A 57,032-nucleotide genomic window follows, 5' to 3' on the forward strand; every position below is an offset into this window, starting at 1 on the left:
CGCATCAAAGGAACTGACTGACGCATCATGTTAGAACCCATCAACGCACGGTTTGCATCATCGTGCTCAAGGAACGGAATCATTGCTGTTGCAACAGAAACCATCTGACGTGGAGAAACATCCATGTAATCAACTTCATCAGCTGGGATGTATTCAACTTCGCCACCACGACGACGTACAAGTACGCGTGCTTCTGCAAAGTGATTGTCATCTGTTAGTGGTGCATTTGCCTGCGCGATGATGTGTTCATCTTCTTCATCTGCAGTGAGGTAATCAACCTGATCTGTTACGCGACCCTTTGAAACCTTGCGGTAAGGAGTCTCGATAAAACCAAATGCTGTTACGCGACCGTATGTTGCAAGTGATCCGATAAGACCAATGTTTGGTCCTTCAGGAGTTTCAATTGGACACATACGTCCGTAGTGAGATGGGTGAACGTCACGAACTTCGAAACCTGCGCGGTCACGTGAAAGACCACCAGGTCCAAGCGCTGAAAGACGACGCTTGTGTGTAAGTCCTGACAAAGGATTTGTCTGATCCATGAACTGTGACAACTGAGATGTTCCGAAGAACTCCTTGATTGACGCAACTACTGGACGAATGTTGATCAGAGTCTGTGGAGTAATTGCTTCCACATCTTGTGTCGTCATACGTTCGCGAACTACGCGCTCCATACGTGACAGACCGATACGAACCTGATTCTGAATCAATTCACCAACAGTACGAAGACGACGGTTACCGAAGTGATCGATATCGTCCTTTTCTACGCGAACTTCGCGGCCGTACTCCATCAATAGATCGCCGCGGTGAAGTGCTACTAAGTAGCGCAAAGTCGCAACAATGTCAGAGATAGTAAGAATTGATGATGAAAGATCAAGGTCTAGACCTAGCTTCTTATTAACCTTAAAGCGACCGACCTTGGCCAAGTCGTAACGCTTTGGATTGAAGTAAAGGTTTTCGAGCAAGTTCTGTGCAGCTTCCTTAGTTGGAGGCTCACCTGGACGAAGCTTGCGGTAGATATCTAGCAACGCTTCATCTTGTGTCTTGACTGTATCTTTTTCAAGAGTTGCGCGCATTGATTCAAACTCGCCGAACTCTTCAAGAATTTGTTCTTCAGTCCAACCAAGTGCCTTTAGGAACACTGTTACAGACTGCTTACGCTTACGGTCGATGCGAACACCAACAAGATCTTTCTTATCAACTTCAAATTCAACCCATGCACCGCGTGAAGGAATAATCTTTGAAGTGAAAACATCTTTGTCAGATGCTTTTTCAATAGTGCGCTCGAAGTACACACCAGGTGAACGAACCAACTGAGAAACAACAACGCGCTCGGTTCCGTTAATAACGAATGTTCCGCGAGCTGTCATAACTGGGAAGTCACCCATAAATACTGTCTGTGACTTAATTTCACCAGTGATGTTGTTTGTGAACTCTGCTGTTACGAACAATGGTTGTGCATATGTCATATCGCGTTCTTTGCACTCAGCAATTGAGTACTTAGGTGGCTCGAAACGGTGATCGCGGAAAGATAGAGACATCGTTCCCTGGAAATCTTCGATCGGAGAAATCTCTTCAAAGATTTCTTCAAGACCTGAAGTTGTTGGGATTTCTCCACGATTCATTGAATCGGTTGCTGCGATACGTGAACGCCATGCATCGTTACCTAATAGCCAGTCAACGCTTTCAGTTTGCAGCGCTAACAGGTTAGGAACTTCTAGGGGTTCGCGGATCTTGGCGAATGAGACTCGACGTGGAGCTACTGAGATTTTTTTAGACGCGGCCAAGAGATGTCCTTTCAGACAATATTCGGGAACGCACAACAATTAGGTCTCAGCCGCTATATGCCCTGACCATAGAAATTTGCGCGAAGGTGAAGAGTACCGACCTCACCCCTGCCCTGTCCAACCGGATGCTTATACTCCTAAGCCGGGGCTTTGTCTGCTGATTCTGGGGGTTTGTGGATTGCCTACGCCTGAGTGGCTAGATCCCAGACATTTTCCCCGCGTAACACCGCATCTGAGCCACCGTCAATATAAATTGTCTGGCCAGTTGTGTGGGTATTTTCTGGACTACTCAGCCACATCAGCAGCGAGGCCACAGCTTCTGGCTCCATATAGCCATGAAGTGGCATGGGCACCATTGCAGAAATTGCATCTCGGGCTTCTTTGGTTGCGATCATGTCAGCGACCATCGGAGTCTTCACAATTCCTGGACCAACAGCATTGAGCGGAATTCCGGCACCTGCCCATCGTGGCCTAATGCATTCACGGCGAACCCAACGACTAATCGCTCGTTTTGTTGATCCATAAATCAATTGTTCTGCTCCGCCACCAGCATCGACTAATCCTTGCGCAATTTCTAGGGATTTTGCTTCATCATCTGCACAAAGCGCTGCGACTAGTTCGACACTGTTTGGCATTAGTGATGCCATAGAACTAGTGATTGCCACCCGAGGGGTACTGGATCTACTTAAAGTTGGTAACAAGGCAAATAAAAATTCCGTGACACCAAAGTAATTGACTGAAACTGTTTTTGCAATTGGATGCGCTAAACCGGCACATGCAATTACGGCATCAATTTTTCCTTTTGAAAGATCCACCACTGTAGCAGCGCCGTCATGGCGACCAAGAGCTGTACTTAAATCTGCATTGACATCGCTATTTTCTAAATCCACACCGATAACCGTGTGTCCTGCATTCTTTAAAATTTTAGAGGTTGCAGCGCCGATACCTGATGCTGAACCTGTGATTACATATGTACGAGTCATGATGACTTCTCTCTTTACAAGTATTTGTTGTCTGCTTGCGTCTTTCACAATACGCTCGAAACAAATACTTTTAAATCTGAATCAATATGGCCAGCACTCAAACTCTTTTTGATAGCAAAAACCCCGCTCGGCCAAAGCCAAACGGGGTTTTTGTAAGTAAAGAAATTACTTGATTGTTACAGTTGCGCCAGCTGCCTCTAGTGCTGCCTTTGCCTTGTCTGCTGTCTCTTTGCTTGCCTTCTCTAGAAGGGTTGCTGGACATGCATCTACTAGGTCCTTCGCTTCCTTCAAGCCAAGGCTTGAATTTAGTCCGCGAACTTCCTTGATCACTGCAATCTTCTGTGATCCTGCGTTTTCCAAGATAACTGTGAACTCATCTTGTGCTGCATCTGCTGCGCCGCCTGCTGCTGCGCCGCCTGCTGCTGCAGCTGCTACTGGAGCTGCTGCTGTTACATCGAATTCAGTTTCGAATGACTTAACGAACTCTGAGAGCTCGACCAATGTCATTTCCTTGAACTGACCCAATAGATCTTCTGTGCTGAGCTTTGCCATATTCGTTATTCCTTCTCTTCTGTTTCTGTTGTTAATTCTTCGGTTACTGCAACCACTTCTGTAGCCGCAACTTCAGCTGGAACCTCTGCCACAGCATTGTCTGCTACTGGCTCGGACACTTCAGCTACAACTGCTGCTTCTACCACTGCAACAGGTGTTGTTGGTGCGCCTTGTTCTGATTCAAGTTTGATACGTAGTGCATCAAAGATTCGCGCTGCCTTAGCAAGCGATCCCTTCATTGCACCAGCAAGCTTTGCCAACAGAACTTCACGAGACTCGAGGTTAGCGAGCTGCATGATCTCTGCAGGTGTTACAGGCTTGCCTTCATAGAAACCACCCTTGATAACAAGGAATGGATTCTCTTTTGCAAAATCACGGAGGCTCTTTGCTGCATCAATTGGATCACCCTTGATGAATGCAACTGCTGATGGACCGGTTAGAAGATCATCTGCGATCTCTACTCCAGCATCCTTTGCTGCAATCTTTGTGAGAGTGTTCTTCACTACTGAGTACTTGGTTGTTGTACCAAGTGCACGGCGAAGTTCCTTCATTGATGTAACAGAAAGACCACGATATTCAGTTAGCACTGTTGCATTAGCTGTACGGAAATCCTCCGCAAGTTCAGCAACTGCTGTTGTCTTATCTGGGCGAGCCATTCGGTTCACCTTTCCTGTTTCATTGGTGACCGTAGGGAATAAAAAAATCCGTAACGCGTAAGCGCCACGGATTTACCATGATCACCTACGCGGGCTGAGATTTCCTCATTTATTTAGATCTACCTTGCGGTTGATCTAGACCTGCGGTCTTTGGTTATGGCGTAAGGCTAGAGCTGAACTGGGGTTTCGGTCAAATCAGTAAGAAGCCCCGGTCAGCGTCGAAATCCTAAATTAAGGCGATTTCAAAGCTGAGCCGGGGCGCTCTTACGAATAATTAGTTAGCTGATGGTTCGCGAACTAGGTTTGGATCGATAGCGATTCCAGGTCCCATCGTTGTTGAAACGACAGCCTTTTGTACGTAGCGACCCTTTGAAGAGTTTGGCTTGGCACGAAGTACTTCTTCCATCGCTGCGGCATAGTTATCTGCAAGTTGATCCGCAGTAAATGAAGCCTTACCGATTAAGAAGTGAAGGTTTGAGTTCTTATCAACGCGGAATTCAATCTTTCCGCCCTTGATATCTTCAACAGCCTTAGCAACATCTGTTGTAACTGTTCCTGTCTTTGGGTTTGGCATCAAACCACGAGGTCCTAGAACCTTACCGAGGCGACCGACCTTACCCATGAGATCTGGTGTTGAAACAACTGCATCGTAATCAAGACGACCCTTTGCAACTTCTTCAATGAGTTCATCTCCACCGACGATATCTGCACCGGCTGCGCGAGCTGCATCAGCATTAGCACCGTTCGCGAAAACCAAAACGCGAGCAGTCTTACCAGTTCCGTGTGGAAGGTTAACTGTTGAACGGATTGCTTGATCTGCCTTCTTAGGATCTACGCCAAGTACTAGTGCAACTTCTACAGATGCGTCGTACTTAACTGTTGATGTTTCCTTAACAAGTGTTACTGCTTGTAGCGGTGTGTATAGGTGATCTTTCTTTACCTTTTCAGCTGCCGCTAAGTATTTCTTTGAGCGCTTCATTTCTTCCTCATTTCTCTCGTTAGAGAGTTAGTGGTTGTGGTTAGCGAACCAGCGAGGTTCTCCCACATCTCTTCACCAATTTGGTGATGAGAAATTTTGTGTACTACCCGTTTACAGTGATTCCCATTGAACGAGCGGTGCCCGCAATGATCTTTGCTGCAGCATCAATGTCATTTGCATTTAGATCTGACATCTTCTGTGTTGCGATCTCCTTGACCTGGGCCATGGTGATGTTTGCAACCTTAGTCTTGTGAGGAACAGCTGATCCCTTTTCAACGCCAGCAGCCTTCAAGATCAAACGTGATGCAGGAGGTGTCTTAGTGATGAATGTGAATGAGCGATCTTCGAAAACAGTGATCTCAACAGGAATGATCTGGCCCTTTTGTGATGCTGTTGCATCGTTGTATGCCTTCACGAACTCCATGATGTTGACACCATGCTGACCTAGCGCAGGACCAACTGGTGGTGCAGGTGTTGCTGCTCCAGCCTGAATCTGCAACTTGATGAAGCCGGTTACCTTCTTCTTTGGTGCCATTTCTGTTTCCTCTTTTTCTTGGTTTCTTTAATTAAATCTTTTGTACTTGACCGAATGAAAGCTCAACAGGTGTTTCGCGTCCGAAGATAGAAACAAGCACCTTGAGCTTTGCTTGCTCTGGCATGATCTCTGAGATCGATGCTGGAAGCGTTGCAAAAGGGCCATCCATAACAGTTACTGATTCGCCTACCTCGAAATCGATAAGACGGATTTGATCCTTCTCTGACTTCTTTTGTGGACGTGGTGCAAGAATCTTTTCAACTTCATCCATGCTTAGTGGTGATGGGTGATGAGCATTGCCAACGAAACCTGTAACACCTGGAGTGTTACGAACCGCTGACCATGATTCATCAGTTAGATCCATGCGAACAAGAACGTAACCTGGGTAGATGTTGCGCTTAACCATCTTGAACTGGCCGTTCTTAAGTTCCTTTACCTCTTCTTCAGGTACTTCGATCTGGAAGATGTAATCCTCCATATTGAGCGAAACAATTCTGTTGTGAAGATTGCCTTTAACCTTCTTTTCATATCCTGCATAAGAATGGACTACGTACCAGTCGCCAAGCGCTGTGCGCAGCGTGCGACGGAATTCTGCGTTTGGATCGTTTTCATCTGATTCGATGTCGCCATCTTCATCTGAAGCGAGCGCTAGTTCAGGCTCAGTTGAAGCAACTGGTGCTTCAACGATCTCTTCTTCAACTACAGGTGTTGCAATCTCTGTCGCATTGGCAGCAAGGGCTGCTTCAAATGCATCCAGCTTTGCAGTCTCTGGGTTCTGTTCTTCAGTCATTGTTTTCCTTTATCCAAATACCCAGAAGACAAGTCTTCCAAGAACAAGGTCGATGAGGGATACAACTGCAATGATGAATGAAACGAATACAAGAACCACGGCTGTATATGTTGTTAACTGATTGCGTGTAGGCCAAACAACCTTGCTGAGTTCTGAAACTACTTGGCGATAGAAAAGTCCGACGCGCGCAAATAGACCGAGCTTCTCGGCTACTTGTTCAACTGACTCTGTCATCGTCATTCCTTTCGTTACTTCACGGATACTGCGTACGCCTTCTACATCTTTGAAACTACTTGCAGGGCAGGAGGGACTCGAACCCCCAACCGGCCGCTTTGGAGACGGCAACTCTAGCCAATTGAGCTACTGCCCTTCGCGAGAGCATGGCAAAACCATAGGGAAAAGCAAACCCTCGTGAGCGTCGAAGTGTAGAGGCAAGGTGGGGTTCAGGTCTAACTCGCGCATGAAATACGGCAGACTTACGCCTATGACTCCACGTATCTCGGCCCGTATCGCAGCTATCGCAGAATCAGCCACTTTGGCCGTTGATGCAAAAGCAAAGGCGCTCAAAGCAGCTGGTCGCCCAGTAATTGGCTTTGGTGCCGGTGAGCCAGATTTTCCAACACCTGATTACATCGTCGAAGCTGCCGCTGCTGCAACAAAGGTTGTAGCAAACCATCGCTATACACCAACACCAGGTTTGCCAGATCTTCGCGCAGCGATTGTTGAGAAGACAAAGCGTGACAGCAAGTACGACATCACCGTTGATCAAGTTCTTGTCACAAATGGTGGAAAGCAGTCGGTGTATCAAGCATTTGCAACAATTATTGATCCAGGTGATGAAGTACTTCTGCCATCTCCATTCTGGACAACATACCCAGAGTGCATCAAGTTAGCTGGCGGAGTATCGGTCGAAGTTTTTGCTGATGAAACTCAAAATTATTTAGTGTCAGTTGAACAACTTGAAGCCGCTCGTACACCAAAAACTAAAGCGCTACTTTTTTGTTCTCCATCAAATCCAACAGGTTCTGTATATTCACCAGCACAAGTTAAAGCGATTGGTGAGTGGGCTGTTAAGCACAACATTTGGATTATTAGTGATGAGATTTACGAACACTTGTTGTATGACGGTGCAACAGCGCCATCACTTCCGGTAGTTGTTCCAGCGCTTGCAGACACCTGCATCATTATTAACGGTGTTGCAAAGACGTATGCCATGACTGGCTGGCGCGTAGGTTGGATGATCGGACCTAAGGATGTCATCAAGGCTGCAACTAACTTGCAATCACACTTGACGTCAAATGTTTCAAATGTTTCACAGCGTGCAGCAATTGCTGCGTTGACTGGAAACTTAGATGCAGTCCATGCAATGGGTGAAGCATTTAATCGTCGCCGTAAGTTAATTGTAGATTTACTTAACGAGATCCCGGGCTTTGAATGTCCAACACCTACTGGTGCTTTCTATGTATACCCATCAGTTAAGGGCGTCTTAGGCACAACAATCCGTGGGAAAACACCTACAACATCTGCAGAATTAGCAACCTTGTTGCTTGAAGAGGTTGAAGTAGCAGCTGTACCCGGAGAAGCTTTTGGTCCATCTGGATACTTACGTTTTTCATATGCAACAAGTGATGAAGATATTGTTGAAGGTATTGGCCGGATCAAGAAGCTAATAACAGAAGGTTAAATCTCAATCCCAACAAGGTTTACTTCCGCTTCAAGGGTTATTCCAAATGCCTCTTTAACATGATCTCGTGCGCGCTTTGCAAGTTCTGCAATATCAGATGCAGTTGCGCTGCCAGAGTTAGTTAATGCCAGCACATGCTTTGTCGAAATTCGTGCTCCACCAACTTCATCACCTTTGTGCATTCCTGCATTTTCAATTAACCATGCAGCCGAAATCTTTACTCTGCCATCATTGAGCGGCCACTTTGGCGCAGCATCTGGCAATGCATCTGCTGCCTGCTGCGAAATAATTGGATTTGTAAAGAAAGAACCAGCAGACCACGAATCGTGATCGTCCGGTGATAACAACATTCCTTTGCTTGCCCGAAGTTCAAGAACAGCAGCTCGCGTTGCTACAACTGGCGCTTTATCTCCTGGCTCAATCCCTAATTTTTTTGAAAGCTCAAGGTAAGTAATGGGATCACTAAATTCACCGATGCGAAGCTGGAATTGAACTTCTAAAACTACGTATCGACCAGGGTGAGCTTTAAAATATGAGTTGCGATATGTGAATTCGCATTGACTATTTGTAAATGTATATATCTCTTTTAATTCACGATCATAGGTTCTAACCCGTGTTACAAATTCTGAGACTTCATGGCCATAGGCACCAATGTTTTGAATTGGGGCAGCACCGACAGTTCCTGGAATTCCACTTAAAGTTTCTAGCCCTGCAAAACCACTACTAATAGTTGTTTCAACAAATGTATCCCAATCTTCGCCCGCACCAATAGTTAGCGTTGCACCACTGCAAGCATCAACTTCGGCTTGCACGGAATTATTAGAGATTCGAATAACGGTTCCCTCAAAGCCTTTATCTGCAATAAGAACGTTGGTGCCGCCACCCATAATCAGAATTGGCGTATCGCCAGCATCTTCAATAGCCGCAATGATTTGCGCCTCGGTTGATACCTGAACAATTTTTGTCGCCGGGCCACCCACGCGCAAGCTGGTGTATTTGGATAACTCGGTCATGTAGAAAGGTTACCTGCGTGGGGACAAAATTGCGCTTTTACCTCGGTACTTATCCAAGATACGGTCGTAATTCTTCTTGGACTGAACTTCGCGGTATTCGTGATCAACGTCGTGATATCCGTGATGGCGCTCTTGAATTAGCGGAAGTTCCAGCTGCAGCAACTTTCCTCCTGCTTGGCGGATCTTTAGTGAGTATTCGATATCTGCATTTCGATAATACACAGCTCGCGGATTAAAGCCACCGACTTCAATCATCGCTGCACGATTAAAGGCGATGAAGTAAGAAAACAGAACATCAACTTCACCAGGGCCTTTGTCATCAACACTTCGCCACTCATCGTCTGTGTTTACTAATCCCCCACGCCAACCGACAGCAACATATTCGCCTTTATCAAGTTCTTGAACAACAGGCGCAATTGCATCTGCTGTAAAGCGTGTTGAAGGGTCCATGATGATTACGTACTTACTTTGTACTTTTTCTAGAAAAACATTTGCGCAATCTCCCCACGCAGCCCCTGGATTAACTGAAATCAGGTAGGTGCGCTTATCCATTTGCTCAAACAACGTGCCAGCATCACCAATAGAAATTATCGCTACTGCGCAATCACTGTTTGCTTTAATTGTTTTAACGGTTTCTAAAGCATCTTCTGTGAATCCATCAACAATTAATCCTACGGTCACATCGTTATCTAGATCAATCGAACGAATATCGCGGGGGTAAGCAAGTGTTATGTAAGGCTTCTTAGGCTTTAGCTCGTACCCCCCTGCGACATCTACAACCTCAAAACCTGCTTGTAGTAATTCATCACGGTACTTATCGGCCAATGCAAAATCTTTTGCGGCACGGGCATCCATACGGGCTTGAGCAATTATTGTTACTGAATCCGGAACGCTCACTTAACTACCACCGCTTTAGCCATTCCTAATACTTTGATGCCGGCAGAAGTTGCGCTTAAGCTTATTGAAACGCGATCACCATCTATTTCGGAAACAGTTGCAGAGACAGTTAAATCAACCTTCTGATCTGCCGGCACAATGACCGGCTTAACAAAGCGGGCTGAAAACTCTTTAACTGCAGCTGAACCACCAGCCCAATCAGTTACATATTTACCAACCAGTGCCATTGTTAACATGCCGTGGGCAATCACATTAGGAAGCCCAACTGATACTGCAAAATCTTCATCTCGGTGTATTGGATTGTGATCTCCACTTGCATCGGCATATGCATTAAGCATTTCGCGATCGAGATAGAAAATGTGTTCATCTAAAACTGTGCCGACTTCGATCATGCGCGCACCACCAAAGTTGACCAAGCAGAAACAACTAGTTCTGATCCGTTATGTAAATCAGATCGAACAGAAACTATTTCATTTCCTGCAGCCACGCGAAGAGTTTCAATTGTGGCCGAACATTTAAATACGTCGCCAGCAACTATGGGACGAAAGATTTCAAACTTTTGATCACCATGAACCAAGCGAGTCCAGTCGACGCCAATTTCAGGTTGAGTCAGGATTGATTCATATTGCGACAATGAAATGCGAATGGAAAATGTAGGAGGTGCGACCATTGTATTGTTTTCAGAAATGACGGCACAAAAAGCATCGATTTCAGATTGAGAAACAGTTATAGCTTCTGCACCAGCGAAGGTGCGCCCGACCGAATCGGGATTGATCATTAGCGAGTTTCGCGGTGAAGAGTTGACAACTTGCAACGTGGACAGAACTTCTTTAGTTCCATACGGTCTGGATCGTTGCGGCGGTTCTTCTTTGTAATGTAATTACGCTCTTTGCAATCAACGCATGCCATGGTGATCTTTGGACGTACGTCCGCGCTCTTGCTTGCCATGGTCTTACTCCTTCTATCGATTACGAGAGGCTTAGGTTACCCGAGCCTGCACGTTGCGCGAAATTCACGCTTGTTGAACTAGTAGCGGAGGCGGGATTTGAACCCACGACACAGCGATTATGAGCCGCTTGCTCTACCAAGCTGAGCTACCCCGCCAAGGGTTGTGCTTGAAAAAAGATCTTCATTTGGTGAAGAACTCTCTCGAGCCCCCCACCGGAATCGGACCGGTGACCTTTTCCTTACCATGGAAACGCTCTACCAACTGAGCTAGGGGGGCATAGGTCGAATGCGAAGCCTACCTGTATTAATAGGAATGGCAAAAAAGAGTCAATTACTCCATTGGATTTAGCGTGATTTTGCCCGTGGTTTCACGGCCGAGCATTGCCTTATGAGCAATAGCAGCTTGGCTCATTGGATAGGTTGCACCGATAACTGGCTTCAACTTTCCTGCTACAACCAAGGCAAAGAGTTGTTCAATTACATCATTCATTAACTCTTTTTTGCCGAAGCAATGTGACAACCAAAAACCTGTAATTGTTTTGCTTCCACCCATAAGTGTTGCTGGTTGAATCATGGATGGTGCAACACGTGATGCCATTCCGTAGGTTACTAAGCGACCAAATGGCGCAAGGATTTCCAGACTGTCATCAAATGTCTTTCCGCCAACCATCTCAAGAATTAGATTTACGCGCTTGCCACCGTTTGCAGCTTTGATTGCATCACCTAAATTTTCATGGGTTGCTTCAACAACAGCGTCCGCTCCAAGTGAAGTTGCAAGTGCCCGCTTGCCTTCGGATGATGCAACAGCAATTACCTTTGCGCCCCACATTTTTGCTAACTGGATCGCAATTGTTCCAACGCCACCAGCTGCTGCATGAACAACCACTGTCTCACCTGGTTGAACGTGGCCAACAGTTTTTAAAATATGCCATGCAGTAGATCCTTGAACCAACATGCACAATGCCTGTCCATCGGTAACACCATCGGGAATTGGAATCATTGTTGCTGAATGCGTAACTGCCTGTTGGGCATATCCCCCGCCATCAACAGGTGCAAGCACACGAACACTTGCTGCAGTTGTTCCAACAACTTCGATACCTGGGATCAAAGGAAGTTTTTGTGGTGATAGATATGAATTTTCAGTTTGATGGGTATCGGCATAGTTGATTCCAATTGCAGAAACTGTAATCAGCTCTTGTCCTGGGCCTGGGGTTGGATTATCTACATCAACAAGATGCATGACATCTGGACCACCGAATTCGGTAATCTGAATTGCTTTCATTGCCAACCTACTTTCCTTGATTAGCCCTTTGTCGAACCGAGTGTTAAGCCTGAGACAAACTGCTTGCGCAGCACGAAGAACACGATCAAAGTTGGCAACGCTGCGATAGTTGCACCAGCTGCCAAGAGGTTGTAATCAGTAACGAATTCGCCTTGCAAGCGCCCCAACGCAGAGGTAATTGGGCGTTTGGAGTCTGTGGACATAAGTACCAGGGCCCAGAAGAAGTCGTTGTAAATCCAGGTTGTCATCAAAACACCAAGGGAAGCTAGTGCTGGACGCAACAGAGGCAACATCACCTTTGTGTAATGGGTAAAGACGCTTGCACCATCAACCATTGCTGACTCTGAAATCTCTTTTGGAACTGTTTTCATGTAACTTGATAAAACAAATGTTGCAAAGCCCATCTGGAACGCAACGTGAATTAGCACTACACCCCAATGAGAGTCATACAAAATTCTTGGAATACCGAGCGCTTTACCAAGTGTGATGTACATCTTGAAAACCGGAATGAAAACCAACTGTGCAGGAAGCAAGTTGCCTGCTGTGAAAAGTAGAAGCAGCGAAACATTCCATTTGAATGAATAACGGCTTACTACGAAGGCAATTAATGAGCCAAAGAAAAGTGTTAGGAATACTGCCGGAATCGTGATTGCTGCTGTATTCCAGAAGTACAAAGGCAGATCCATACGTGAGACCGCTTGCGTGTAGTTGTCTAAGTTGAGAGTCTTAGGAATTGAGAAGACACCATTAGCGCGAACATCCTTATAGGGACGAAGTGAAGTCCAGATTGTCCAAACAATTGGGAAAATCCAAACAATCGCAAATACGCCAATAAGGGCAGAGATAAAGCGATCCTTTACCTTCTGCTTGTTCTTGTACTTAACAGCAGATTGCTGAAGCTCTAGGTCAATGCTCATTGGACATCACTCTTAAAGGTTGTACGTAGATAGGCGATGATTGGTCCGATAGAAAGAACAAAGAGGATTACAGCATATGCAGCACCCTTCATGGATGCGCCTTCGCCTGCAATGTTTTGGAACACCAAGGTACCCAAAATTGGGAATCCAGCGGACGAGCCGTAAATAATGTAAACAATATCGAAAGCACGAAGTGATTCGATGATCGTAATAACGATAACAATGATATTTACCGGCTTCATAGAAGGGAAAACAACCTTCTTAAATGTCTGCCATTCAGTAGCACCGTCAAGGGATGCTGCCTCACGAAGTGACATATCCACAGACTTTAAGCCTGCTAAATACAAGAGCATGATGTAACCGATGTGTCGCCACGAGGCGATGGTCAAAATGACATAAATATTGATGTCGTAATTACCAAAAAATGAAATCGCATTGTCAATGTCGCGACCAAATAATCCGTTTACAAAACCATCTGGGCGAAGTAAGAAGTTCCAGATAATTCCGGTCACTGCCAATGAGAGAACTACGGGTAGGTAATAAGCAGTTTCATAAAACTTGTGACCACGAATCTGACGGTCAATTTGGTATGCCAGCAAAATACCTATTGGAGTTGCAATTAATCCGAACCAACCAAGCCAAATAATATTATTTTTTACAGCTTCCCAGAATGCTGGAGTATCAAAGAAAATATTTTTATAGTTTGCAAGCCCGGCCCACTTAATGCGGTCGATAGAAATTCCGGACCAATATGTGAATGAAAGAAGAATTGTTAAAACCGCTGGGACCCACACTAATAACAGGTGGAAGAAAAGCGGAATGCCTACGAATGCACTGAGAGTTGTTCGGTCTGCCTTGGAAAAGGCTCGACGGCGAGAGACTTTATTAATGTCTTTCGCCGTCGAGCTCATACTTGTAACCCTATCTCTAATTCAATCTTTCAGTTAATTGAAGATTACGCTAGAGGAGGAAGTGCATCCCACTGTGATTGCAAAGTATCTTGGATCTTTGCAACATCCTTTGGATTCTTGAACCATGACTGAATTGCTGGACCAACAACTGGACCTGCAAAGTCTGGACGAGTATCGCGATCAAGGAACTGAGTGATGTACTTTGCTTCAGCCATAACTGCTAGCTGTTCCTTCTGGAATGCATCGTATGAAGCAGTGTCTTGTCCACTGTTTGCAGATGTCATCGGAATAAGAGCTCCGTTTGCATCCTTTGCAGCAAGTGTTGCGTTAACACCTTCCATGTCGCCAGCAAACTTCAAGAAGTCTGCTCCGCCATCATTATTTGTACCGTTTGCAGCTACGCACCAACCATCGATAGGTGCATCGATTGTGTCGCGACCGTGCTCTGGGTTAATTTCTGGGAATGGAATGATAGAAAGGTCGGCGTAATCAGCTTCTGATTGCTCCTTGAAGTTTCCACCGAACCATGAACCCATAAGCATTGATCCAGCCTTCTTCTGTAGAAGAAGCTGCATAGCTCCATCCCACTCGAGATCTAGAACGTTTGGATTCATGTAAGGAAGCAACTCTGCCCAGTGTGAGAACACATCTGTGACCTTTGCATCTGTCCACTTTTCGCGGCCAGCAAGTAGATCTACGTGGAACTGGTAACCATTAACGCGAGCGTTGATGATGTCGAATGTTCCCATTGCTTCCCAGCCGCCCTTATCTCCGGCAGCGAAACCAACAAGACCCTTCTTCTTCATACCATCAAGCATCTTTAGGTATTCATCCCAGTTTGTTACGTTGTCTGCATTCAAACCTAAGTCAGCAAACATTGACTTACGGAAGTGAAGACCCCATGGGTACCATGACTTTGGAACGAAGTACTGCTTGCCATCAAGACCAGTTGAAGCAATCTTGTAGCTCTCTGAGTACTGATCACCAATTGCATCCCACACACCAGTTAGATCTGCGAGCAGACCCTGCTCTGCGAAGAACTGCATACGGTATCCAGCCATCCACTCAAAAGTATCGTCAGGTGTTCCCTGTAGATACTGTGAAAGGTTGTTCTGGAATGCATTTGATTCAGTAGCGTTGTACTTAACTTCATTCTTTGTCTTTGCTGTGTATGCAGCAATCAAAGCTTCGTTCTGTGCTGTTGGACCTGCATCTACGGAACGTGCACCGTATGCAAGAGGTCCTGTTGCTTTATCTCCGCAACCAGCAAGAAGTGATCCACCTGCTGCTAGTCCGAGACCGCCAACTGCAGCACCCTTAAGTACTGAACGGCGGGAAATGCCATTATTTAGATCTGACATCATTGTCCTTTTCTCTTATGTTGAGCCTTCGAAGGTCATAAGGTTTTGAGGGGACAAAGCCTTTGGACGCTTGGAAATCTACGCGCCAGTACGCTCATTGAATAGGAGATTCAGGTAACGATTTGGTGACGTTTGCTTGCAAGTGAGCGGAAATTTGAGCGTGTTTACCCCTTTTTGCCGAAAATTTTACTGAAGAGGCCGGGCTCTTTGGGGTCGTTGGCATGACCCTGGCAGCGATCCTTCTTTGCCACCCCTTTGAGCGCAATTTCAATGTGCTGGCCACAGCCTGACCAGGAAGGCTTTCCACATTTACGACAAGTCGTTCTGCTACACATGTACGTCTCTTTTCTCACTAGTCCCAGCGGGCGAATTAATCCACGTTAGATATCCACCATCAAGATTTACTGCATTAAAGCCAAGCTCTCTTAAAAGCATCGAACCCGTGTGTCCTCGTAGGCCAACTTGGCAGTTGACTAAAAGATTCTTATTCGTCAATTCAGCAAAACGATCACGAATTTCATCTACCGGGATATTGATCGCACCTGGAATGATTCCGCGTCCGCACTCAGCTTCTGATCTAACATCAAGTAACTCAAATCCTTTTTCACGATACTCATCAATCTCATGCCACTGCGCAACTTTACTTAAGCCCGATAAAACATTTTCTGCGACATAGCCGAGCATGTTTACAGGATCTTTAGCTGAACCAAATGGTGGTGCGTATGCAAGTTCAAGGCCTGCAAGTTCAGGTGCTGTAATTCCACCACGCATTGCTGTTGCAATTACATCGATTCGCTTATCAACGCCTTCGATTCCGACACCTTGTGCACCAAGAATTTCACCTGTTTTTGGATCAAAGATTAATTTTAGTGTGATTTGTTTTGCATCTGGATAGTAACCAGCATGTGAGTTTGGGTGAATATGAATTGATTGGTGAGGACGATCTGCCGCCTTCAATCTTTTTTCATTCCAACCCGCTGTTGCGATCATTAAGTCAAAAACTTTTACAATCGCAGTACCAATTGTTTTAACGGGACGAACTGCTAAACCATTTATGTGGTCTGAAACAACACGTCCATGACGATTAGCCAAATTGGCTAGCGGAACTAAGGTCGCGCTTCCATCAAGTGCATCGGTCTTTTCGGCTGCATCTCCTACCGCGTAAATATCAAGATTGCTGGTGCGATTGAAGTCATCAACTTTGATTCCATTACGAACTCCGATTTCAAGACCAGCTGTTTTTGCTAATCCAATTTCGGGGCGCACGCCAATCGCCAAGATAACGATCTCGGCTGGCAAAACTTCACCATTTGAAAGTTCAACTGAATCAGTATTGATTTTTACGACGCTCGCGCCAAGTCGTAGATCGACTCCGTGTGCTCTCATCTCTTGTGCAACTAATGTTGCTAATTCTGGGTCCAATGGCATCAACACTTGATGTGTTGCTTCGACTAAAGCGGTTGGAATCTTGCGATGAATCAAGTTCTCTGCAATTTCCACACCAATAAAACCGCCACCGATTACAACTGCACTTGCTGGATTCTTCCCAACACTGGCTGCAATCTTTTCTACATCTTCGACGGTGCGGAGAGTCATTCCTCGTTCAATGCCAGGAATTGGTGGGACAACAGGTGATGCGCCAGGACTCAAGATCAACTTGTCGTAATCAAGTTCAGACGTTTCGCCATTCAGAAGATTCTTTATAGCGACTGTCTTTTTAGCGGGATTAATTGCAAGTACTTCGGTGCTTACTCGGACATCCAGTCGGAAGCGAGCATGAAGTGATGCTGGGGTCTGTAAAAGCAGATCCTTTTCCTCTTCAATAACTCCACCTACGTAATAAGGCAAGCCGCAGTTTGCATATGAAACATGTCCACTTTTTTCTAAGACAATAATCTCTGCTTTTTCATTCAGGCGACGTAGACGCGTGGCAGCAGACATTCCACCAGCAACTCCACCAATAACAACAATTCTCATTAGTTATTTACGAGCGGCATACCTTGGTTTGCCCAATCGATGACTCCACCTTCAAGGTTAAATAGATTAAGGAATCCAGCATCCTGCATGATCTTTACGGCTTGGCCAGAACGATTGCCACTTCTACAGTAGACGGCGTACGTTGCGTTCTTATCGAGAGACGCGATTTCTGTCTCAAAACTACCACCTTGAAAATCAATCATTCGAGCACCTTCTATATATCCCTCGGCAAATTCACCTGGAGTACGCACATCTAAAATCACTACACCTGATTCGGTAATTTTATTTGAAAAATCTAAAACATTCATGTTTGTGGCTCCCGCCGTGCTAGTTGAACAACCTACAAGAAGTAACAGGGAAGAGATTAAAGCAAATACTTTTTTCATGAAATCTCCTTACGCAAGACTTAAGAATAGTTTTTGTAACTGTGCCGTAACCGCTTCAGAATTGTTTTTACCTTCAACAAGGCACTCTTTGAGGCTCGCTGAAATCAATGTGAAGGCAGCTGTGTTTACAGCCTTTGAGACCGCTGACATTTGGATCACAATTTCATCGCAGCTGCGACCTTCTTCAAGCATTCGGGCCACTGCGCCAAGCTGTCCCTGAGCACGCTTAATTCGTTTTGATATTGCAATGATTTGTTCCTCATCAGATAAAACATGAGCAATTTTTTTGGTTGCCATTTTCAGCACTTACAGCGATCTGCTTCAGGAACTCCAGCTAGCGCTGACTCAATATGCTCGCCACAGCCGGACCAGGTCGGCTTCTGGCAAACATGACATGTAACGCGTGAACACATTTTTAACTCCTTAGTTGGTTAACTAAGGAAAAAGTACCATACCCCCGGGGGTATGTGTCAATTCTAGAGCCGACCCGCCTGATGTACGCGCTTTAGGAACTCCTTCGTCTTCGGATTCTGTGGATTGTGCAGAACTTGATCAGCTGTTCCGCGCTCAACAATGTTGCCAGATTCTAAGAAACAGACTTCATCAGCTACCTGGGTAGCAAACCCCATTTCGTGGGTTGCAAGAACCATGGTCATTCCATCACTCTTTAGGTCGCGGACGGCGGTTAGTACTTCGTTAACCAAAACTGGATCAAGTGCGGATGTAACTTCATCTAGCAGCAACAGGCGGGGATTAACAGCTAAGGAACGAATGATTGCTACGCGTTGTTGCTGTCCCCCACTAAGGCGATCTGGGTATTGATCTGCTTTGTCTGAAAGGTCAAAGCGTTTCAATAGTTCTATTGCAGCAGTGTTGGCTTCATCTTTGCTCTTACCCTGCACTTTTATTGGCGACAAGGTGATGTTTTCTAAAACTGTTTTGTGAGGGAAAAGGTTAAAAGATTGAAAAACCATTCCTAGACGCCTACGCACATCATCTACATTTATTAATGGATCAGAGATTTCATCACCATCCAAGAAAATCTGTCCATCATCGATTGATTCCAGCAAATTAATGCAGCGAAGTAAGGTGGATTTACCTGATCCGGATGCACCAATTAATACAGTCGCTGTGTGTTCAGGAACCGCTAAAGAAAGATCGTTTAAGACGAGTTCTGAGCCGAAAGATTTACGTATGTTTACAAGTTCTAGAACATTGCTCATTAGATGGCACCCTCTGAATTCTGAGCACTGGTGCGTTGTCTGATGGCACGATCTGTGTATCGAGTCATTGGAATCGTAATGAGCAAGAACAAAATCGCAGCAACTACATATGGTGTGTAATTAAAGGTACGACTTGCGTTGATCTGGGCTGCGCGTACTGCATCGGTAACACCAAGAATTGACACCAAACCTGTGTCTTTAAGGAGAGAAACAAAGTCATTTAATAGTGGAGGTACCACGCGACGAATTGCTTGTGGCAAAACAACAAAACGCATTGTTTGACCTGAAGTTAACCCTAATGATCTAGCTGCTGCCCGTTGGCTTGGGTGGATCGATAAAATTCCGCTTCGAATAACTTCGGCAACATATGCCGAATAAGTAAGTACAACTGCGACTGTTCCCAAGAAAATTACATTGCTTGAAACACCTTTTAGACCAAGTGCCGGAACCCCAAATCCAACTAACAAAATAATCAAAATCAGTGGAGCGCCTCGGAAAATATCAACGTAGGCGGTTGCTAAAAATCTAAAGGGAGTCAGTGCCGGCGACTTTGTTGTTCGCAGCAACGCTAAACCAAGTGCAATAACTCCGATCGCTGCTCCGCCAATAAAGGTAAGTTGCAGATTGATCCAAAGGCCCTTGATTACTGTCGGGAATACTTCTTTGCCGTATTCAACATCAAAGAAAGTTGTTTTAACAGTTTCCCAACCAGGTGAAGTGACAAGTATTAACGCCAGCGTTCCAAGGACAAAAATAGTAGAAGCCGCAGCAATACCTGCTTGCTTGCGGCTTATCGCACGCCTGGATTGGCGACGTTGTATCTCACGTGAGCTCGGCGACCACGCAGAGCTTTGCTTCTCTGTCATGGTCGCCAAACTACCGTGTTTACTTCTTAGTCTCTATTAAGGCTTCAATACAGGAGCGCCAGCATCTGTTGCTAGCCACTTATCTGTAATTGCTGCCAATGTGCCATCTGCAGTGATCGCATCTACTGCGCCAGATACACATGAAGTTAGTGCGCTGCCCTTTGTGAGCAAGAGACCGAACTGATCTCCGGCACCAGTTGATGGAAGCTGTCCAACGATTAGACCGTTTGGAACTTCAACTCCTGATAGGTAGAAAGCAGTTGGTAGATCTACAACTAGACCGTCGATCTGCTTGTTCTTTAGTGCAGAGACACCAGCAGCGTTGTCGTTAAACACCTGTGGTGTAGCACCAATCTGGTTTGAAATCGCATCTAGTGATGTTGTTCCAACAGCTGCGCCAAGCTTTGCACCCTTTAGATCTGCAAGTGATGTCTTTCCATCAATCTTGCTTCCCTTGAATGAAACGATTGCTTGTGGAGCGGTGTAGTAAGCAGATGAGAAATCAACCGCTGCCTTACGCTCTTCTGTAATCGAGAACTGCTGCAAGTTGAAGTCAAAGTTCTTTTCTCCAGGTGTTACAGCTGAATCAAATGTTGTACGAACCCATGCAACATCTGCTGCATCAAATCCGAGTTGCTTTGCAACTGCATATGCAACAGCGCCTTCAAAACCATTTCCGGTCTCTGGTGCATCGTCGATGATCCATGGGTAGTAAGCAGGCTCGCCCGTTGCAATTGTTAGCTTGCCTTCAGTAACTGTCGCAAGATCTGCCTTTGCACATGATGCGCTCTCAGATGTTGCTGAATCAGATGATGAACACCCTGTAAGTGTTAATGCAGCTGCAATTACAACTGCCGAAAAAATTCCAAACTTCTTATCTCTTAAGCTCAACTCAATCTCCTAAAGTGTCAGGGGATCTTCACTAACCAAACTAACGTGATGAGTGCAGTTAGTTAGACCCACGCTTGCCGACATACGCGCTGTCGGCCTGGTCTTCACCCGGAGCACCCCGCCGCGGTGGAGGGTTGCCGTCCAGTTAGCCGGGGCTTGATGCTGGAACTCGTGACCACTGCAAATGTTATTGGTAGGCCTGCCAGATGTCGACATGCAAATTGGATGCATATGCACGGGGAATGCACATTTGCCAGTGTGTTGTAGCCAAATCCCTTGCCACGGCTTAAGCCTGTGCTTGCCCTTGCCTATTGCTAACAAGGGTGGTCATCATGAAGTACAAGTCGGTCAAGGGTTTACTCAAAAGTGATGAATCACTGATCCCTGTAACTTTCATCGACAAACTGGAAGATGTTTTACACGGCTTCCTTGGAATCCTTCTGTTCATAGTTTCAATCTTGGCCGCCGGCTATAGCTTGCAGCGCCTCATTGAAACTCGTCCATTCTTTCCTGTCGGAATGATTCAAGGAATCAATGACATTTTGTTTGTTGTCATCATTCTAGAAATCATGCGCACAGTGATAGTTAGATTTACTGATGGAGCTTTCCAGCTTGATAACTTCCTAATTATTGGTGTCATCGCAGCAGTTCGTCACATCCTTAGGGTTGGCGCATCTCTGACCATGGAAAAAGAAAAGACAACCGAGTACTTCAATCGGGCACTGATTGAAATGGGTGTTAATACTGGAATTGTTTTGGCGCTTGTCTTTGCCTTATTCTTATCTCGCGCAGCAAGAGCTTCATCTAGTAAGAATAAGTAGTTAAGTACTTAAAATTATCTCACCCGGTTAGGCTCGATAGTAATTTTACGTCCCATCCCATCTTTGAACATCTGTATCGCCATTGGATACTCCTCCAAGGTAAATCGGTGTGAAATCATTACATCAGGGTTCAATACTCCTGCTGCTAATAGGTCGCCGGCACGTTCGAAGCTATAGCGAACTGCCATAGACCCAGCAATGGTGATCTCCTTGTTGTATATCCAGAAAGGGTCAATCTCAATTTTCGCACCGGAGTTAGCAACTCCAAACTGTAAAAAAGTCCCGCCAGGCATAGTTCTTGGAATCGCATCTTGAATTGCCTTAACATTTCCAGTCGCATCGATCACGACATCCCAGCCACGTTCACTATGAAAGTCATCAGCATTGGTGGCAATCCGTGTTATCCCTAATTTCTTTGCTGTCTCTAGGCGATCTTCATTGATATCAACCATAGAAACTGATGCTGCACCATTGACTCTCGCCATTTCCATTAGCATCAGGCCCATAGTCCCTGATCCATATATTAAATAATGGGAACCAGAAATTCTAGGAAGAACATCAAAACCACGCACTACGCACGAGAGTGGCTCAATCAAATTTGAATTTCTTAAATCTATCGATGCTGGCAATTTGTAAAGATTTTTGATTGGAACTGCAACATATTGAGCAGCAGCTCCCGAGACGGAGACACCAATAGCGCCCCAATTTTCACAAAGATTTCCTTGGCCTCTTTTGCAAAAGAAGCATTCTCCACAATGTAAAGATGGATCTACTGCAACAAGATCTCCAACTTTAAATTCAGTAACTTTACTTCCAATTTCAACAATCGTTCCACCAAATTCATGGCCCGGTATTATTGGCAGACTTGGCGCAAATTCGCCTTCCAGTATGTGTAAATCTGTGCCACATATTCCGACTGAAGCAACTTCAACGATAACTTCTCTTTCGTTGCATGTGGGATCCGGAACAGTTTCAACTGACACATTGCCAGCACCTTGAATTATCACGGCTTTCATCATTTCCCACAGCTCAACAAGAATTCTTTAAAGTTACAAGCAAAAAATCTCATTTGATCCCGGCAATTCGCACTCCATTCACAATGAAACGTTGAAAAATGAGCACCAAGATGATTGTGGGGAGCGCTGCAAGGGTGGACCCAGCCATCAAGAGACCCCATTCATTGCCACGGGAGGATCGAAAAGCACCTAGATACTGCTGAATCGTCATCATTGTGGGATTTGAGATAGTCAATATTGGCCAAACGTATGAATTCCAATACATAAGAAAAGTGGCAAATCCCATCACGGTTAATGGGCCCGCCGATTGTGGAAAAAATATATATCGGAATATTTGCCAGCGACTTGCACCATCTATTAGAGCAGCCTCTTCAGTGGCAAGTGGGATTGCAAGATAGTACTGACGCAAAAAGAAAAGTGAGAATGCTTGGGCTGCTCCTGGAAGAATTAGAACAGCATAGGTATCTAAAATGCCCAGCTTTGCAACGACAACGAATGAAGTCAATAGAATTGCCATATAGGGTACAAAAAGTGGAATGATGCAAAAAATCCACCAAAATTGCTTTCCCCGAAATTCTAAACGAGCAAATGCATACGCCGCTAAGGTGCTCAGCGTCAAACTGAGCAATGTGAAAATTGTGGCACCAACAAATGTAGTAATCATTGCTCGAATGAATGTGGGATCATTTAGGATTTCTACATAGTTACTAAACATCCAAACTTCTGGAAAATATTGAAACGGGCTAATTAAGACTTCGGTTTGACTCTTGAAACCAGAGATAGCCATCCATGCAAGTGGAAAAAGAGTGCTTAAGGCTATGATACAAATGAAGCTAGCCCTCAGCCCTTGATTTAATCTATTTATTAACATGTGATCCTCTTTCTCTTACATTTTGCAATATCTCAACCATCGACAGCCTTATCAGAATTTATCAATTTGAATAAAGCAAACGTAATTGATCCTAGGACGAAGAAAAGCAATAAAGCCGCAGCTAATGAGAAGCTTGTTGAATAAGGGCTCCCATCAGTAAAAGTGTTATAGATGAATAGATTAGGAGTTGTTGATGTGCCAACCGGCCCTCCTTGTGTCATCACCAACGGTAGATCGATCATCTGAATTGCGCCGGTAAAGCCGACTACAGATAAGTAAAGAAAGACATTCTTTAATAGGGGAATTGTGATGAACCATGTTTTCTGAAAGAAATTGGCACCATCTAATTGGGCAGATTCGTAATAACTTTCAGGGATATCAAGCAATCCGGAAAGCAAAATTAGAGTTGTTATTCCAAAACCGAGCCAAAGTGCTGGCACCGCAATTGCCGGAAGAACTAAATTTGGGTCGTTTAACCATGCTCGTGGTGCGAGAGAAAGAATTTTTAACATCCAGTTTGCTAAACCGTCCTGTTGATATACGAAGACAAAGAGCACTGAAGCAATTAAAGTCGAGATCGTCGTTGGAATATAGATGATTGTTTTCATCAAAGCGGAAAGACCTTTTCCTAAGGTCTTGATAAAGCTTGCAAGCAGGAGTGCAATGATTAATCCGAGCGGTACAACTAAAAACGCAAAATAGAAACCGATTCCCATGGAATCCCAGAAATTCTTTGAAGTCAGAACATCCCGATAGAACTGCAATCCAACAAACGTTGCGGGTTTATAGAAACTTAACTTAAAAGTACTTAAATATATTGCATAAATAAGTGGCCATATAACGAAAATACTAAGCAGGATAGACATTGGCAAAATCATTAAATAGGCAATTTTGTTATCTCGCCGATAGGTACTCTTTTTAGTTACCGAACTAAAGGTCGCTCCCAGTGAATTTTGGGTCATCTCTATCCTTTCTCATTCTAAGAAAGAGCCCTCGAGGGTCGCCTCGAGGGCTCTTTACTAGTACCTCAGATTTAGTAGAGCTTACTTTCTTGGATTAGTACCAGCTAATGATTGCTTTTTAATGATTTCATTTATTGCATCATTAGCATTTTTAAGTGCTGTTGGAACATCTGCAACGTTCTTCATGGCAGATTCAATAGCAGCACCCATCGCCAAGTTAATATCCCATGGATACGCTGGCTCTTGTTTTCCGTACTTAACGATCTTGTCAGAAATAATCTTCATGAAAGGATCGTCGGTTGCGGAAGGTGTTTTGGCCAATGCAACATCCACTGATGTTCGCACTGTGTACTTTGAGTAGCTGGCTGCCTTGAAGAAATCAGCCATAACAGCAGCATTGCCAGCAAGTAGGTAATTAATGAAGCTTGCTGCTGCAGGCTTCACTTTGGATTTGCTGTCTAGAGTCAGTGTCCAACCGCCGAGAGTGGCTGTAGGTTTTTTTGCATCTCCATCCCAAGAAGGAAATGGTGCGACAGTTGTCTTAGCGATCATTGTTGGGAAAGTATTTTTCAATTGACCAATAACCCATGATCCGCCAGCCATCATGGCTACGTCACCTTGTCCATAAGGTGCTCCATCTGCATAACCAACTTTTGGTGTTTGAGGAATAAGTCCGTCTTGATACAAAGTCTTGTAGAAATCAAGCAACTTTGTATAGCAAGGTTTGGTTGCTGCAGCTGTTGCCCAGTTATCACTTATTGGCAGACTGCCGCAAGCGTTGTACTGCAATCCCCACGAAGACCAACCTAGGTCTGGTGCGGTTGAAGCGATAGTCATTCCTTTTACAGTGGGCGTCGTTAACTTCTTTGCCCATTCGATTAGCTCTGCCCAAGTTTTAGGTGGCTTACGTGGATCTAGACCAGCAGCTAATACTAGATCAGTTCGGTAGTAAAGAACTGTCGATGGTTCCACAAGCATTGGATATGCATAGTGTTTGCCACCAACGGTAACAAAGCTCTTTACATTACTTTTAATATCGGCGAATGCTGAAGCTGGTAGTAAACCGTCGAGGGCTGAGAATTGGCCATTAGCAACACCTGGTGCAATGTTGCCATAATTAGTTGTTGCTACATCTGGGTTCTTACCCGCAGCTTGAGCTGTCTTAAGTTTTTGAATCCATACATCTCCAGGAACAACATAAAGTTCTACTTTTACAGCTTTCTGAGAAGCATTGAACTTATCAACATACTTCTTAAACCAAGTTTGCTGGTAAGGCTCAAATTGTTGTTGCCAAAAAATAACTTTCTCGGTTTTAGCCGCCGCATTGTTGGCAGCATTTGCGCTTAGCGGAAAAGATACAGCGATCGCTAGCGCTAACACCAAAAGCTTTTTGCTCTGGTTCTTTTGCATTTCATCTCCTTTTTCTTTTTTTTCGGCTCACAGGTTTGAGCCGATTTTTTGGTGTTAACTGGTCTTTTTGACTAGATCAGCGCTATACCAAAAGACGTTGTACGGATCCCATAATGAAAGTGTGAAAAAGATTGTCTTTCCATTTTTAGCTGTGTATTCCGGCAGCATGTACGGTGCATATTGCCCTGGAGTCTTTTCACCAGAAATCAGTGATAAACCATCACCCCAAGGACCCCAAGGTGAAACACTTTCACGAATTGTTGTCCCACTTCCGCCGCCGTTGGTATATGTCATAAGCCAACGCTTTAGGTAGCCATTCCAAACAACTGATAACTCTCCAACCGTATCTTCAACGATTGTTTCTGCAGCACTTTGCTTCTTACTCCACTTAGGCTGCAGATCTGTGGTTGTTCCCGAGAAGTATTCATATTCCTTTAAAGATTCAACTTTCTTCTCTGGAACTCTCATGAGTTGAACGCCACTAAAGCGCCCATGTGTCACGCCCCAGAAGTAGAGATAGCTGCCAATCTTGGTAACACTCACTTGTACGAAATTGCTTGTACCTGTCCATCGCGGTGCTGCAAGTTTCGTCCAGCTTTGTCCTTTGTCTTTCGATTTTGCTAAGCCAGAGTGGTTCACTTCCCACTCGCCTGGAACTCCCCAGTGTTTAACTGACATGTACGCCAGATACATCGCCCCATTTGCCTCAAAACCATAAGTTGGAATTACAGTCATTTCGAGGTTGTCGACTTTAATTGAGCTAAGAAGTTCCTTCGCCCAACCGACATCGTCGACGATGAATCCATCAAGTTTTATCCCATCAGAAGGATTTGTATCAGATGAGTATGCAAGTGTGTTAGAACGCCAAATTGTTCCGCCGCCGCCGGTGAGGTTGGCTGCGCGCTCACCGAAGGTATCTCCGAAGACAAACCAGGTTTTTCCGTGTGCCCGGAACATCGACCCGAGGTCTGTACCCACGATTTTATATTTTTCAGTTGCGTTCGGTGACTTGGCACCAGTTAATTGTGAAATTTGCTTTACGTTGGTGACACCCGCAAGAAGAAATGGGGAAGCAGGGGTTTTCTTAGTCAAGTTAGCTTCCGAAATTGAAGGCCCCAATAGAAGAGCTCCTGAAATAAAGAGTGCGAGAAGGAGCGTTGCTCCTTTTCTGCGCTTGTCATCATTTAGCCTTCCGATCCTTGTGATCCTTGTGATCAATTTCATCCTCTTCCTAAGTTCATTTACTAATCAAATCTCATGAAATCGATTTCGTCAATACTCCCTGACAAGAGTCGAAATCGAGTTTTTTCCATTATTTTTCGGGGAATTTGCTTGCAGAAGCGCCAGAAATCGATTACTGGTAGATCCAGTCAAATAAGCCTGATTGAGGGTCAATGCAGCCTAAGAAGGCCCACTGAGCGGCCTGCTTTCTAGCTGATTTCAGCGGTAAGGCAACCTACTAACTTCTTTAGTGCCGATTTCCAGGTGCCAGATTTCTCAGAGGTTTCTTCCAAGATCTGGAACTGGCGCTTTCCCTAAATGAATCTCCATGCTGTCGGCTGTAGGAGTACTAGGGCGATTAGTGAATGGTTGATTCAAGTAGAAGAAGGATGTTGATGCAATGTCATCTTGCAAAGGAAGGTATCTCCACCCTGACCTCCAACCTAGCGCTTGTATCTCGACCCGCAAATGTTGCGAAAAGTAGATGGGGTCAAGAAGGTGCCAGCGATAAAGTCCAAATCTCTGTTGGCTGAAATATAAGCCGTCGGGTCTGATTACTTGTGGCATTCCTAGATACGGAGTTGAGTACTCGGTATATCCCTTTCCAGGAATATCGAAGTTCCAGGCTCCTCCAAAATAATCTTCCGTGCCGGTTCCACAAATTGTGGGGTACTCCTTATCGGAATCTAAATAAAATTTAATCTCGCCTTCGCCCCACCAACCATTGCTATTTACTCCCCAAGCTATATAGGTGCCCACGTATTGCCCTGATCCTTCAATATCTTGGAGCAAGGTGTGAGTTTTCATATATTCCAGCGGCTGGCTACGCCTCCACTGTGCATGTAGATAAGCATCCTGCGAATAGTCACCACCTATTTCGTAGGTGATCTGAAAGTAAACTCGAACTTCAACCGTCGATGTATTTTCTAAAGTCAATTTAGCGCTCTGACGAAATGGCATTGGCCAGTACGAATTGAAACCACCATGAGGATTCGCTGCAATCGGTTGGGAATTTACTTGCGCAAATTCTCCCCATCCGTTACAGAAAAAATCGCCATATGGAACTTCAATTGCTGGAAATTGCGAATCATCCCAATAAGCCCTAAAGAGGAGGGTTCTCCAGTTGTCTTTATGTGTAGTAATCCAAATATGCGTAATCTTGCCAGGGGTGTTGATGTTGGCTAAGTCAAATGTTTCCCCAGGTTTTATATCCACACTTGGTGAAATTTTCCACGTTGGGCCGAGATCGCGAGCGCAATTCGCGCCTGTTCCCTCTGTTGCGCGCCCACCACCACCGACAGAGCCATCAAAATTCTCTGGGCTAATGGATCGGGTTTGCAGTGTGCGTAGCTGTGAAATAGAGTTCAGGTCAGCATTACTCATTCATCTCTCCTCTAACGTTTATTTCGAAACTACAACCCAGTTCTTCGTGCGACGTGTATTTCATAAATCATGAAATCGATTTCTAAATTCTAGAGTGAGAGTACTATTCCTGTCAATAACGTGTACTAAAATGAAATCGATTACTACATTGGTTCACTTCAAAATTTGGAGACTTGATGGCAACGATTTATCAGGTGGCAACGCTGGCGGGGGTGTCTCCCGCAACCGTTTCACGCGTCTTCAATGGCCACACCGTCTCAAAGGACAAAATTCAACTTGTAAGGGCTGCGGCAAAGAAATTGCAATTTGAACCCAATCGCACCGCACGAACTTTGCGACGACAGCGCTCGGATCATATGGCTCTGGTTATTCCCGACATTGAAAATCCATTTTTCACCTCGTTAGCCCGAGGGGTCGAAGATGTAGCACAATCTGCAGGGTACTCGGTTGTTCTTTGTAACACTGATGAAGATTACGAAAAAGAGCTCCGTTATTTCGATATTGTCATGAGCGAAAACATGGCGGGAGTTATTCTTGCTTCTGCTGGAGATCGCAGTGACTTAAGTGGCCTAATTTCTCGGGGACGCCCAATCGTCGCAGTCGATCGTGGACCACACGGATTTAATATTGACTCTGTCATGGTCGATAATCGAGCTGGCGGCATAGCAGCAACTCGCGATCTTATCGATAAAGGATTCAAAAGAATTGCCTGCATCACCGGCCCCAGTGATGTCGAAACTGCGCAGCAACGAACTGATGGTTGGCAAGCTGCTATGAAGCTTTTGAAAGACAATAAACAACCGGCAACCTACTTGCGTCATGCGAATAACCGGGTGGATGGGGGTAGAGAGGCAATGAGTGCACTACTTAGCCTCAATCCGCCACCAGATGCAGTCTTCATTACTAATAATTTAATGTGCATTGGTGCTCTCCAAGTTTTAAGCGAGCGAAATATCTCGCCTTCCTCAATGGGAATAGCTGTTTTTGGAGATTTACCATTTTCTATTTCTTCGGCGATGCTGAATAAGGTTATTCCGTTGGATGCGCGACAACTGGGAGCTACTGCTGCAAGACTATTGCTTGAACGCATTAATGGCGATGAACAGCCTGCCAGAACAGTGGTATTACGCAACGAAATTGGTTAATAAATCACGCCTGACATTAATAGCACGTTTCCAAATGGAAGAAATTCTCCAGTACGTATAACTCCTCTGCCTTGTGCGGCAAGTTCCTTGAATTCTGCGTGAGCAACGGGACAACAATTTGCGCGAGGAAACAATTCTTGAATCTTGGAGAATCTATTGGCTTGAAATTCAAGCACTTCAGTAGAAACATAAAACTTCTCCACTTCAAGTTCCAATGCAACTACTTCTAAGACCTGTAGAACTGTCGGTACATTGGGTCCCATCGATAGATCGATACAGGTAGCACCTTTCGGAATAGTAAACCCGGCATCTGCAATTACAAGAAGGTCGTAATGTCCCATCGCTGCAATTAGTGCGGATAAATCCCGGTTAAGCACTCCTGTTTTTTTCACTGTCATGCCATTCTTTACGCTAGGTCTTTGACAAAACTTGTAACTTCACTTGCCAGAGGCACGGAAAGCGCGGCACCGGCACGAGTCGCAGAAAGACTTGCTGCATGTATCGCGAATCGAGTCGATTCAAAAAGATCTTTCCCGACTGCCAATTGCGCACTCAAGTACCCGCAGAGCGTATCGCCAGCGCCTACAGTATCTACTGCCTCTACTTTCGGGGCGGGAATCACCTCAGATGACAGACCATCCGTTACATATGCCCCATGTAAACCAAGGGTAATTACAACACCTTTACATCCGAACTTTTTCATTAGAAATTCTGCTTGGTCTTTATAACCTCTTGTGGAAATAGCTAGCGCAGCAGCTTCTGTTTGGTTTGGCACCAATATATCGACAAACCCAATGAAGTCATCAAGAACATCCGCCGAAGTAACCGGAGCGGGTGTAAGTACAACGGCCACCCCAGCTTCCTTAGCGATGCGTGCTGCAGTTAATGAGCTGGACAATGGTAATTCCAACTGTAACAACAGTGCGTCAGAAGTTTGAATAAGTTTTGCATACCGATTAACAAATTCATCATCCGCCAGGTCATTTGACTGCGGAATGATAATGATTGAATTATCGCCGTCAGAACTAACTACCGGAAATCCAACGCCTGTTCCAATCTTGGCATCTCTTTCAATTCCGGTGGTATTGATACCCTCAGCCGTTAGTACTTCAAAAAAGGTATCCCCGAAAGTATCTCTTCCAAGATTGCCTAGCATTGAGGTATGTGCACCCGCTCTCGAAGCTGCAACTGCTTGATTAAATCCCTTGCCTCCTGGAGCAATTGCAAAACTTGTTCCTTTAAGAGTTTCTCCTTGTTCTGGTCGCCTAGGGGTATATGCAACTAGATCCATCATGAAACTTCCCAATACGCACACGCTGCCCTTCAAGATTGCGGCTCCGTAAATTCAGTGGACTTGAGCTGCTTGCCTAATGCACCTGCAGGATGAACGCGTGCAAATTCTTTCGGAGTAAAATTACGGGCTGCCATGAGTGCGCAAGCGATTGCATCGCCAAAAGCCAAAGTTACGGTGGTCGATGATGTGGGTGCTAAATTCAGAGGATCTGCTTCACTGGCAGTTGCGATATCTAAAACTGCATGTGAAAGTCTGGCCAAACTGGAATTTGGATTTGCCGTCATTGCCAACACTTGAATTCCAAAGTCGCTCATTAATTGTGCAAAGGCACAGACCTCTGCAGTCTCGCCTGAATTTGAGATGGCAATTAAAAGGTCCCCTGGCGCAAGTGCTCCTGAATCTCCATGAAGAGCATCGGTGGCATGCAGGAAGAACGAAGGTGTGCCCGTGCTAGAAAAAGTAGCTGAGATTTTTGCACCGATCAGCCCCGACTTTCCTAAACCTGTAACGACCACTCGACCTCGACAATTAAAAAGTAACCCCAAAGCCTGTCTTGCTGAAGGTTCAAATCTGCTGCATAAATCCTTCAGCGCGGCAATCTCTATTTCGAGTGAATTTCGAGCCGCGGATATAGCGAGCTCAATTTTCGCCTCGTAAATGTCTTGGGATTCCCCCATTTTAGACTCCTGTAATCGATTTCATGATGCTAGTGAAGAGTAGCACTGGGGCAAAATCTGTCAACAGCGAGTTGTCTGGGTGAGGTTATTTCAGAGATCATAATTCAATCTCCTGGCCGGCAGCGAAGAATCCTGGATTTGGCAATGCTCTAACTGCAGATCCACCAACGCCGATATGAGTCAAATAAATTTGGCCAGCGTTGACGGTCAAATGCAATTTGTCTTCGTGCTGATAAATCGTTCCCCAGCCAAATCCAGTAAACCATGGAATTTTTTTTGATGTCTCGCTTGTAAAGGTGAGGAAGCCAGTTCGCCCATCGTATTGTTGCCCGGTCCACGCTAGTAACGCTCCCCAGCTAGCCATAGCTCTCGCATAGTGATAACCACATTCGGCTTCATTAAATGGATTCCTCTTATAGCCGTCATATCTACTGCGGATGTTGGCAATAACCTGTGTTCCTTTTTCTGCAAGACCTTGATAGATCATTCCAATTGCAGCTGTGTATTCGAATCCCGTCATCACTTCATTGAAATACGGAAAGGGCCTCTTTGGTCTACCACCAAGTGGATACGATGCCATTAACAATCCTTCTTCATCTCCCAAAACATAATTTCTCATATGATTAAATTGAGAATAGAACTCATTTCGATTGTTGTATTTATGGATACTCTCGAGTGTAATTCGCTGCTTATCAGCGTCAACCAAGGACCCCAGGCCACATATGTTGGCTAAAAATTGACCCACCAATTGATCAACTAGGCAACCTTTACCTATTTGAAATTCAGGGTCAGACATATCTGTTGCGCCGGCGGATTCATGCCTCAACCCTTTTGCAACAGCGCTTGCTTGTCCCGGAGGAATGATTTTCTGTTCATAATATTCACCGTTGAAAAGATTCTGATCAATCCAAGAACTTCCTCTGCTAAACAAAATGCTACATTTTTCAGCAAAATTCTGATCACCGACAGCAATTGCCATCTCTGCGGTAGCTTTGAGTGCACCGAGGTACCACAAACCCATCTGAGGATTCGGTCCGAAGTACTCAACATCCATCGTATTGTGTTGTGCACCTTCCATTACGCCATCTTGATCAGCATCCCAGCCTCCAGGAATCCAACAAAATTCCATAGCACTCTTTGCTGCCGGCCAAAGCTTGCGCATCCAGTCCGTATCTCCCGATAATCTCCACTCTCGAAATAACTTCATGATGGCGCCCATTTGTCCATCTGCAGCCGCTACGTCCCACAGATTCCCATACTTCTCTACCGGTAATCCGATTCGAAAACTCATCAGACCATTAGCGTGCATTGCCTCCGTAAATTCGGTTTCCCGCATATCCATCGCCATATCCCCAAAGAGATGCGGGGTAGCTTGCTCATAATTCCATACATGGGTGCAGCTTCCATGACAACTACCGTTGTGGTCACCGACACCTTCCCAAGCAAAGTAATGTCCGTCAGCAATTCTAAATAAAGTTTGTGAACGTAATGTGCTCAGATTAAATAAAGCGGCTTCTTTAATCACTTCTGGCATGTCGGCATCGCAGACCACCCGAACAAATTTCAAAGTATCAATTTCGTACTGTGGCAGCCGATCCTTATGTTGGATAATTACATCCCAAGCATCTTTGTAAAGTGTCGCGTAATGGTTTCCTACGACATCTGCACTGTATGGAGCTTGTGATGTGTCTCCCGCATCTGTGCTCAGCCATGCAAGTCGATTTGGAAAACGCCAAGAAATAAGAAACTCGAATTCCGTTGTTTCACCTGGCTGTAAAATTCTAAAATCAGCGACAGAAGCAACTGGGAGTGGCATTTCAAAAGGTTTTGGTTTGGAGTTTGTCTCTTCAGATACTGCATCGGATTGTAAATTTGAAAGTTTGCCATCTTCTGCAAAATCGTCCCACATTTCGAGTAGTGCGTCACCCCATGAAAAGTTTGCCCACTTATCCCTATAGGTCACATCTTTTCCATTTAGAATTGCCAGAGCGAGCGTCCCGTATCGCTCTGATTCTTTTGGTACACCGCGGCTATCAAGAAAAATCCCTTTTACATTCTCTCCCACTAAATATGTATTGAAATTATCAAATTGCTCAAATCCTTCTCGGTATGGATGAGCATCATTTGGCACAAATCTATTGAAGGAGCCGTCTTCCCCAATGAAATTTTGGAGATTGCCAGCGATTGAAACTTCTAAAGGCGTAGAAGTCTTGTTTCTCACCAGATATTTCAAGCTAGCCATCGGAATGCTGCTCGTCGAAATGTCTGTCGGGATGAATGGATTAAATGCTTTAAGACGAACATCTACCGGGAAATCTGGGTCCTCCAGAACTACCTGGCCTAATGGGTATGCTGCTTCGAAGCGACATTCACGGAATCTGGGTAATCCATGATGGCTCGCTCTGGTACCAAAAGATCCTTCATATTCGCTTGGATCAATTGGCCCCTCAAGAATCTTTAGCTTTGGTACATCGCCAGGGGCGGCTGCGCGAATACAAAAAAATGAATACTGCGGCTGAAAACCCTTTCCTGGACGGTTAAGAACTTCCCAATCTTTCAAATCGCCTTTACCGCCCAAAGATAGGGTTCCTGTTCCTACGCCACCCAGGGGCAAAGCAACTTTTCGTAAATTGTGCCCAGAGTAAGATTTTAAAACAGGCCAATTTAAATCTGAAGTCATATCCATCTCATTTCTCATAAATAAGAGTGTATCTATGAAATCGATTTCTCGAGTCCGAGATGGAAACTTTCTCATACTCCGGAAGAAATCCACCGTGGAATCACAAGAAGCTCCGTGCTCAGGTGGTGGAGGAGCCTCTAAGGCGAGCTGCGTCCAGCGTTTTAAGCCCCCTTGGATCGCTTTTAGGGCTTGTTATCAATGAAAGGGCAATCAAACTGCGCTGGCAGGCACCCTAGGGCCTCATGCTGACTTCTGATCTAAGAATGGTGGCGGGTGAAGGATTTGAACCTTCGAAGGCAGAGCCGGGGGATTTACAGTCCCCTCCCATTGGCCGCTCGGGCAACCCGCCAAGGTCGAACAAGTAGTGCGGCAATTATGGATAGTGCGAGGGGAAAGGATACCTTAATCGCCTGCGCATACAAACCGCGCTTTTATCCAGCGAAGGAGCCTCACCATGGCAGCAGATAGCAGTTTCGACGTAACCTCCAAGATTGACCGCATGGAGCTAGATAACGCCATTAATCAGGCGGTCCGAGAGATTGAGACCCGCTTTGATTTCAAGAACACGGGTTCAAAAATTGAACTTGAAGGTGACAAAGTCTTGATCGAAGCAGACACCGAAGAGCGTGCAAAAGCTGCGCTAGATGTTGTTAAAGACAAGATGATTAAGCGTGGGGTTTCCTTGAAGCACCTTGATGCGGGAGCACCACAGTTGTCAGGAAAGATCTACAAGATCGCTGCACCGCTGAAGGAAGGCATCTCAACAGAAAATGCCAAGAAGATTGCAAAGATGATTCGCGATGAAGGTCCAAAATCTGTAAAGACTCAGATTCAGGGCGATGAACTACGTGTCACATCAAAGAGTCGCGATGATCTGCAAGAAACAATGGCAATGGTCAAAGATGGCGGCTGGGATTTTGCTGTTCAGTTTACGAACTTTAGATAATTGAGTAAAAACAAGCTCGGCCTATTATTTGGTATCAGTGCGTACTCTTTATGGGGTGCATTTCCGTTGTACTGGCCTTTGCTTGAACCAGCTAACGCACTAGAAATTGTTTCGCACCGGGCTGTCTGGACTTTGGTTTTTTGTTTCATAGTGCTTGCGGCAACTAAAGCTCTAAAATCTACGCTGGTAACATTGAAGCAACCCAAAATCACAATTCGGTTGTTCCTGACTTCTCTTTTGATCTCTATCAATTGGTTGGTATACATCTGGGCAACTAATAATGGCCATGTTGTTGAAGCATCACTGGGGTATTACATAAATCCTTTGATAATTATTGGCTTTGGCGTAATTTTGTTAAAGGAAAAGATGCGTCCACTTCAGTGGGTAGCGGTAACAATTGCCAGTATTGGTGTTTTGGTTTTAACAATTGATTATGGCCGCTTGCCCTGGATCGCACTTGCCCTTGCAGTTTCGTGGGGTAGCTATGGCCTTATAAAAAAACAGCTGGGGCTTGGAGCGCTCGAAGGATTAGCGATCGAGACTTTGATTTCAGCATTTTTCTACCTGGGATACCTGATTTATATAGGTAATCAGGGCACAGGCCAGTTCGGACATTCTTGGGGTTTAACCCTTTTGCTAATGAGCGCTGGAGCAGTAACTGCAATTCCGCTGCTGTTATTTAATGGTTCAACTAACCGATTGCCCTTTACAACAATTGGATTGCTGCAATACATCACGCCAACCTTGCAATTTTCAGTTGGTGTGTGGGTCCGACATGAAGATATGCCTACTGCGCGATGGATTGGGTTCTTGATTATTTGGGTTGCACTTTCAACCCTTGCGCTAGATCTTGTTAAATCAAGCAGATCGGTCAATAACAGCGTCGCATAGCGACATCAACGCACCTGTTGCATCATTGATCGGTAGCGGGCCAAGTGCCCCACGAGCTTGCTTAGCTACTTGATGCAACTGTTCGCGTGATTCATCCAGCGCTTTGTGATTGCGCAAAGCAAATAAAACTTGCTGAACAGTTGATTCATCCTCAATTGGTGCACTTAAAAGTCGTTTGAGATCAGCGTCGGCTGGATCAGTTGACTTCATAACATTTAAAGTCACAAGTGTTGGAACACCTTCGCGAAGATCTGTACCAGGGGTCTTTCCAGATTGATTTGATTCGCTTGCAATATCAATAACATCATCTGCTAACTGAAATGCAACGCCAATCTTTTCACCAAATACTGTAACTGTCTCAGTTATATCTGCGGGTGCACCAGAAATCATTCCACCGTATCTAGCAGATGCAGAAATTAATGAACCAGTTTTGTCAGCTACAACTTTTAAGTAATGTTCCAGTGGATCCTGACCTGGGTTTGGTCCTTGTGTTTCCATAATTTGGCCTATAACTAAACGTTCAAATGTTCGTGCCTGTAAACGAACCGCTGCCGGACCAAGATCTGCCAAGAGATCAGATGATTTAGCGAACAAGAAATCACCAGTAAGAATTGCAATCGTGTTCCCCCAGCGCATGTTTGCGCTTTCAACTCCGCGTCGAAGTGGCGCTTCATCCATAACATCATCGTGATACAGGGTTGCTAGGTGGGTAATCTCGCAGGCAACAGCGGCGGCAATGATTCCGTCACGGCTTGGATCTCCATATTGAGCGGTCAAAAGGGTCAATAGTGGGCGTAAACGCTTGCCGCCAGCAGCAACAAGATGATGCGCGGTCTCATCAACAAATGGGTATTCGCTACGAGTATGGCTACGAAGTAAGGACTCCACGTCGGCCATTTGGCCAATTAACTGCGCTTCTAATGCAGGTGCGACGTTTGGAATGCCAAAGGTGGACATTAGCGTATGAAGGTTGCGAGATTAGTTATGAAATCAAGCAAAGGCGCTGGGTAAACACCCAACGCAACTGTTACAACAACTGCGATAACAATTGCTGCTTGAGTCAAGACTGATGGAATCTCAACACTTGTTCCATCTTCAGTTGCATCAGTAAAGAACATCAAAACAATGACACGAATATAGAAGAATGCAGCGATCGCACTTGAAAGTACACCAGCAATTACTACGCCCTTAGCTCCACTTTCGTAAGCAGCAGAGAAAATAGAGAACTTTCCAATAAATCCGCTAGTAAGTGGAATTCCGGCAAAGGCTAACAAGAAAAGCGCAAATGAAGTGGCTGCAAATGGAGAGCGCTTACCAAGACCCTTCCAACGATTTAGATCTGTAACTTCGCCAGCTGAATCGCGGACAAGTGTCACAACGGCAAATGCACCAACAGTTGCTACACCGTAAGCGAATAAGTAGAAAATAGTTGCATCTAGGCCTGCTTTATTAAGTGCAATAACACCTGACAACAAGAAGCCAGCATGGGCAATTGAAGAGTATGCCAACATACGTTTTACATCGCGCTGTGCGATTGCAACAAGTGAACCCAAAAGCATGGTCACAATTGCAATACCTGACAACACTGGAGTCCACGACCACTGTGCATTAGCAAAAACCGTGTAATAAATACGAAGCATTGCGCCAAAGGCTGCAACCTTTGTCGCTGCTGCCATAAAAGCTGTAACTGGAGTCGGTGCGCCTTGATACACATCTGGTGACCATGAATGAAATGGCACGGCTCCGACTTTGAATAACAAGCCAATTGATAGAAACGCGATACCGATTAGAAGAAGAACATCGTTTCCACCGCCGGCAACTATTGATTCGCGAATACCCGCAAAGGTGATTGAGGCTGAGTAACCATAAAGATAAGCAGCGCCAAATAAGAAGAATGCTGAGGAAAATGCGCCTAATAAGAAGTACTTAAGGGCTGCTTCTTGCGATGCTAATCGGCGGCGGCGTGAAAGTCCGGCCATTAAATACAGCGGTAACGACAGCATTTCTAGTGCGACAAACAAAGTGATCAAGTCATTTGCAACCGGAAACATAACCATTCCAGCAACTGCAAACAAGGTGAGTGGATAAACCTCGGTTATTTGGTTTCCGGATTGAACCGCCTGGCGTTCTTCTTCGGACCCTGGCAACGCAGCAGGCAAGGCTGCAAAGTGTTCGGTGTCAGCAATTAAAAAGATCGAGATTATGGCAATAATCAAAATTGATGCCTGCAGCAAAAATGCTGGCCCGTCAAAAACGATTGAGCCGACTGCGGCTGTTAGAGATTGCTGGCCACGGATTCGCCACAACTGCATTAAAGCAAGAAGTAAGGTTCCAAGTGTCAACGTCAGCTGAACAGCTGGGCGAAGCGCCTTTGATACGAAGGCTTCTACCAATACACCAATGAGTGCTCCACCTAGAAGGATGAGCATCGGTGAAAGAAGTGAGTAAGAAAGAACTGGCGCTGTAAATGTCATTACTTGCCCCCATTAGTTGGTGCAGGATCAGTAAATCCCATTTGTGAGATTACATGTGTTGCCGCTGGGTTGATCACATTTAAGAGCGGTGCTGGATAGAAACCCAACACCACAATGATTGCAATAACTGGCGCAATTGCTAATTTCTCGCGAAGGTTAAGGTCGTTAAGGTTTTCATTACCTGGTGTAGTTGGACCATGTAACGCTTTTTGTACCGGGATCAAGATGTACAAAGCCGCCAGCACAATTCCGAAGGTTGCGATAATTGCATGTACTGGGTAGCGAGTAAATGTTCCAACTAGAACTAGAAATTCGCTAACAAAACTTGAAAGACCAGGAAGGGCTAGGGATGACAGGCCTGCTAAAAAGAATGTCCATGCCAACACTGGGGTCACTCGTTGTAAACCACCAAAGTCGGCAATTGTTGATGAACCTCTTCGTGAAATCATCCAGCCGGCAACCAAGAACAGGGCTGCGGTTGAGAAACCATGGTTAAACATGTACAAAATAGCGCCACTTTGGCCTTGTGATGTCATCGCGAAGATTCCCATGGTGATGAAACCAAAGTGAGAGATCGATGTATATGCAATTAATCGCTTGATGTCTTTTGCACCAATAGCAAGGAATGCGCCATAAACAATTGAAATAACAGCAAGTACCAAAATCACCGGTGTAAATGTCTTGCTTGCTTCTGGGAACAAAGTCAGGCAATAACGAATCATTCCAAATGTTCCAACCTTGTCCAGAACACCAAGTAGTAGAACAGAAGTTCCTGGGGTCGCAGATTGCGCAGCATCTGGCAGCCACGTGTGGAACGGCCAAACCGGAGCTTTAATGGCAAATGCAATAAAGAACCCTAAGAACAAAAGATTTTGAGTCGTTGATGACATCTGTAATTGTGACAATTTGTTGATATCGAAGGTGTGTCCGCCTTGAGCGCCTGACATTACGTACAGCGCGATAATTGATGCGAGCATCAACAAACCACCAACAAGACTGTAAATCAAGAACTTAACTGCAGCTGCCGAGCGTTCGCCAGATCCGTAACCTCCAATAAGGAAGTACACCGGAATCAACATCGCTTCAAAGATCACATAGAACAAGAAAACATCTGTTGCGGCAAATACACCGATCATCATTGTTTCTAGAACCAAAATAAGAATGTAGAAGGTTTTAACGCTCCAGCGTCCACCATGTGCTTCATTCCAACCGGCAAGAACAACAACTGGTGCCAAAATTGTTGACATCAAAATAAGTACTAGTGCGATTGCGTCAACACCTAATGCGTAATTGATTCCAAAACTCGGGATCCACGAATACTTTTCGACAAATTGCAGATCAACATTGTCGCGTTGAAATCCAACTGCCATTGCAATTGTTGCTGCCATGACCACAAGGGTTGTAACGAGCGCTGCTTGCTTAGCTGCCTTTTCGCTGCCCTTAGGAAGCGCTGCAATAATTCCAGCACCAGCTATCGGCAAAAGCATTAATAGTGTTAACCACTTCATTACTGAACCACCACCCAAATTGCTGCGATTAGTGCAACTGCGCCAATCAAGATCAAGGCCGCATAGCTTCGAACAAAGCCACTTTGCAAGCCACGAAGCGCTGAACCTGAACTCATTGCCAACTGCCCTACGCCTCGAACTGTGCCATCAATAACTGCATCATCGGTGGCAACCAATGTTGTGGTTAGACCCTGACCTGGACGCATGAAGACCGCTTCGTTAAAACGATCCTGCAGTAAATCCTGTCGGGCAATCTTTGTGAAAATCGAAACATTTTCAGGGGCAACATTGGCAACTTCTTGACGTGAGTACTTAACGAAGGCGATAGCAACACCGATTGCAACCATTGTTAAGGCAAGTCCTGAAACAACTATTGGCTCGAGCAAATGGTGCTCGTGCTCTTCATGATGATCAAACAAAGGATGTAGCCAGTTAACAAGCGCATCGCCACGAGAAAGCAAGAATCCAGATGCTACTGATCCGATTGCAAGAATTGCCATTGGCAACCACATTAACCATGGAGACTCATGAGGATGTGCATCGTCATCCCAACGCTTGGTGCCCGTAAAAGTCAGAATCATGACGCGAGTCATATAGAACGCAGTGATACCCGCACCTAGCAATGTCACGCTTCCAAGAATAATTCCCTTTACTCCCCCAGCATTAAATGCGGTTTCAATAATCATGTCTTTTGAATAAAAACCAGCAAATGGTGGAACTCCGAGAATTGCTAGATACCCCAGACCAAATGTTGCGAATGTAATTGGCATGAACTTACGAAGCGCGCCGTACTTGCGCATGTTTACTTCATCATTCATTCCGTGCATTACAGATCCTGCACCAAGGAACATTCCAGCCTTAAAGAATCCGTGTGTCAGCAAGTGCATGATTGCAAATGCATAACCAACTGGACCAAGACCGGCAGCAAGAATCATGTAACCAATTTGTGACATTGTTGAAGCTGCAAGTGCTTTTTTAATGTCATCTTTTGCGGTACCAATGAGCGCACCGAACATCAGCGTGATCGCACCAACGATTACAACCAAGAGCTGGGCTGTCGGAGCAGCATCAAAAACAAAGTTTGAACGTGTAATTAAGTAAACGCCTGCAGTAACCATGGTCGCTGCGTGGATCAAGGCGGATACTGGTGTTGGACCTGCCATCGCATCGCCCAACCATGCCTGCAATGGGAATTGAGCAGATTTTCCAGCAGCTGCAATTAACAACATGATTCCCATGCCTGTTAATGCGGCCTCTGATGTGTTGTCGACCTGCTCTGCCACACCAGCAAATGAAACTGTTCCCATCGTTGCAAAAGCGATCATGATCGCAAATGACAATCCCATGTCACCAATACGGTTCATCACAAATGCCTTCTTTGAGGCCGTTGCATAAGCCGGCTTTTGATTCCAGAAGCCAATCAATAGATAGGAAGCAAGACCAACGCCTTCCCAACCAACATAAAGGCTGAGGTAGCTATCACCTAGTACCAAGAGCAACATGGCTGCGATAAATAGGTTTAGGTAGGCAAAGAATCTACGACGATCATGATCATGCGACATATAAGAAATTGAATAAATATGAATCAGGGTTCCGACGCCGGTAATCAACAAAACAAAACAAATTGACAGTTGATCTAATAACAGACCAGCATCTACATTGAATGTTCCAACATTGATCCACTCAAATAGCTTTTGGGAAACAGGACGAGCCTCAGTTGAGCGTCCGAGCATCTGGGAAAGTTGATACAGACCAACTCCAAATGATGAAGCCGATAGAGCGGTTGCTAATAGATGACCCCACTTATCGGTACGTCGGCCACCAAGAAGTAGTAGTGCTGCTCCTGCCAATGGCAGTGCAATCAAATAAACAAGGCTAGTGGAGGTAGTCATCTCTAGCGCTTCAACAAACTAGCATCATCAACAGATGCTGATCGGCGGGAACGATAGATGGTGACGATAATTGCTAAACCAACTACAACTTCGCACGCTGCAACAACCATCGTAAAGAAAGCCATTACCTGACCATTGAGATCACCATTGATTCGTGAAAATGTTACAAATGAAAGATTCGCAGCATTTAGCATTAACTCAATACACATGAAAACAACTATTGCGTTGCGGCGGACAACAACACCAACTGCGCCAATAGTAAATAGCAGCGCGGAGATGTAGAGGTAATTGGAAGCGTCCATTTACTTCTCCTCCTCAACCTTGGTGTTGATTTCGCTGAGATCAAACTTCTTGTAATCCAACATGTCTCCACGTGCTTCTAGGCTTGCATTTACCGATGCAGCAGCAGGTGTTCCGTCAGGAAGTAGAGCCGGCACATCAACCGCGTTGTGACGAGCGTAAACACCTGGGCTGGGCAGACCCGCGGCAGTTGCCAAAGATTCACCGCGGAAGCGATTGATAGACAACTGTCGCTGTGTTGGCCTGGTAGTTGTTCGTTGATGATGGGCTAGAACCATTGCACCCATAGCAGCTGTAATCAAAAGCGCGGAAACAACTTCGAATGGCCACACATACGTACTGAACAAAAGTTTGGCAATGCCTTGAACATTTCCTTCAGCATTTGCACCTGATAAACCAACAACACTGCGACCAATGGTTGCTTGACCTATCAATGAAACCATTAAGCCACCAAAGCCGACCGCTGCTGTAATTGCTATCGGGCGAAGTCCAGGAATTGTTTCAGTTAATGAATCAGAAGAATCAACACCAACCAACATCAAGATAAACAAGAAGAGCATCATCACTGCGCCGGTATAAACAACAATCTGAACGATTCCTAAGAAGGCCGCATCTTGTGCGATATAAAAAATCGCCAAAACGACCATAACAAAAGCCATCAAGATTGCAGAATGCACCGCCTTTTTAACGAGCAGCATTGCAAGTGCTGCAACTACTGCAAGTGGGCCAAGAATCCAGAACATTACAGCTTCTGGTTTAGCGGTCTGTCCGACCTCGAGAGCTAATTGCAACACTTACTTGGCCTCCTGTGAAGGATGAGAATGCTTTACATCACCGTTGTAATAATTGGTGTCATTCATATCTGGATACATCGGATGCGGTGGCATCAACATTCCTTGACGTAGTGGCGCTAGCAGATCTTGCTTTTCAAAAATTAACTTTGCACGAGTGTCATCGGCTAGTTCATATTCATTTGTCATTGTTAAGGCACGAGTAGGGCAGGCCTCAATACATAGACCGCAGAAAACACAACGCAGGTAATTAATCTGATACACCTTGCCGTAGCGCTCACCTGGTGACATTCGATTTTCTTCAGTGTTTGTTTCACCTTCAACATAAATAGCATCTGCTGGACATGCCCAGGCACATAGCTCGCAACCAATGCACTTTTCCAACCCATCTGGGTGGCGATTCAATTGATGGCGGCCATGAAAACGCTCTTCAGTTGGCGCTTTTACTTCTGGATACTCAACTGTCAAAGGCTTCTTAAACATTGTAGAAAATGTGACCCAGAAACCCTTCATGCTGCCAAAGAAACCAACCGCAGGAGCCTGCTCTACTTCATAAAATTCAACATCGTTAATGCCTAGATCTTTTGGCTTTAACGGTTCTAGGTTTTCACTCACGGTTGTCTCCTACCTTCTGTGACACATTGATAGTTGAAACTTCCATTGGTAAAGAAGGCACCGCAAATTTTGGCGCTTCTTTATTATCGCCATCTGCAATTGCTTGATCTTTTTTCTTTTTAGCGGTTTCAAATCCAACATTAACCGCCATGATGATAAAGACGATGCTGCTCGCAAAAGCGATAATTACTGCTCTTGGTGCATTCTGCAATGAAAGCACGCGAAGCGTTGCAACAACCAGGATCCAAACAATTGACACTGGAATCAATACTTTCCAGCCAAACTGCATGAACTGGTCGTATCGCAAACGTGGAAGTGTTCCACGTAGCCACACGAATACAAAGAAGAAGGTAAGCACTTTGAGGAAGAACCAAATTGCGGTGAACCAGCCACCTAGCCAGCTTTCAGTAAATCCAAGTCCCGGTGGAGCTTTGTAGCCACCAAGGAACAAGGTTGTTGCTAATGAGGATACTGCAATGATGTTTACATATTCAGCCAAGAAGAAGAGTGCGAACTTTAGTGATGAGTATTCGGTGTGGAATCCACCAACAAGTTCACCTTCAGCTTCGGCAAGGTCAAATGGTGCACGGTTTGTTTCACCAACCATTGAAATTACAAAAATTGCAAAAGATGGGAATAAGACGACTGCGTACCACCATGATGATTGCGCAGCCACGATGTCTGATGTTGACATTGAACCGGCATAGATAAATACCGCAACTAATGAAAGTCCCATTGCAATTTCATATGAAATTACTTGAGCACTGGATCTAAGTCCGCCAAGTAACGGATATGTGGAACCTGAAGACCAACCAGCTAACACGATCCCGTAAACACCAATTGATGCAATTGCAAGAATATACAAAACACCAACTGGAAGATCAGTTAGTTGCATTGCGGTTTGGCGGCCAAACATTGTTACCTCGCCAGTAATTGGAATCACGGCAAAGGACATAAAGCAGGTAGTAGCACTAATAATTGGTGCCAGCACAAATACGACTTTGTCAGCAGCGGTAGGAATAATGTCTTCCTTTAGCGCCAACTTAACTCCATCAGCGAGTGCTTGGATTAATCCAAATGGACCGACACGGTTTGGGCCTGGGCGTTGTTGCATACGACCAACAACACGGCGTTCTCCCCAGACGGACATCAGTGTCAGTAATACACAGATCGCAAAAACGATTAATGCCTTTACAGCGATTAACCAACCTGGATCTGATGCAATCAGCTCTGCATTTGTCATGCTTTCACCACCGTAACTACTGCGCCATGTGCGACGCCTAGGTTTACCAACAATTGAGATCCTCGAGAATTTCGGGGAGCCCACACTGCATCGTCATGAATATTCTCAACTAAAGCTGAAAGTGTTACTGATCCTTGCTGTGTTGAAATCTTAACTAGGTCTCCATCAACAACGCCCATCCCCTGAGCTCGCTTAGGAGAAATAACTGCAACTGTACGTCGTGCGGTTCCTGCAAGATTTTCTTCACCCTGTTGCAAAGTGCCAAGATCTAGCAAACGTCGCCATGAAGTAATGAGTGCCTGATCTGCAGTCATTACAGGTTGTGCTGACGCACTGATTGAATTAAATGAAACTCGCGCGCCTTCCCATTTGCCAATTGATGCAATTTCCTTGATGGCGGCGGTGACTGTTCCTAAGTTAAGTGGGGTACCAATTTCTTCAGCGATCATGGAAAGAATACGAAGATCGCTGCGATTTAACGAGTCGTTAACCGCTGCATCAAATGAACGAGGTCGGCCTTCCCAGTTAAGGAATGAACCAGATTTTTCAGTGACCGCGGCGACTGGCAATACAACATTTGCTCGCTCAGTAACCGCACTTGGTGCAATTTCAAGTGATACAACAAATGCCTTTTCAAGTGCTGTAAGTGTTGCGGCGCTGTTATCACCGTCTAGTGGGTCTACGCCACCAACAATGAGGCCACCAATTTGTCCGGCATTTATGGCATCAACAATTTGTGAGGTACTGCGACCAATTTCAGTTGGAATCGAGTTTGTATTCCACAGCGCTGCAATATCCACGCGGGCTGCTGCATCTGTAACTGGGCGTCCACCTGGTAACAAATTGCCGATTGCACCAGCTTCTAGTGCTCCACGCTCACCTGCGCGACGTGGAATCCAAGCAAGTTTTGCACCACTTGAATCAGCAAGTGCTGCAACTGCGCTCAATGCGCCAGCACTTTCAGCGGCACGTTCTCCGACAAGAATTATAGATTTATTCGTTAAAGACTGCGCAGCAATTGCTGCAGCTTCTTGTCCCGGTGCAACCTTTACAAAATGTGCCTTTAACTTCTCGACCGCAATTGATTCCTTAGATCCAATTGAAACAACCTTCAGTGCGCGCTTGCGGAACTGCTTGTTAATGCGCAAGAAAACGATTGGTGACTCTTCTTCTGGCTCAAAACCAACCAGCAAAACTTGATCGGCCTTATCAATATCGCGGTAGGTTGTTGATGAGCCAACAACACGAGCTGCAAGGAATTCACGTTCTTCATCAGATGAAACTCGTGAACGGAAATCAATATCGTTTGTACCAAGTGCAACGCGCGCAAACTTGCTGTATCCGTAGGCATCTTCATACGTTGTGCGACCACCAACAAGTACGGCTGACTTTGCAGCCTTTAATCCTGCTGCAGCAACTGCCAACGCTTCTGGCCATGATGCTTCTTCAAGTACTCCATCAGAATTACGAATCTGTGGAACCTTTAGGCGATCAACAGCTGTTACATATTTAAATGCCCAACGACCCTTGTCGCAGTTCCATTCTTCATTTACAGAGGCATCATCACCTGCAAGGCGGCGTAGTGTTTTTCCACGACGAACATCGGTGCGCATATCGCAACCTGATGCACAGTGTTCGCAGGCAGATGGTGTTGAGACTAAATCAAAAGGTCGTGCACGGAAACGGTAGGCAGCGCCAGTGAGTGCACCTACTGGGCAAATCTGAACAGTGTTTCCAGAAAAATAAGATTCAAAAGGTTTGTTTTCATAGATACCAACTTGCTGCAAAGCACCACGTTCATTCAAGGTAATAAATGGATCGCTAGCAATTTGCTCAGAAAAACGAGTACAACGTGCACACAAAACGCAGCGTTCGCGATCCAGTAACACTTGTGAAGAAATATTGACTGGCTTTTCAAATGTGCGCTTTACGCCTTCAAAACGGCTTGAACCTTGGCCTGTACTCATTGCCTGGTTCTGCAATGGGCATTCGCCACCTTTGTCACACACTGGGCAATCAAGTGGGTGGTTTACCAGCAAAAGCTCCATAACTCCGCGCTGTGCTTTCTCAGCAACTGTCGACGTTAATTGTGTTTTTACAATCATTCCTGTTTCAACAGGAATTGTGCACGATGCTTGTGGTTTTGGAAATGCGCGACCGTTTATTTCGATGTCAACTAAGCACTGTCGACAAGCGCCAACAGGATCAAGTAATGGGTGATCGCAAAAACGTGGAATCTGAATTCCAAGTTGTTCTGCAGCTCGAATAACTAATGTTCCCTTTGGAACAGTAACTTCAAAACCGTCAATTACAACGGTAATCATGTCTACAACTTCATTTGTCATTTATGCACCAGCCCCGGCAAATAGAGTTGAGGCAACTGGATCAAAAGGACAACCACCTTGTGTTAAGTGGGCAATGTACTCATCACGGAAATATTTAATGGAAGATGTAATTGGACTAGTTGCACCATCACCAAGTGCGCAGAAAGAACGTCCCATAATGTTGTCGCAGAGATCGAGTAATTTGGCTAGATCAGCTTCGGTGCCTTTACCTGCTTCTAGATCGCGAAGAATTTGTACCAACCACCATGTGCCTTCGCGACATGGTGTGCACTTTCCGCATGACTCGTGCTTGTAAAACTCTGTCCAACGCAATACTGCACGAACAACACATGTTGTCTCATCAAATATTTGTAATGCTTTAGTTCCAAGCATTGACCCTGCAGCAGCAACGCCTTCGTAATCCAAAGCAACATCAAGATGTGCATCTGTAAACAATGGTGTTGAAGATCCACCAGGTGTCCAGAACTTCAAGGTGTGGCCCGGACGAACTCCGCCAGCCATATCTAGAATTTCACGAAGCGTAATTCCAAGCGGTGCTTCAAATTGACCTGGATTAACAACGTGCCCTGACAGCGAATACAGCGTTGTTCCCTTGCTCTTTTCGGTTCCCATTGATTGGTACCACTCGGCTCCGTTATTAACGATTGCCGGAACTGATGCGATTGATTCAACGTTATTTACAACGGTTGGGCGTGCATAAAGGCCTGCAATTGCAGGAAATGGTGGGCGCAAGCGAGGTTGACCACGGAAACCTTCGAGTGAATCAAGGAGCGCAGTTTCTTCGCCGCAAATATAAGCACCAGCTCCGATATGTAGAACTACATCGATTCCATTGCCAAGAATTCCGGCTGCATAGGCATCTTCGATTGCTTGGTTAACACGACGAACAACATGTGTAACTTCGCCGCGAATATAAATAAATGCATGCTTTGCACGGATGGCGTGGCACGCGATGATGCAGCCTTCAATTAAGACATGCGGATTAGCCATCAAAAGTGGTGTGTCCTTACATGTACCAGGTTCTGATTCATCTGCATTTACAACTAAGTAGTGGTCCTTGTTATCGCCTTGCGGAATAAAGCCCCACTTCATTCCAGTTGGAAAGCCTGCGCCTCCACGACCACGAAGTCCAGAATCTTTAACAAGTTGAATCACTGCATCTGGATCCATAGCAAGTGCTTTTGTAGCTGCTGTATATCCACCGTGACGCTTATAGCCAGCAAGTGTGAATGAATCTTTTTCATCCCAATGCGCAGATAGGACAGGAGCTAGCTTTGTCATCACTTGCCTTCTTTCGAAAGTTTCAAACCAAGCAATGTTGGCTCTCCGGCCTGAACACCTTCGTGCGCAAGTCCATCATTTAATCCCGCAAGTACCGCTGATGCTTCTTTCCAAGTAACCAACTTGTTAGGACCACGTGTTGGAGGCTTTGGATTTCCTGCACGCATCGAATCAACTAAATCTTTTGCGGACTCAACTGTTTGGTTGTCATAAAATTCCCAGTTCGCCATGACAACCGGAGCGTAATCACACGCTGCATTGCACTCGATGTGTTCTAAAGAAACTTTGCCATCAGGTGTGACTTCATCGTTTCCGATACCTAGGTGATCTTTGAGTGAATCAAAGATTGCGTCCCCGCCCATAACTGCGCACAAAGTATTGGTACAAACACCAACGTGGTACTCGCCTACTGGCGTTGGCTTATATTGGGTGTAAAAGGTAGATACAGCAGTCACTTCAGCAGCTTCTAATTGAAGAACCTTTGCAATAACTTCAATACCTTCGTTGGTTACATACCCTGCTTTTGACTGTACGTAATGCAACAAAGGCATGATCGCAGAGCGTGGGCGTGGGTAACGCTTAATAATTGAATCCATAATCTGGAAATCTTCATCTGAATATGCCATTAGCGATCAACTCCTCCCATAACTGGATCGATTGATGCAACCGCGCCGATGATGTCGGCAACCATGCCACCTTCACTCATTGCAGCTGTTGCTTGTAAATTATTAAATGATGGTTCACGGAAGTGAACACGATACGGACGAGTTCCTCCATCAGAAACCACAGAGGCGCCTAATTCTCCGCGAGGAGATTCGATTGCTACATATGCCTGACCAGCAGGAACATGGAAACCTTCTGTTACTAATTTGAAGTGGTGGATCAAAGACTCCATTGATGTACCCATAATTTGGCGGATGTGATCAAGTGAATTACCAAGTCCATCGCCACCCATTGCAAGTTGTGCAGGCCACGCGATTTTCTTGTCCGCAACCATTACTGGTGCTCCATGAAGTTTTTCTAACTTATCAACACACTGTTCGATAATGCGAAGTGATTGCTCTAATTCATTCATACGAATTAAGAAACGACCGTACACATCGCAAGTATCTGCAGTTACAACATCAAAGTTGTAGTTTTCGTAACCACAATATGGTTGAACCTTACGAAGATCCCATGGCATTCCGGTCGAACGAAGTACGGGACCGGTGATTCCAAGAGTTGTACATCCTGCAAGATCTAAATAACCAATTCCTTGTGTGCGCTTCATCCAAATTGAATTTCCAATAAGCAAGGTTGCGTTGTCTTTAAAGTTTTTACGCATCAGCTTTACGCCATCGCGGATCTTGGTAAGAGCACCTTCTGGAAGATCTTGTTGAACTCCACCTGGACGGATGTACGCCATATTCATGCGCAATCCAGTGATCATTTCGAAGATTTCAAGAACAGTTTCGCGATCGCGGAAGGCAAAAAACATAGGTCCCATAGCGCCTAATTCGAGAGCACCGGTCCCAAGTGCAACCATGTGCGATGAAATTCGGTTGAGCTCCATCATCATCACTCGAATAACAGATGCCCGCTCTGGAACATCATCTGTAATCCCTAACAATTTTTCAATTGCCAAGCAGTAAGCAGTCTCGTTGTGAAGTGGTCCTAAATAATCCATGCGAGTGACAAAAGTTGTCCCCTGAGTCCAGTTGCGGTACTCCATGTTCTTTTCAATACCAGTGTGCAGATATCCAATTCCGCAACGCGCTTCTGTAACAGTTTCGCCTTCAAGTTCAAGAACCAAACGAAGTACACCGTGTGTTGACGGGTGTTGTGGACCCATATTTACGACGACGCGTTCTTCTTTGGTTGCGCCAATATCTTGAACTAATACATCCCAGTCACCACCAGTAACAGAGAAAACTTTTCCTTCGGTAGTATCACGCGAAGGTGCGTATGGATCAAATGTTGTCACTTGTAGCTCCTTCTTTCACTAGGAGGCGGTGTGGTTGCACCCTTGTACTCAACTGCAATTCCTCCGAGTGCGTAATCTTTACGTTGTGGGTGACCTTCCCAGTCATCTGGCATCAAGATACGAGTTAAGCCTGGGTGGCCATCAAAAATAATTCCGAACATGTCGAAGGTTTCACGTTCATGCCAGTTATTGCCGGCCCAAACTTCGACCAAAGATGGAATATGTGCGTCAGCATCTGCAACTGAAACCTCTAAACGAATACGTTGATTCTTTGTCATGGACAACAATGGGTACACAGCATGTAATTCACGGCCTGTTTGTTCTGGGTAATGAACTCCGTTGACCCCCATGCACATTTCAAACTTCAATGTGTCGCGCAAGATCAAGGCAACTTCTACTAACTTTTCACGCTTTACATGCAAAGTTATTTCGCCGCGATCTACAACAACGCGTTCGATTGCATCTGAAAATTCTGGATAAGCGCGCTCTAGATCATCGGCAACATCATCAAAATAACCACCGTATGGACGCTCAGAAGAGCCTGCAGTACTGGCTTTACGAACTAAACCACCGTAGCCAGATGTGTCGCCCGTACCTTTTGCGCCAAACATTCCATCAGTCATTACGCAAGCAAGCCCTTCATCTCGTGAGTTGGCTTTGCGTTCATCGCTGCAAGTTCAACTTCCTTAATGATCTGAGCACGGTTTGCACCAAGTTTTGTCTCATTGATCTGCTCGTGTAATTTCAAAATTGCATCAAGCAACATCTCTGGACGTGGTGGGCAACCAGGCAAGTAAATATCAACCGGAACAATGTGGTCTACGCCTTGAACGATTGCGTAGTTGTTAAACATTCCGCCTGATGATGCACATGCACCCATGGCAAGAACCCACTTAGGTGCTGACATTTGATCATAAATCTGACGAAGTACTGGTGCCATCTTGTTTGATACGCGACCAGCAACGATCATTAAATCTGCTTGGCGTGGGGATGCGCGGAAAACTTCTCCACCAAAACGAGCAATGTCATATTTTGCGGCCGAACCAACAGCCATCATTTCAATTGCACAACATGCAAGTCCAAATGTTGCTGGCCACAATGAGTTCTTGCGCATATATCCTGCAAGTTTTTCAACTGTAGTTAATAAGAAACCACTTGGGATTTTTTCTTCAAGACCCATTGTTTAGTCCCATTCCAATCCGCCGCGGCGCCACACATATGCATATGCAACAAAAACTGTTCCGATAAAAATTGCCATTTCAACTAAACCAAACAAACCAAGAGCATCAAATGAAACCGCCCATGGGTAAAGGAAAACGATTTCGATATCAAAAATGATGAAAAGCATTGCAGTTAAGAAGTATTTAACTGGAAAACGTCCACCTTCAGCTGCTTGCGGCGATGGTTCGATTCCACATTCGTAGGCATCCAGCTTTGCCCGGTTGTATCTAGCTGGGCCTGCGAGCGCACCTGCGATTACGGAAAAGAGCGCGAAGCCAAAGCCAATGGCGCCAATCACCAAAATCGGGACGTATGGATTGGAGGTCACGGTCGAAATCCTAAGGTCGATTGGCCTATGCCAGTGACCGCTAGCCCTTTTTCCCGCTGTGAACTGCAACAACCCCAAAAGTTAAATTCTTCCAGCTGACATCGCGCCAGCCAGCCTTTTCCATCCGCGCTGCTAGTCCTGCTTGATCTGGCCAAGCCCTGATCGATTCGGCCAAGTAGACATAGGCATCTGGGTTTGAAGCGGTTTTTTTAGCAATAGCAGGCAATAGCCGCATTAAATACTCCGTGTACAGCGTGCGGAACGGGCGCCAGGTTGGGTGGCTGAATTCGATAACCACCATCCGCCCACCTGGTTTGGTGACCCGTAAGGCCTCGGTTAGCGCCTTATCGAAATCTGCGGTGTTTCGGAGCCCATAAGAAATAGTGACTACATCAAAGGTATCGGCCTCGAAGGGCAGATTGAGGGCATCAGCCTTGGAAAAATTGAGATACGGGCGGGCCTTTCGACCCTGGGCCAGCATTCCCTCGCTGAAATCAGTGGCAAAAACCGTTGCCCCAGCCTTAAACAGCGGTTCGGATGAGGATCCGGGGCCTGCTGCTAGATCCAAAATCACCATTCCGGGCTGTGGAGCGATGATCTTTGTTGCCGCTTTACGCCACGCCTTGGTTCGGCCCAGGCTCAAAAGATCGTTAACAAGGTCATACCGCTTGGCAACCCCATCAAACATTGCCGCGACCTCATCAGGATCTTTGCTCAAATTAGCGCGGGACATAGGCATATTCTCCCTTGAAGTAGGCTCATCCACAACTTAGGTACATCGAAAGGCTCACCATGTCGCTATCTGCTACATCGCTTCGCACTTCACTTATCCCCCGCTCTACAGCTCTTTCAAACGCTGTTCTGGTGGTCAGTGGAGTTCTTGGCTTGGCAGCCTTGGCGCAAATTGCGATTCCGGTTCCTGGATCTCCGGTTCCTGTTACTGGTCAAACTTTGGGTGTCTTGATTCTTGGAACTGCATACGGATCGACTTTGGGTGTCACAACTTTTGCCATTTACATCTTGGCTGGAGTTGCGGGTGCACCGGTATTTGCAAATAGCGGCCATGGTTTGGATCGCATAGTTGGTGCAACCGGTGGTTACTTAATCGGAATGTTAGTTGCAACTTTTGTGTTGGGTCAGCTTGCACGTTTTCGCCTAGATCAAAATTTTTTAACCGCGCTTCCATCGATGTTAATCGGAACCATTACTACTTTTGCATTTGGTCTTGTGTGGTTGCACCAATACACCGGACAAAGTTGGGATTGGACGATTAAAGCAGGACTTACTCCATTTATCGTTGGTGAAGTATTAAAGATTGCAATTGCCGGAACTTCGTTGCCTGTTGTTTGGCGCTTTCTTAACCGCAAAAATTCGTAACAATGACACAACTCATACCCATCACAACTACTCGCTTAGGCGAGCATTTGCCATTGCTGGAATTACTTCCAGATTCAAATCCACTTGCCTGGGTCCGAAGTGGTGATGGTTTGGTTGGTTGGGGCACTTACGCGACCACAACAGTTAGCGGTCCTCACAGATTTGCAGATGCTCGTCACTGGTGGCAAAAGCAGTTAGAAAAATTAGCGGTCACAAATACCGTTCATGGCAGCGGGACTGGCCCAATTGTGTTCACATCTTTTTCGTTTTCACCTGATGATGTTTCGGTCCTTGTGATCCCACAAGTAATTGTTGGATCTAAGGGTGAAAAATCTTGGATTACGTGGATTGGGTCAGATCCTCAACCACTACTAAAAACCGCCCCTGATCACATTTCTAACGCTGAAATGAGCTGGGATGAAAACTCGCAATCTGACATTGATTGGAAAAACCGCGTTGCAACAGCGGTTGCACGCATCCAATCAGGGGATTTGGACAAGGTTGTTTTAGCTCGAGATATAACAATTAAGTCCAGTGAAAGTATTGATCCACGGGCTATCTTGAACAAACTAGCCGACGAGTATCCATCAACTTGGAAGTATTTAATTTCAGGGTTGGTTGGTGCTACCCCTGAACTCTTGCTTCGTTTATCGCGTGGAATGATTACTTCACGAGTCCTGGCGGGCACAATTAGTAAAACCGGAGATGATGCAAAAGATCTAGCACTTGCCGCATCACTTGCCCGTTCATCAAAAGATTTAGCAGAACATGAATATGCGGTGCGCTCCGTTGCAGATGCAATAGAACCTTTTTGCTCATCAACAAATGTTCCTGAATCCCCATTTGTATTACACCTTGCAAATGTTATGCACCTTGCAACTGATGTGACAGGTGCATTAGTTGAAACACTTGCCCATACTGATGCCTTTACAATTCTGGAGCAATTGCACCCAACAGCTGCTGTTTGCGGAACTCCCCGACCAAAAGCTGCTGCTCTAATTACCGAAATTGAAGGAATGTCTCGTGGTCGGTATGCAGGACCTGTTGGTTGGGTAGATGCAGCAGGTGACGGAGAACTTGGAATTGCACTTCGGTGTGGACAAATAAATGGTGACACTATTCGAATTTTTGCTGGCTGCGGAATTGTTGATGGTTCAGATCCTGATATTGAATTAGCTGAAACGTACGCGAAGTTTTCACCTATGCGAAGCGCTCTTAAATAGAGGAAAGTGCGTCCATAATCTTTTTTAAGTTATCTGCATTTGTTTCGCGATCAGGTACATCACACACAACAACACTAATTCCAGATATCGGGGCCTTTATTTCTGCCTCTAACTCTTTCAGGGTTGTGATTTGCTTGGCAGCTAGTCCCATCGCCTGAGCAATTGCAGCTGGATTCAAGCCATGCGGTGTTCCAAAAACTGTTTCAAAGCCATTTACACCGCGCTGTGGGAGGGTTGAAAAGATTCCACCACCATCATTGTTTATCACTACAAATCGACAGTTAATTGCTTCCTTAGTAATTAACCCTGTTAAATCATGCAAGAAAGAAAGGTCGCCAAGCAACGCAATTGTGGCCTTGTGACAGTAGGCAACTCCTAGAGCTGTTGAAATATTTCCATCAATGCCTGCTAATCCACGATTAGCGTAGGTGTGAACTCCGCTTCTAGGTTGGGCAAAACCTTCTAGATCTCTAATTGGCCGTGATGAAGAAACAAACAACGCTGTGTCGTTAGGGATTGCTGCAGCAATTGTTCGTGCAATGACCGCCTCATTCCATCCGTCTAACGATTCGATCAGCTTTTGTGCGCGCTCAGAAACCTTGTTCCACTTTGCAAGCCATTCATCAGATTGGATAACACCTTGAAGATCCGGTAACTCTGTAAATTTGCGATCAGCTTGGCGATCAGAATCCACTGTTGCAAGTCGTTGGTCTACTACGTATGTGATCGGGCTCGACTTGATAAACGCATTTATGGATCGTGACAAAGTAGTTCTACCAATAACAAGAACAGATTGTGGAATCAATGTGCTGCGTATTTCTGGTGAAGCTAAGAAAATTGAAGCATGTGCAATTGCATCTGGAAAAGAGAGAGGGTCTTCAGCGATTACTGGCCAACCTAAAATCTTTGCGAACTGTGTTATTTCATTAACTGTTAAACCACCACGATCATGCCCAATTACGACTACACCGCGCGCACCAACCAAGCGAAGTGTGCCCCGCTTAGTACGTGCGACAAACTCTTTTGGTGACACATTGATTTGTGAAAGCCAATCTGAAGAATCATCTGACAATAAAGGTTCATCGAATTGCAGATTTAAATGAATAGGCCCAGTTCGCAAACTATCTAGTGGCAATTCCATTGGGTAAACAGGACCATCAATATCTGCAAAGTAACGAACTGCTTTGCCAAATATTCGCGCTTGTTCTGTCGTTTGATTTGCACCGGTTTTGCGCAACATCGCTGGTCGATCTGCCGTTAAAACCATCAGTGGTGCATTTGTGTGGCTGGCTTCGAGCACCGCAGGATGGTAATTCGCAACTGCTGTGCCACTCGTACACACCACAGGTACTGGCCGGCCAGTTGATTTTATAATTCCTAGTGCAAAAAATGCAGCGGTCCGTTCATCAATGCGCACATGTAGCTTTATTAGGCCTTCTTGCGATGCTTCAAAAAAAGCCAAGGACAAAGGTGCATTGCGCGAACCAGGAGAAATAACTACATCTGTAATCCCTGCTTCAATGATTTGGCGAACGATTACGCGAGCTAGCGAGGTTGAATTATTCACTTCAGCAGCTCGGCAGTTCTCATAATCCGATTCTTCCACCATTCGAAGCGATCTGCACTTACATCTAAGCCTTCAAAATTAGGAACTACATCACCTATCGCAATCTTTCCATCAACTATTGGCAATTCGGCTACGTTCTTTGCCAATAGCGAACCTGTGCCAAGTCCACAATCAAATTTCATCTCCTCAAATGAAGCAGCCAAGGTAAGCCCATAATTCATTCCAACAGCACTTTCTAGGGCACTGGAAACCACAACAGGCAACTTGTGATGTTCTGCAAGTTTATGCGCACGTTTGATACCACCGAGTGGTTGAACCTTCAACATCAAGTAATCAATAGCTCCAGCTAAATCAATGGCAAAAGGATCTTTTGCTTTACGCAGTACTTCGTCGCCAACAATCTTCACAGCAACCCGCTGTTTTAATTCTCGAAGTTCTTCAATTGATGCGCACGGTTGTTCAACATATTCAATTTCCCCTACCGAATCCAGAAATGAAACAGCCTGATCAACTTTCCACGAGCCATTAGCATCGATGCGAATTTTGGCACTGGGGCGTAGGGACCTAATAGTGCTTATGCGTGCAAGATCTTCGGAAAGGTTTTCTCCCACTTTTACTTTAAAAGTTGAAACACCCGGAAAAGAGTTCACCACTCTTTCTAAATCTTCCACTTTGTTAAGTGCAGGAATAGTTCCATTGACCGATACATGCGTGCGATGTAGCTGCGGTTTTGGCTGGGTTGCCGCTTCAATAGCGCAGGCTAACCATGGGGCAGATTCAGCATCGTCGTACTCAAGAAATGGCGAGAACTCCCCCCAGCCATATTCGCCTTGAATTAAAGCAACTTCGCGAACAGTTATGCCACGAAAATTTGTTGTCGTTGGCAGCGCAACTACACGCAATGTCTTTAGAAGCAATTGATCCATGGATTATGGGCGCTTTGGAAACT

At 45.4% G+C, this 57,032-nt stretch carries 61 protein-coding genes, 4 tRNA genes and 1 riboswitch (1 of these 66 running past the window's edge); of the genes, 7 read left to right on the forward strand and 58 right to left on the reverse strand.

What is annotated here, in order from left to right:
* The 9 genes from AC9UGD_RS03515 to AC9UGD_RS03555 all read right to left on the reverse strand — a co-directional run.
* The coding region (locus AC9UGD_RS03515) for an RNA polymerDNA-directed RNA polymerase subunit B (RefSeq protein ID WP_509569627.1) at positions 1-1,787 on the reverse strand (1,787 nt) is incomplete at its 3' end.
* A gap of 182 nt (positions 1,788-1,969) precedes the next feature.
* Positions 1,970-2,770, reverse strand: coding sequence for an SDR family oxidoreductase (locus AC9UGD_RS03520; protein WP_509569630.1), 801 nt, complete (start codon positions 2,768-2,770; stop codon positions 1,970-1,972).
* Positions 2,771-2,935: 165 nt separating this feature from the next.
* Positions 2,936-3,322, reverse strand: coding sequence for a 50S ribosomal protein L7/L12 (gene rplL / locus AC9UGD_RS03525; protein ID WP_509569633.1), 387 nt, complete (start codon positions 3,320-3,322; stop codon positions 2,936-2,938).
* 5 nt (positions 3,323-3,327) lie between these two features.
* The gene (gene rplJ, locus AC9UGD_RS03530; protein WP_509569636.1) at positions 3,328-3,978 is read right to left on the reverse strand and encodes a 50S ribosomal protein L10; all 651 of its coding nucleotides are present in this window, start codon (positions 3,976-3,978) and stop codon (positions 3,328-3,330) included.
* 274 nt (positions 3,979-4,252) lie between these two features.
* Positions 4,253-4,957: a 50S ribosomal protein L1 gene (rplA, locus tag AC9UGD_RS03535; protein ID WP_509569638.1), complete on the reverse strand. Its 705-nt coding sequence runs from the start codon at positions 4,955-4,957 to the stop codon at positions 4,253-4,255.
* A 103-nt stretch (positions 4,958-5,060) separates the two neighbouring features.
* A complete protein-coding gene (gene rplK, locus AC9UGD_RS03540; RefSeq protein WP_509569641.1) occupies positions 5,061-5,492 on the reverse strand; it encodes a 50S ribosomal protein L11 in 432 nt (143 codons plus the stop codon).
* A gap of 31 nt (positions 5,493-5,523) precedes the next feature.
* Positions 5,524-6,282 (reverse strand): transcription termination/antitermination protein NusG, encoded by a 759-nt coding sequence (gene nusG / locus AC9UGD_RS03545; RefSeq protein WP_509569644.1) that lies wholly within the window; start codon positions 6,280-6,282, stop codon positions 5,524-5,526.
* A gap of 9 nt (positions 6,283-6,291) precedes the next feature.
* A complete protein-coding gene (secE, locus tag AC9UGD_RS03550; protein ID WP_509569647.1) occupies positions 6,292-6,516 on the reverse strand; it encodes a preprotein translocase subunit SecE in 225 nt (74 codons plus the stop codon).
* 62 nt (positions 6,517-6,578) lie between these two features.
* Positions 6,579-6,652 (reverse strand) — tRNA-Trp (locus AC9UGD_RS03555).
* Positions 6,653-6,766: 114 nt separating this feature from the next.
* On the opposite strand from AC9UGD_RS03555, the gene AC9UGD_RS03560 reads away from it, so the two are divergent.
* Positions 6,767-7,966: a pyridoxal phosphate-dependent aminotransferase gene (locus AC9UGD_RS03560; RefSeq protein WP_509569650.1), complete on the forward strand. Its 1,200-nt coding sequence runs from the start codon at positions 6,767-6,769 to the stop codon at positions 7,964-7,966.
* Here the strand turns inward: AC9UGD_RS03560 and AC9UGD_RS03565 are convergent.
* From AC9UGD_RS03565 to AC9UGD_RS03655, 19 genes are all read right to left on the reverse strand, one after another.
* The gene (locus tag AC9UGD_RS03565; protein WP_509569653.1) at positions 7,963-8,979 is read right to left on the reverse strand and encodes a UDP-N-acetylmuramate dehydrogenase; all 1,017 of its coding nucleotides are present in this window, start codon (positions 8,977-8,979) and stop codon (positions 7,963-7,965) included. The genes AC9UGD_RS03560 and AC9UGD_RS03565 overlap by 4 nt on opposite strands.
* A 9-nt stretch (positions 8,980-8,988) precedes the next feature.
* Complete coding sequence (locus AC9UGD_RS03570; protein ID WP_509569655.1) at positions 8,989-9,876, reverse strand: glycosyltransferase family protein; 888 nt, start codon at positions 9,874-9,876, stop codon at positions 8,989-8,991.
* Positions 9,873-10,268, reverse strand: coding sequence for a MaoC/PaaZ C-terminal domain-containing protein (locus AC9UGD_RS03575; RefSeq protein ID WP_509569658.1), 396 nt, complete (start codon positions 10,266-10,268; stop codon positions 9,873-9,875). Before AC9UGD_RS03575 ends, AC9UGD_RS03570 begins: the two co-directional genes overlap by 4 nt.
* Positions 10,265-10,654, reverse strand: coding sequence for an FAS1-like dehydratase domain-containing protein (locus AC9UGD_RS03580; protein WP_509569660.1), 390 nt, complete (start codon positions 10,652-10,654; stop codon positions 10,265-10,267). The genes AC9UGD_RS03575 and AC9UGD_RS03580 overlap by 4 nt, the downstream gene beginning before the upstream one ends.
* Positions 10,654-10,824 carry a 50S ribosomal protein L33 gene (rpmG, locus tag AC9UGD_RS03585; RefSeq protein ID WP_509569663.1) on the reverse strand — a complete coding sequence of 57 codons (171 nt, stop codon included), beginning with the start codon at positions 10,822-10,824 and terminating at the stop codon, positions 10,654-10,656. Before rpmG ends, AC9UGD_RS03580 begins: the two co-directional genes overlap by 1 nt.
* Before the next feature lie 82 nt (positions 10,825-10,906).
* Positions 10,907-10,980 (reverse strand) — tRNA-Met (locus AC9UGD_RS03590).
* A gap of 48 nt (positions 10,981-11,028) precedes the next feature.
* Positions 11,029-11,101, reverse strand: a tRNA-Thr gene (locus tag AC9UGD_RS03595).
* 54 nt (positions 11,102-11,155) lie between these two features.
* On the reverse strand, positions 11,156-12,106 hold the full coding sequence (locus tag AC9UGD_RS03600) for a quinone oxidoreductase family protein (RefSeq protein ID WP_509569666.1): 951 nt from the start codon (positions 12,104-12,106) through the stop codon (positions 11,156-11,158).
* Positions 12,107-12,126: 20 nt separating this feature from the next.
* Positions 12,127-13,023, reverse strand: a complete 897-nt coding sequence (locus AC9UGD_RS03605; RefSeq protein ID WP_509569669.1) for a carbohydrate ABC transporter permease — start codon at positions 13,021-13,023, stop codon at positions 12,127-12,129.
* Positions 13,020-13,934 carry a carbohydrate ABC transporter permease gene (locus AC9UGD_RS03610; protein ID WP_509569672.1) on the reverse strand — a complete coding sequence of 305 codons (915 nt, stop codon included), beginning with the start codon at positions 13,932-13,934 and terminating at the stop codon, positions 13,020-13,022. Before AC9UGD_RS03610 ends, AC9UGD_RS03605 begins: the two co-directional genes overlap by 4 nt.
* 44 nt (positions 13,935-13,978) lie before the next feature.
* Complete coding sequence (locus AC9UGD_RS03615; RefSeq protein WP_509569675.1) at positions 13,979-15,295, reverse strand: ABC transporter substrate-binding protein; 1,317 nt, start codon at positions 15,293-15,295, stop codon at positions 13,979-13,981.
* Positions 15,296-15,459: 164 nt separating this feature from the next.
* Complete coding sequence (locus AC9UGD_RS03620; protein ID WP_509569678.1) at positions 15,460-15,630, reverse strand: DUF8730 family Cys-rich protein; 171 nt, start codon at positions 15,628-15,630, stop codon at positions 15,460-15,462.
* Positions 15,623-17,272, reverse strand: coding sequence for an FAD-dependent oxidoreductase (locus tag AC9UGD_RS03625; RefSeq protein WP_509569681.1), 1,650 nt, complete (start codon positions 17,270-17,272; stop codon positions 15,623-15,625). Before AC9UGD_RS03625 ends, AC9UGD_RS03620 begins: the two co-directional genes overlap by 8 nt.
* Entirely contained in the window at positions 17,272-17,658 is a 387-nt protein-coding gene (locus AC9UGD_RS03630) for a rhodanese-like domain-containing protein (RefSeq protein ID WP_509569684.1), read from the reverse strand. The genes AC9UGD_RS03625 and AC9UGD_RS03630 overlap by 1 nt, the downstream gene beginning before the upstream one ends.
* Positions 17,659-17,667: 9 nt before the next feature.
* Entirely contained in the window at positions 17,668-17,955 is a 288-nt protein-coding gene (locus tag AC9UGD_RS03635; protein WP_509569686.1) for a metal-sensitive transcriptional regulator, read from the reverse strand.
* A gap of 2 nt (positions 17,956-17,957) precedes the next feature.
* Positions 17,958-18,071, reverse strand: coding sequence for a DUF8730 family Cys-rich protein (locus tag AC9UGD_RS03640; RefSeq protein ID WP_509569689.1), 114 nt, complete (start codon positions 18,069-18,071; stop codon positions 17,958-17,960).
* 63 nt (positions 18,072-18,134) lie between these two features.
* On the reverse strand, positions 18,135-18,881 hold the full coding sequence (locus AC9UGD_RS03645) for an amino acid ABC transporter ATP-binding protein (protein ID WP_509569692.1): 747 nt from the start codon (positions 18,879-18,881) through the stop codon (positions 18,135-18,137).
* Positions 18,881-19,747: an amino acid ABC transporter permease gene (locus AC9UGD_RS03650; RefSeq protein WP_509569695.1), complete on the reverse strand. Its 867-nt coding sequence runs from the start codon at positions 19,745-19,747 to the stop codon at positions 18,881-18,883. The genes AC9UGD_RS03645 and AC9UGD_RS03650 overlap by 1 nt, the downstream gene beginning before the upstream one ends.
* Positions 19,748-19,783: 36 nt before the next feature.
* Positions 19,784-20,638: an ABC transporter substrate-binding protein gene (locus AC9UGD_RS03655; RefSeq protein ID WP_509569697.1), complete on the reverse strand. Its 855-nt coding sequence runs from the start codon at positions 20,636-20,638 to the stop codon at positions 19,784-19,786.
* 65 nt (positions 20,639-20,703) lie between these two features.
* A riboswitch (SAM riboswitch) is annotated at positions 20,704-20,815 on the reverse strand.
* A 155-nt stretch (positions 20,816-20,970) separates the two neighbouring features.
* On the opposite strand from AC9UGD_RS03655, the gene AC9UGD_RS03660 reads away from it, so the two are divergent.
* Complete coding sequence (locus AC9UGD_RS03660; RefSeq protein WP_509569700.1) at positions 20,971-21,459, forward strand: phosphate-starvation-inducible PsiE family protein; 489 nt, start codon at positions 20,971-20,973, stop codon at positions 21,457-21,459.
* 14 nt (positions 21,460-21,473) lie between these two features.
* Here the strand turns inward: AC9UGD_RS03660 and AC9UGD_RS03665 are convergent, their stop codons facing one another.
* From AC9UGD_RS03665 to AC9UGD_RS03690, 6 genes are all read right to left on the reverse strand, one after another.
* Positions 21,474-22,475: a zinc-dependent alcohol dehydrogenase family protein gene (locus AC9UGD_RS03665; protein WP_509569983.1), complete on the reverse strand. Its 1,002-nt coding sequence runs from the start codon at positions 22,473-22,475 to the stop codon at positions 21,474-21,476.
* Positions 22,476-22,524: 49 nt separating this feature from the next.
* Positions 22,525-23,262: a carbohydrate ABC transporter permease gene (locus tag AC9UGD_RS03670; RefSeq protein ID WP_509569703.1), complete on the reverse strand. Its 738-nt coding sequence runs from the start codon at positions 23,260-23,262 to the stop codon at positions 22,525-22,527.
* A 116-nt stretch (positions 23,263-23,378) separates the two neighbouring features.
* Entirely contained in the window at positions 23,379-24,308 is a 930-nt protein-coding gene (locus tag AC9UGD_RS03675; RefSeq protein WP_509569706.1) for a carbohydrate ABC transporter permease, read from the reverse strand.
* 81 nt (positions 24,309-24,389) lie between these two features.
* The gene (locus AC9UGD_RS03680) at positions 24,390-25,718 is read right to left on the reverse strand and encodes an ABC transporter substrate-binding protein (protein WP_509569709.1); all 1,329 of its coding nucleotides are present in this window, start codon (positions 25,716-25,718) and stop codon (positions 24,390-24,392) included.
* 54 nt (positions 25,719-25,772) lie between these two features.
* A complete protein-coding gene (locus tag AC9UGD_RS03685) occupies positions 25,773-26,810 on the reverse strand; it encodes a glycoside hydrolase family 183 protein (RefSeq protein ID WP_509569711.1) in 1,038 nt (345 codons plus the stop codon).
* 405 nt (positions 26,811-27,215) lie between these two features.
* Positions 27,216-28,322, reverse strand: a complete 1,107-nt coding sequence (locus AC9UGD_RS03690; RefSeq protein ID WP_509569714.1) for a glycoside hydrolase family 172 protein — start codon at positions 28,320-28,322, stop codon at positions 27,216-27,218.
* Positions 28,323-28,498: 176 nt separating this feature from the next.
* On the opposite strand from AC9UGD_RS03690, the gene AC9UGD_RS03695 reads away from it, so the two are divergent.
* Positions 28,499-29,467 carry a LacI family DNA-binding transcriptional regulator gene (locus AC9UGD_RS03695; RefSeq protein ID WP_509569716.1) on the forward strand — a complete coding sequence of 323 codons (969 nt, stop codon included), beginning with the start codon at positions 28,499-28,501 and terminating at the stop codon, positions 29,465-29,467.
* Here AC9UGD_RS03695 and rbsD read toward each other — a convergent pair.
* The 5 genes from rbsD to AC9UGD_RS03720 form a co-directional block, all read right to left on the reverse strand.
* Positions 29,464-29,865 carry a D-ribose pyranase gene (gene rbsD / locus AC9UGD_RS03700; RefSeq protein ID WP_509569719.1) on the reverse strand — a complete coding sequence of 134 codons (402 nt, stop codon included), beginning with the start codon at positions 29,863-29,865 and terminating at the stop codon, positions 29,464-29,466. The two genes, AC9UGD_RS03695 and rbsD, sit on opposite strands and share 4 nt — an antisense overlap.
* 8 nt (positions 29,866-29,873) lie before the next feature.
* The gene (locus tag AC9UGD_RS03705; RefSeq protein WP_509569986.1) at positions 29,874-30,782 is read right to left on the reverse strand and encodes a ribokinase; all 909 of its coding nucleotides are present in this window, start codon (positions 30,780-30,782) and stop codon (positions 29,874-29,876) included.
* 8 nt (positions 30,783-30,790) lie between these two features.
* Entirely contained in the window at positions 30,791-31,438 is a 648-nt protein-coding gene (locus AC9UGD_RS03710; RefSeq protein ID WP_509569722.1) for a KpsF/GutQ family sugar-phosphate isomerase, read from the reverse strand.
* 97 nt (positions 31,439-31,535) lie between these two features.
* Positions 31,536-34,136, reverse strand: a complete 2,601-nt coding sequence (locus tag AC9UGD_RS03715; protein ID WP_509569725.1) for a GH116 family glycosyl-hydrolase — start codon at positions 34,134-34,136, stop codon at positions 31,536-31,538.
* A gap of 246 nt (positions 34,137-34,382) precedes the next feature.
* Positions 34,383-34,467, reverse strand: a tRNA-Tyr gene (locus AC9UGD_RS03720).
* A 105-nt stretch (positions 34,468-34,572) separates the two neighbouring features.
* On the opposite strand from AC9UGD_RS03720, the gene AC9UGD_RS03725 reads away from it, so the two are divergent.
* Both AC9UGD_RS03725 and rarD read left to right on the forward strand, forming a co-directional pair.
* On the forward strand, positions 34,573-35,064 hold the full coding sequence (locus AC9UGD_RS03725) for a YajQ family cyclic di-GMP-binding protein (RefSeq protein ID WP_509569728.1): 492 nt from the start codon (positions 34,573-34,575) through the stop codon (positions 35,062-35,064).
* Positions 35,065-35,955, forward strand: a complete 891-nt coding sequence (rarD, locus tag AC9UGD_RS03730) for an EamA family transporter RarD (RefSeq protein ID WP_509569731.1) — start codon at positions 35,065-35,067, stop codon at positions 35,953-35,955. It begins immediately after the preceding gene.
* On the opposite strand, the gene AC9UGD_RS03735 is transcribed toward rarD, so the two are convergent.
* The 16 genes from AC9UGD_RS03735 to AC9UGD_RS03810 are packed head-to-tail and all read right to left on the reverse strand — an operon-like array spanning position 35,923 to position 52,649.
* Entirely contained in the window at positions 35,923-36,912 is a 990-nt protein-coding gene (locus AC9UGD_RS03735; RefSeq protein WP_509569733.1) for a polyprenyl synthetase family protein, read from the reverse strand. The genes rarD and AC9UGD_RS03735 overlap by 33 nt on opposite strands.
* Positions 36,912-38,429 (reverse strand): NADH-quinone oxidoreductase subunit NuoN, encoded by a 1,518-nt coding sequence (gene nuoN / locus AC9UGD_RS03740; protein ID WP_509569736.1) that lies wholly within the window; start codon positions 38,427-38,429, stop codon positions 36,912-36,914. The genes AC9UGD_RS03735 and nuoN overlap by 1 nt, the downstream gene beginning before the upstream one ends.
* Positions 38,429-39,937, reverse strand: coding sequence for an NADH-quinone oxidoreductase subunit M (locus tag AC9UGD_RS03745; RefSeq protein ID WP_509569738.1), 1,509 nt, complete (start codon positions 39,935-39,937; stop codon positions 38,429-38,431). Before AC9UGD_RS03745 ends, nuoN begins: the two co-directional genes overlap by 1 nt.
* Entirely contained in the window at positions 39,937-41,829 is a 1,893-nt protein-coding gene (gene nuoL, locus AC9UGD_RS03750; protein WP_509569741.1) for an NADH-quinone oxidoreductase subunit L, read from the reverse strand. The genes AC9UGD_RS03745 and nuoL overlap by 1 nt, the downstream gene beginning before the upstream one ends.
* A 2-nt stretch (positions 41,830-41,831) precedes the next feature.
* On the reverse strand, positions 41,832-42,131 hold the full coding sequence (gene nuoK, locus AC9UGD_RS03755) for an NADH-quinone oxidoreductase subunit NuoK (RefSeq protein WP_509569743.1): 300 nt from the start codon (positions 42,129-42,131) through the stop codon (positions 41,832-41,834).
* Entirely contained in the window at positions 42,132-42,923 is a 792-nt protein-coding gene (locus AC9UGD_RS03760; protein ID WP_509569746.1) for an NADH-quinone oxidoreductase subunit J, read from the reverse strand.
* Positions 42,924-43,535, reverse strand: coding sequence for an NADH-quinone oxidoreductase subunit NuoI (nuoI, locus tag AC9UGD_RS03765; protein ID WP_509569748.1), 612 nt, complete (start codon positions 43,533-43,535; stop codon positions 42,924-42,926).
* Positions 43,528-44,778: an NADH-quinone oxidoreductase subunit NuoH gene (nuoH, locus tag AC9UGD_RS03770; protein ID WP_509569750.1), complete on the reverse strand. Its 1,251-nt coding sequence runs from the start codon at positions 44,776-44,778 to the stop codon at positions 43,528-43,530. Before nuoH ends, nuoI begins: the two co-directional genes overlap by 8 nt.
* Positions 44,775-47,123, reverse strand: coding sequence for an NADH-quinone oxidoreductase subunit G (locus tag AC9UGD_RS03775; RefSeq protein WP_509569752.1), 2,349 nt, complete (start codon positions 47,121-47,123; stop codon positions 44,775-44,777). Before AC9UGD_RS03775 ends, nuoH begins: the two co-directional genes overlap by 4 nt.
* Positions 47,124-48,404, reverse strand: coding sequence for an NADH-quinone oxidoreductase subunit NuoF (nuoF, locus tag AC9UGD_RS03780; RefSeq protein WP_509569754.1), 1,281 nt, complete (start codon positions 48,402-48,404; stop codon positions 47,124-47,126). It abuts the gene before it with no gap.
* Positions 48,404-49,030 carry an NADH-quinone oxidoreductase subunit NuoE gene (gene nuoE, locus AC9UGD_RS03785; protein ID WP_509569757.1) on the reverse strand — a complete coding sequence of 209 codons (627 nt, stop codon included), beginning with the start codon at positions 49,028-49,030 and terminating at the stop codon, positions 48,404-48,406. The genes nuoF and nuoE overlap by 1 nt, the downstream gene beginning before the upstream one ends.
* Entirely contained in the window at positions 49,030-50,367 is a 1,338-nt protein-coding gene (locus AC9UGD_RS03790) for an NADH-quinone oxidoreductase subunit D (protein WP_509569759.1), read from the reverse strand. The genes nuoE and AC9UGD_RS03790 overlap by 1 nt, the downstream gene beginning before the upstream one ends.
* Positions 50,364-50,990: an NADH-quinone oxidoreductase subunit C gene (locus tag AC9UGD_RS03795; protein WP_509569762.1), complete on the reverse strand. Its 627-nt coding sequence runs from the start codon at positions 50,988-50,990 to the stop codon at positions 50,364-50,366. The genes AC9UGD_RS03790 and AC9UGD_RS03795 overlap by 4 nt, the downstream gene beginning before the upstream one ends.
* Complete coding sequence (locus AC9UGD_RS03800) at positions 50,990-51,547, reverse strand: NuoB/complex I 20 kDa subunit family protein (RefSeq protein WP_509536800.1); 558 nt, start codon at positions 51,545-51,547, stop codon at positions 50,990-50,992. The genes AC9UGD_RS03795 and AC9UGD_RS03800 overlap by 1 nt, the downstream gene beginning before the upstream one ends.
* A 3-nt stretch (positions 51,548-51,550) precedes the next feature.
* Complete coding sequence (locus tag AC9UGD_RS03805) at positions 51,551-51,916, reverse strand: NADH-quinone oxidoreductase subunit A (protein ID WP_509569765.1); 366 nt, start codon at positions 51,914-51,916, stop codon at positions 51,551-51,553.
* 40 nt (positions 51,917-51,956) lie between these two features.
* A complete protein-coding gene (locus tag AC9UGD_RS03810; RefSeq protein ID WP_509569768.1) occupies positions 51,957-52,649 on the reverse strand; it encodes a demethylmenaquinone methyltransferase in 693 nt (230 codons plus the stop codon).
* A 59-nt stretch (positions 52,650-52,708) separates the two neighbouring features.
* On the opposite strand from AC9UGD_RS03810, the gene AC9UGD_RS03815 reads away from it, so the two are divergent.
* Both AC9UGD_RS03815 and AC9UGD_RS03820 read left to right on the forward strand, forming a co-directional pair.
* On the forward strand, positions 52,709-53,293 hold the full coding sequence (locus AC9UGD_RS03815; RefSeq protein WP_509569770.1) for a biotin transporter BioY: 585 nt from the start codon (positions 52,709-52,711) through the stop codon (positions 53,291-53,293).
* Between the two features lie 2 nt (positions 53,294-53,295).
* Positions 53,296-54,516, forward strand: coding sequence for an isochorismate synthase (locus tag AC9UGD_RS03820; protein WP_509569773.1), 1,221 nt, complete (start codon positions 53,296-53,298; stop codon positions 54,514-54,516).
* Here AC9UGD_RS03820 and menD read toward each other — a convergent pair.
* The 3 genes in view from menD to menB are tightly spaced (at most 3 nt apart) and all read right to left on the reverse strand, a layout consistent with a single transcriptional unit that may run on beyond the window.
* Positions 54,509-56,083, reverse strand: coding sequence for a 2-succinyl-5-enolpyruvyl-6-hydroxy-3-cyclohexene-1-carboxylic-acid synthase (menD, locus tag AC9UGD_RS03825; RefSeq protein ID WP_509569776.1), 1,575 nt, complete (start codon positions 56,081-56,083; stop codon positions 54,509-54,511). The genes AC9UGD_RS03820 and menD overlap by 8 nt on opposite strands.
* Positions 56,080-57,009 carry an o-succinylbenzoate synthase gene (locus tag AC9UGD_RS03830; protein WP_509569778.1) on the reverse strand — a complete coding sequence of 310 codons (930 nt, stop codon included), beginning with the start codon at positions 57,007-57,009 and terminating at the stop codon, positions 56,080-56,082. Before AC9UGD_RS03830 ends, menD begins: the two co-directional genes overlap by 4 nt.
* A gap of 3 nt (positions 57,010-57,012) precedes the next feature.
* A protein-coding gene (gene menB / locus AC9UGD_RS03835) for a 1,4-dihydroxy-2-naphthoyl-CoA synthase (protein ID WP_509569988.1) crosses the window boundary here: on the reverse strand, positions 57,013-57,032 show its 3' end. 820 nt of this gene lie beyond the right edge of the window; the window shows 20 of its 840 coding nt (coding positions 821-840); its start codon lies off the right edge, out of view — the gene reads right to left on this strand; it ends in the stop codon at positions 57,013-57,015.

The sequence above is a fragment of the Candidatus Planktophila sp. genome, from assembly GCF_044232745.1.
GTDB lineage: Bacteria > Actinomycetota > Actinomycetes > Nanopelagicales > Nanopelagicaceae > Planktophila.

Coding starts and splice junctions, on each gene's coding strand:
- AC9UGD_RS03735 (WP_509569733.1), bottom strand. CDS start 36,912: ATGTCCACCTTTGGCATTCCAAACGTCGCACCTGCATTAGAAGCGCAG.
- nusG (WP_509569644.1), bottom strand. CDS start 6,282: ATGACTGAAGAACAGAACCCAGAGACTGCAAAGCTGGATGCATTTGAA.
- AC9UGD_RS03820 (WP_509569773.1), top strand. CDS start 53,296: ATGACACAACTCATACCCATCACAACTACTCGCTTAGGCGAGCATTTG.
- AC9UGD_RS03795 (WP_509569762.1), bottom strand. CDS start 50,990: ATGACTGATGGAATGTTTGGCGCAAAAGGTACGGGCGACACATCTGGC.
- secE (WP_509569647.1), bottom strand. CDS start 6,516: ATGACAGAGTCAGTTGAACAAGTAGCCGAGAAGCTCGGTCTATTTGCG.
- AC9UGD_RS03640 (WP_509569689.1), bottom strand. CDS start 18,071: ATGTGTTCACGCGTTACATGTCATGTTTGCCAGAAGCCGACCTGGTCC.
- AC9UGD_RS03745 (WP_509569738.1), bottom strand. CDS start 39,937: ATGAAGTGGTTAACACTATTAATGCTTTTGCCGATAGCTGGTGCTGGA.
- AC9UGD_RS03645 (WP_509569692.1), bottom strand. CDS start 18,881: ATGAGCAATGTTCTAGAACTTGTAAACATACGTAAATCTTTCGGCTCA.
- AC9UGD_RS03775 (WP_509569752.1), bottom strand. CDS start 47,123: ATGACAAATGAAGTTGTAGACATGATTACCGTTGTAATTGACGGTTTT.
- AC9UGD_RS03650 (WP_509569695.1), bottom strand. CDS start 19,747: ATGACAGAGAAGCAAAGCTCTGCGTGGTCGCCGAGCTCACGTGAGATA.
- AC9UGD_RS03575 (WP_509569658.1), bottom strand. CDS start 10,268: ATGATCGAAGTCGGCACAGTTTTAGATGAACACATTTTCTATCTCGAT.
- AC9UGD_RS03580 (WP_509569660.1), bottom strand. CDS start 10,654: ATGATCAATCCCGATTCGGTCGGGCGCACCTTCGCTGGTGCAGAAGCT.
- AC9UGD_RS03695 (WP_509569716.1), top strand. CDS start 28,499: ATGGCAACGATTTATCAGGTGGCAACGCTGGCGGGGGTGTCTCCCGCA.
- rpmG (WP_509569663.1), bottom strand. CDS start 10,824: ATGGCAAGCAAGAGCGCGGACGTACGTCCAAAGATCACCATGGCATGC.
- nuoN (WP_509569736.1), bottom strand. CDS start 38,429: ATGACATTTACAGCGCCAGTTCTTTCTTACTCACTTCTTTCACCGATG.
- AC9UGD_RS03800 (WP_509536800.1), bottom strand. CDS start 51,547: ATGGGTCTTGAAGAAAAAATCCCAAGTGGTTTCTTATTAACTACAGTT.
- AC9UGD_RS03690 (WP_509569714.1), bottom strand. CDS start 28,322: ATGAGTAATGCTGACCTGAACTCTATTTCACAGCTACGCACACTGCAA.
- AC9UGD_RS03670 (WP_509569703.1), bottom strand. CDS start 23,262: ATGGCTATCTCTGGTTTCAAGAGTCAAACCGAAGTCTTAATTAGCCCG.
- nuoL (WP_509569741.1), bottom strand. CDS start 41,829: ATGACTACCTCCACTAGCCTTGTTTATTTGATTGCACTGCCATTGGCA.
- AC9UGD_RS03715 (WP_509569725.1), bottom strand. CDS start 34,136: ATGAGAAATGAGATGGATATGACTTCAGATTTAAATTGGCCTGTTTTA.
- AC9UGD_RS03565 (WP_509569653.1), bottom strand. CDS start 8,979: ATGACCGAGTTATCCAAATACACCAGCTTGCGCGTGGGTGGCCCGGCG.
- AC9UGD_RS03620 (WP_509569678.1), bottom strand. CDS start 15,630: ATGTGTAGCAGAACGACTTGTCGTAAATGTGGAAAGCCTTCCTGGTCA.
- rbsD (WP_509569719.1), bottom strand. CDS start 29,865: ATGACAGTGAAAAAAACAGGAGTGCTTAACCGGGATTTATCCGCACTA.
- rplA (WP_509569638.1), bottom strand. CDS start 4,957: ATGAAGCGCTCAAAGAAATACTTAGCGGCAGCTGAAAAGGTAAAGAAA.
- AC9UGD_RS03830 (WP_509569778.1), bottom strand. CDS start 57,009: ATGGATCAATTGCTTCTAAAGACATTGCGTGTAGTTGCGCTGCCAACG.
- AC9UGD_RS03710 (WP_509569722.1), bottom strand. CDS start 31,438: ATGGGGGAATCCCAAGACATTTACGAGGCGAAAATTGAGCTCGCTATA.
- AC9UGD_RS03615 (WP_509569675.1), bottom strand. CDS start 15,295: ATGTCAGATCTAAATAATGGCATTTCCCGCCGTTCAGTACTTAAGGGT.
- AC9UGD_RS03660 (WP_509569700.1), top strand. CDS start 20,971: ATGAAGTACAAGTCGGTCAAGGGTTTACTCAAAAGTGATGAATCACTG.
- AC9UGD_RS03680 (WP_509569709.1), bottom strand. CDS start 25,718: ATGCAAAAGAACCAGAGCAAAAAGCTTTTGGTGTTAGCGCTAGCGATC.
- AC9UGD_RS03810 (WP_509569768.1), bottom strand. CDS start 52,649: ATGTCCCGCGCTAATTTGAGCAAAGATCCTGATGAGGTCGCGGCAATG.
- AC9UGD_RS03725 (WP_509569728.1), top strand. CDS start 34,573: ATGGCAGCAGATAGCAGTTTCGACGTAACCTCCAAGATTGACCGCATG.
- nuoH (WP_509569750.1), bottom strand. CDS start 44,778: ATGACAAATGCAGAGCTGATTGCATCAGATCCAGGTTGGTTAATCGCT.
- AC9UGD_RS03605 (WP_509569669.1), bottom strand. CDS start 13,023: ATGAGCATTGACCTAGAGCTTCAGCAATCTGCTGTTAAGTACAAGAAC.
- rplJ (WP_509569636.1), bottom strand. CDS start 3,978: ATGGCTCGCCCAGATAAGACAACAGCAGTTGCTGAACTTGCGGAGGAT.
- nuoE (WP_509569757.1), bottom strand. CDS start 49,030: ATGGCATATTCAGATGAAGATTTCCAGATTATGGATTCAATTATTAAG.
- AC9UGD_RS03560 (WP_509569650.1), top strand. CDS start 6,767: ATGACTCCACGTATCTCGGCCCGTATCGCAGCTATCGCAGAATCAGCC.
- AC9UGD_RS03610 (WP_509569672.1), bottom strand. CDS start 13,934: ATGAGCTCGACGGCGAAAGACATTAATAAAGTCTCTCGCCGTCGAGCC.
- AC9UGD_RS03520 (WP_509569630.1), bottom strand. CDS start 2,770: ATGACTCGTACATATGTAATCACAGGTTCAGCATCAGGTATCGGCGCT.
- nuoF (WP_509569754.1), bottom strand. CDS start 48,404: ATGACAAAGCTAGCTCCTGTCCTATCTGCGCATTGGGATGAAAAAGAT.
- AC9UGD_RS03665 (WP_509569983.1), bottom strand. CDS start 22,475: ATGAAAGCCGTGATAATTCAAGGTGCTGGCAATGTGTCAGTTGAAACT.
- AC9UGD_RS03635 (WP_509569686.1), bottom strand. CDS start 17,955: ATGGCAACCAAAAAAATTGCTCATGTTTTATCTGATGAGGAACAAATC.
- AC9UGD_RS03600 (WP_509569666.1), bottom strand. CDS start 12,106: ATGAAAGCAATTCAGATTACCGAATTCGGTGGTCCAGATGTCATGCAT.
- rplL (WP_509569633.1), bottom strand. CDS start 3,322: ATGGCAAAGCTCAGCACAGAAGATCTATTGGGTCAGTTCAAGGAAATG.
- AC9UGD_RS03815 (WP_509569770.1), top strand. CDS start 52,709: ATGTCGCTATCTGCTACATCGCTTCGCACTTCACTTATCCCCCGCTCT.
- rplK (WP_509569641.1), bottom strand. CDS start 5,492: ATGGCACCAAAGAAGAAGGTAACCGGCTTCATCAAGTTGCAGATTCAG.
- nuoK (WP_509569743.1), bottom strand. CDS start 42,131: ATGGACGCTTCCAATTACCTCTACATCTCCGCGCTGCTATTTACTATT.
- AC9UGD_RS03625 (WP_509569681.1), bottom strand. CDS start 17,272: ATGAGAATTGTTGTTATTGGTGGAGTTGCTGGTGGAATGTCTGCTGCC.
- AC9UGD_RS03675 (WP_509569706.1), bottom strand. CDS start 24,308: ATGACCCAAAATTCACTGGGAGCGACCTTTAGTTCGGTAACTAAAAAG.
- AC9UGD_RS03630 (WP_509569684.1), bottom strand. CDS start 17,658: ATGAAAAAAGTATTTGCTTTAATCTCTTCCCTGTTACTTCTTGTAGGT.